At 72.2% G+C, this 56223-nt stretch carries 50 protein-coding genes and 1 pseudogene (1 of these 51 only partly in view); 21 read left to right on the top strand and 30 right to left on the bottom strand.

Going from position 1 to position 56223, the window contains the following annotated elements; all coding sequences use genetic code 11:
* Both ACWD4O_RS40190 and ACWD4O_RS40185 read left to right on the top strand, forming a co-directional pair.
* Positions 1-312, top strand: partial view of a DUF4386 domain-containing protein gene (locus ACWD4O_RS40190; protein ID WP_451287999.1) — the end only. 378 nt of this gene lie to the left of the window's left edge; the window shows 312 of its 690 coding nt (coding positions 379-690); its start codon lies off the left edge, out of view; it ends in the stop codon at positions 310-312.
* Positions 313-569: 257 nt separating this feature from the next.
* The gene (locus tag ACWD4O_RS40185) at positions 570-1220 is read left to right on the top strand and encodes a hypothetical protein (RefSeq protein WP_451287998.1); all 651 of its coding nucleotides are present in this window, start codon (positions 570-572) and stop codon (positions 1218-1220) included.
* 50 nt (positions 1221-1270) lie between these two features.
* Here ACWD4O_RS40185 and ACWD4O_RS40180 read toward each other — a convergent pair whose 3' ends face one another.
* Complete coding sequence (locus ACWD4O_RS40180; RefSeq protein WP_451287997.1) at positions 1271-2323, bottom strand: DUF4037 domain-containing protein; 1053 nt, start codon at positions 2321-2323, stop codon at positions 1271-1273.
* A gap of 196 nt (positions 2324-2519) precedes the next feature.
* Here ACWD4O_RS40180 and ACWD4O_RS40175 point away from each other — a divergent pair, with 196 nt between their 5' ends.
* Positions 2520-3230 (top strand): hypothetical protein, encoded by a 711-nt coding sequence (locus ACWD4O_RS40175; RefSeq protein WP_451287996.1) that lies wholly within the window; start codon positions 2520-2522, stop codon positions 3228-3230.
* Between the two features lie 205 nt (positions 3231-3435).
* Positions 3436-4299: pseudogene (locus tag ACWD4O_RS40170) on the top strand (ferredoxin); the annotation flags it as partial.
* Between the two features lie 446 nt (positions 4300-4745).
* Here ACWD4O_RS40170 and ACWD4O_RS40165 read toward each other — a convergent pair.
* On the bottom strand, positions 4746-5672 hold the full coding sequence (locus tag ACWD4O_RS40165) for an AraC family transcriptional regulator N-terminal domain-containing protein (protein WP_451287995.1): 927 nt from the start codon (positions 5670-5672) through the stop codon (positions 4746-4748).
* Positions 5673-5772: 100 nt separating this feature from the next.
* Here ACWD4O_RS40165 and ACWD4O_RS40160 point away from each other — a divergent pair, with 100 nt between their 5' ends.
* Together ACWD4O_RS40160 and ACWD4O_RS40155 are read left to right on the top strand one after the other, a co-directional pair.
* The gene (locus tag ACWD4O_RS40160; protein WP_451287994.1) at positions 5773-6777 is read left to right on the top strand and encodes an aldo/keto reductase; all 1005 of its coding nucleotides are present in this window, start codon (positions 5773-5775) and stop codon (positions 6775-6777) included.
* 143 nt (positions 6778-6920) lie between these two features.
* Positions 6921-8075 (top strand): DSD1 family PLP-dependent enzyme, encoded by a 1155-nt coding sequence (locus ACWD4O_RS40155; RefSeq protein ID WP_451287993.1) that lies wholly within the window; start codon positions 6921-6923, stop codon positions 8073-8075.
* 13 nt (positions 8076-8088) lie between these two features.
* On the opposite strand, the gene ACWD4O_RS40150 is transcribed toward ACWD4O_RS40155, so the two are convergent.
* Positions 8089-9759: an FAD-dependent oxidoreductase gene (locus tag ACWD4O_RS40150; protein WP_451287992.1), complete on the bottom strand. Its 1671-nt coding sequence runs from the start codon at positions 9757-9759 to the stop codon at positions 8089-8091.
* Positions 9760-9984: 225 nt separating this feature from the next.
* Here ACWD4O_RS40150 and ACWD4O_RS40145 point away from each other — a divergent pair, with 225 nt between their 5' ends.
* The 3 genes from ACWD4O_RS40145 (at position 9985) to ACWD4O_RS40135 (ending at position 11239) form a co-directional block, all read left to right on the top strand.
* Positions 9985-10119, top strand: coding sequence for a BBE domain-containing protein (locus tag ACWD4O_RS40145; protein ID WP_451287991.1), 135 nt, complete (start codon positions 9985-9987; stop codon positions 10117-10119).
* Positions 10120-10232: 113 nt separating this feature from the next.
* Entirely contained in the window at positions 10233-10859 is a 627-nt protein-coding gene (locus tag ACWD4O_RS40140; protein ID WP_451287990.1) for a hypothetical protein, read from the top strand.
* Positions 10856-11239, top strand: a complete 384-nt coding sequence (locus ACWD4O_RS40135; RefSeq protein WP_451287989.1) for a DUF6193 family natural product biosynthesis protein — start codon at positions 10856-10858, stop codon at positions 11237-11239. The genes ACWD4O_RS40140 and ACWD4O_RS40135 overlap by 4 nt, the downstream gene beginning before the upstream one ends.
* Positions 11240-11300: 61 nt before the next feature.
* On the opposite strand, the gene ACWD4O_RS40130 is transcribed toward ACWD4O_RS40135, so the two are convergent.
* Positions 11301-12335 (bottom strand): formylglycine-generating enzyme family protein, encoded by a 1035-nt coding sequence (locus ACWD4O_RS40130; RefSeq protein WP_451287988.1) that lies wholly within the window; start codon positions 12333-12335, stop codon positions 11301-11303.
* Between the two features lie 604 nt (positions 12336-12939).
* Here ACWD4O_RS40130 and ACWD4O_RS40125 point away from each other — a divergent pair.
* The 3 genes from ACWD4O_RS40125 to ACWD4O_RS40115 all read left to right on the top strand — a co-directional run bounded on the left by ACWD4O_RS40125 (position 12940) and on the right by ACWD4O_RS40115 (position 15722).
* A complete protein-coding gene (locus tag ACWD4O_RS40125) occupies positions 12940-13530 on the top strand; it encodes a hypothetical protein (RefSeq protein WP_451287987.1) in 591 nt (196 codons plus the stop codon).
* A 190-nt stretch (positions 13531-13720) separates the two neighbouring features.
* Positions 13721-15058: a jacalin-like lectin gene (locus tag ACWD4O_RS40120; RefSeq protein WP_451287986.1), complete on the top strand. Its 1338-nt coding sequence runs from the start codon at positions 13721-13723 to the stop codon at positions 15056-15058.
* 70 nt (positions 15059-15128) lie between these two features.
* Positions 15129-15722: a hypothetical protein gene (locus ACWD4O_RS40115; protein ID WP_451287985.1), complete on the top strand. Its 594-nt coding sequence runs from the start codon at positions 15129-15131 to the stop codon at positions 15720-15722.
* Positions 15723-15726: 4 nt separating this feature from the next.
* Here the strand turns inward: ACWD4O_RS40115 and ACWD4O_RS40110 are convergent, their stop codons facing one another.
* Positions 15727-17442 carry an IlvD/Edd family dehydratase gene (locus ACWD4O_RS40110; RefSeq protein WP_451287984.1) on the bottom strand — a complete coding sequence of 572 codons (1716 nt, stop codon included), beginning with the start codon at positions 17440-17442 and terminating at the stop codon, positions 15727-15729.
* 47 nt (positions 17443-17489) lie between these two features.
* Between ACWD4O_RS40110 and ACWD4O_RS40105 the strand changes: the two genes are divergently transcribed.
* Genes ACWD4O_RS40105 through ACWD4O_RS40095 form a run of 3 tightly spaced genes read left to right on the top strand, consistent with a single transcriptional unit; the run spans position 17490 to position 20248 of the window.
* Positions 17490-18296 carry an IclR family transcriptional regulator gene (locus ACWD4O_RS40105; protein WP_451287983.1) on the top strand — a complete coding sequence of 269 codons (807 nt, stop codon included), beginning with the start codon at positions 17490-17492 and terminating at the stop codon, positions 18294-18296.
* Between the two features lie 42 nt (positions 18297-18338).
* Positions 18339-19199 carry a fumarylacetoacetate hydrolase family protein gene (locus tag ACWD4O_RS40100; RefSeq protein ID WP_451287982.1) on the top strand — a complete coding sequence of 287 codons (861 nt, stop codon included), beginning with the start codon at positions 18339-18341 and terminating at the stop codon, positions 19197-19199.
* A gap of 11 nt (positions 19200-19210) precedes the next feature.
* Positions 19211-20248: a zinc-dependent alcohol dehydrogenase gene (locus tag ACWD4O_RS40095; protein WP_451287981.1), complete on the top strand. Its 1038-nt coding sequence runs from the start codon at positions 19211-19213 to the stop codon at positions 20246-20248.
* On the opposite strand, the gene ACWD4O_RS40090 is transcribed toward ACWD4O_RS40095, so the two are convergent.
* Complete coding sequence (locus ACWD4O_RS40090; protein WP_451287980.1) at positions 20232-21035, bottom strand: inositol monophosphatase family protein; 804 nt, start codon at positions 21033-21035, stop codon at positions 20232-20234. The two genes, ACWD4O_RS40095 and ACWD4O_RS40090, sit on opposite strands and share 17 nt — an antisense overlap.
* A gap of 175 nt (positions 21036-21210) precedes the next feature.
* Here ACWD4O_RS40090 and ACWD4O_RS40085 point away from each other — a divergent pair, with 175 nt between their 5' ends.
* Both ACWD4O_RS40085 and ACWD4O_RS40080 read left to right on the top strand, forming a co-directional pair.
* On the top strand, positions 21211-22140 hold the full coding sequence (locus ACWD4O_RS40085) for an ABC transporter substrate-binding protein (RefSeq protein WP_451288023.1): 930 nt from the start codon (positions 21211-21213) through the stop codon (positions 22138-22140).
* A 56-nt stretch (positions 22141-22196) separates the two neighbouring features.
* Positions 22197-22730 (top strand): GNAT family N-acetyltransferase, encoded by a 534-nt coding sequence (locus tag ACWD4O_RS40080; protein WP_451287979.1) that lies wholly within the window; start codon positions 22197-22199, stop codon positions 22728-22730.
* Here ACWD4O_RS40080 and ACWD4O_RS40075 read toward each other — a convergent pair.
* The 9 genes from ACWD4O_RS40075 to ACWD4O_RS40035 are packed head-to-tail and all read right to left on the bottom strand — an operon-like array spanning position 22711 to position 32003.
* Positions 22711-24183 carry a dihydroorotase gene (locus tag ACWD4O_RS40075; RefSeq protein ID WP_451287978.1) on the bottom strand — a complete coding sequence of 491 codons (1473 nt, stop codon included), beginning with the start codon at positions 24181-24183 and terminating at the stop codon, positions 22711-22713. The two genes, ACWD4O_RS40080 and ACWD4O_RS40075, sit on opposite strands and share 20 nt — an antisense overlap.
* 33 nt (positions 24184-24216) lie before the next feature.
* Positions 24217-25035, bottom strand: a complete 819-nt coding sequence (locus ACWD4O_RS40070; protein WP_451287977.1) for an ABC transporter permease — start codon at positions 25033-25035, stop codon at positions 24217-24219.
* A complete protein-coding gene (locus ACWD4O_RS40065; RefSeq protein WP_451287975.1) occupies positions 25032-25820 on the bottom strand; it encodes an ABC transporter ATP-binding protein in 789 nt (262 codons plus the stop codon). Before ACWD4O_RS40065 ends, ACWD4O_RS40070 begins: the two co-directional genes overlap by 4 nt.
* Entirely contained in the window at positions 25817-26923 is a 1107-nt protein-coding gene (locus tag ACWD4O_RS40060; protein ID WP_451287973.1) for an ABC transporter substrate-binding protein, read from the bottom strand. The genes ACWD4O_RS40065 and ACWD4O_RS40060 overlap by 4 nt, the downstream gene beginning before the upstream one ends.
* A complete protein-coding gene (locus ACWD4O_RS40055) occupies positions 26920-28218 on the bottom strand; it encodes a glycosyltransferase (RefSeq protein WP_451287971.1) in 1299 nt (432 codons plus the stop codon). Before ACWD4O_RS40055 ends, ACWD4O_RS40060 begins: the two co-directional genes overlap by 4 nt.
* Before the next feature lie 14 nt (positions 28219-28232).
* Positions 28233-29276, bottom strand: coding sequence for an ABC transporter ATP-binding protein (locus ACWD4O_RS40050; protein WP_451287969.1), 1044 nt, complete (start codon positions 29274-29276; stop codon positions 28233-28235).
* A complete protein-coding gene (locus ACWD4O_RS40045) occupies positions 29273-30040 on the bottom strand; it encodes an ABC transporter permease (protein ID WP_451287967.1) in 768 nt (255 codons plus the stop codon). The genes ACWD4O_RS40050 and ACWD4O_RS40045 overlap by 4 nt, the downstream gene beginning before the upstream one ends.
* Positions 30040-30879, bottom strand: coding sequence for an ABC transporter permease (locus tag ACWD4O_RS40040; protein WP_451287965.1), 840 nt, complete (start codon positions 30877-30879; stop codon positions 30040-30042). The genes ACWD4O_RS40045 and ACWD4O_RS40040 overlap by 1 nt, the downstream gene beginning before the upstream one ends.
* A 35-nt stretch (positions 30880-30914) precedes the next feature.
* On the bottom strand, positions 30915-32003 hold the full coding sequence (locus ACWD4O_RS40035) for a polyamine ABC transporter substrate-binding protein (protein WP_451287963.1): 1089 nt from the start codon (positions 32001-32003) through the stop codon (positions 30915-30917).
* Between the two features lie 210 nt (positions 32004-32213).
* Between ACWD4O_RS40035 and ACWD4O_RS40030 the strand changes: the two genes are divergently transcribed.
* Complete coding sequence (locus ACWD4O_RS40030; RefSeq protein ID WP_351916152.1) at positions 32214-32768, top strand: NUDIX hydrolase; 555 nt, start codon at positions 32214-32216, stop codon at positions 32766-32768.
* A gap of 25 nt (positions 32769-32793) precedes the next feature.
* Here the strand turns inward: ACWD4O_RS40030 and ACWD4O_RS40025 are convergent, their stop codons facing one another.
* From ACWD4O_RS40025 to ACWD4O_RS39975, 11 genes are all read right to left on the bottom strand, one after another.
* Positions 32794-34122, bottom strand: coding sequence for a hypothetical protein (locus tag ACWD4O_RS40025; protein ID WP_451288022.1), 1329 nt, complete (start codon positions 34120-34122; stop codon positions 32794-32796).
* A complete protein-coding gene (locus ACWD4O_RS40020) occupies positions 34122-34973 on the bottom strand; it encodes an inositol monophosphatase family protein (protein WP_451287961.1) in 852 nt (283 codons plus the stop codon). The genes ACWD4O_RS40025 and ACWD4O_RS40020 overlap by 1 nt, the downstream gene beginning before the upstream one ends.
* 26 nt (positions 34974-34999) lie before the next feature.
* Positions 35000-36064 (bottom strand): N-acetylglucosamine kinase, encoded by a 1065-nt coding sequence (locus tag ACWD4O_RS40015; RefSeq protein ID WP_451287959.1) that lies wholly within the window; start codon positions 36062-36064, stop codon positions 35000-35002.
* Entirely contained in the window at positions 36061-37206 is a 1146-nt protein-coding gene (locus ACWD4O_RS40010; RefSeq protein ID WP_451287957.1) for a 3-dehydroquinate synthase family protein, read from the bottom strand. Before ACWD4O_RS40010 ends, ACWD4O_RS40015 begins: the two co-directional genes overlap by 4 nt.
* Positions 37203-39092, bottom strand: coding sequence for a thiamine pyrophosphate-dependent enzyme (locus ACWD4O_RS40005; RefSeq protein ID WP_451287955.1), 1890 nt, complete (start codon positions 39090-39092; stop codon positions 37203-37205). Before ACWD4O_RS40005 ends, ACWD4O_RS40010 begins: the two co-directional genes overlap by 4 nt.
* 76 nt (positions 39093-39168) lie before the next feature.
* Entirely contained in the window at positions 39169-39972 is an 804-nt protein-coding gene (locus ACWD4O_RS40000) for a TauD/TfdA family dioxygenase (RefSeq protein ID WP_451287953.1), read from the bottom strand.
* Positions 39969-40874 (bottom strand): LLM class flavin-dependent oxidoreductase, encoded by a 906-nt coding sequence (locus ACWD4O_RS39995; protein WP_451287951.1) that lies wholly within the window; start codon positions 40872-40874, stop codon positions 39969-39971. Before ACWD4O_RS39995 ends, ACWD4O_RS40000 begins: the two co-directional genes overlap by 4 nt.
* Positions 40875-40888: 14 nt before the next feature.
* Entirely contained in the window at positions 40889-41941 is a 1053-nt protein-coding gene (locus tag ACWD4O_RS39990; protein WP_451287949.1) for a sugar phosphate nucleotidyltransferase, read from the bottom strand.
* Positions 41942-42047: 106 nt separating this feature from the next.
* A complete protein-coding gene (locus ACWD4O_RS39985; protein ID WP_451287948.1) occupies positions 42048-42782 on the bottom strand; it encodes a TauD/TfdA family dioxygenase in 735 nt (244 codons plus the stop codon).
* A gap of 72 nt (positions 42783-42854) precedes the next feature.
* The gene (locus ACWD4O_RS39980; protein WP_451287947.1) at positions 42855-44714 is read right to left on the bottom strand and encodes a hypothetical protein; all 1860 of its coding nucleotides are present in this window, start codon (positions 44712-44714) and stop codon (positions 42855-42857) included.
* Positions 44711-45514, bottom strand: coding sequence for a hypothetical protein (locus ACWD4O_RS39975; protein ID WP_451287945.1), 804 nt, complete (start codon positions 45512-45514; stop codon positions 44711-44713). The genes ACWD4O_RS39980 and ACWD4O_RS39975 overlap by 4 nt, the downstream gene beginning before the upstream one ends.
* Before the next feature lie 176 nt (positions 45515-45690).
* Here ACWD4O_RS39975 and ACWD4O_RS39970 point away from each other — a divergent pair, with 176 nt between their 5' ends.
* Complete coding sequence (locus ACWD4O_RS39970; protein ID WP_451287943.1) at positions 45691-47232, top strand: hypothetical protein; 1542 nt, start codon at positions 45691-45693, stop codon at positions 47230-47232.
* Between the two features lie 307 nt (positions 47233-47539).
* Positions 47540-51382: an nSTAND1 domain-containing NTPase gene (locus ACWD4O_RS39965; protein WP_451287941.1), complete on the top strand. Its 3843-nt coding sequence runs from the start codon at positions 47540-47542 to the stop codon at positions 51380-51382.
* A gap of 9 nt (positions 51383-51391) precedes the next feature.
* Here the strand turns inward: ACWD4O_RS39965 and ACWD4O_RS39960 are convergent, their stop codons facing one another.
* From ACWD4O_RS39960 to ACWD4O_RS39950, 3 genes are read right to left on the bottom strand one after another with little or no spacing between them, the layout of a single operon-like run.
* Positions 51392-52090, bottom strand: a complete 699-nt coding sequence (locus ACWD4O_RS39960) for a hypothetical protein (protein WP_451287939.1) — start codon at positions 52088-52090, stop codon at positions 51392-51394.
* 39 nt (positions 52091-52129) lie between these two features.
* Positions 52130-52804, bottom strand: coding sequence for a M23 family metallopeptidase (locus ACWD4O_RS39955; protein WP_451287937.1), 675 nt, complete (start codon positions 52802-52804; stop codon positions 52130-52132).
* Positions 52805-52823: 19 nt separating this feature from the next.
* Positions 52824-54335 carry an esterase/lipase family protein gene (locus tag ACWD4O_RS39950; protein ID WP_451288021.1) on the bottom strand — a complete coding sequence of 504 codons (1512 nt, stop codon included), beginning with the start codon at positions 54333-54335 and terminating at the stop codon, positions 52824-52826.
* Positions 54336-54597: 262 nt separating this feature from the next.
* Here ACWD4O_RS39950 and ACWD4O_RS39945 point away from each other — a divergent pair, with 262 nt between their 5' ends.
* On the top strand, positions 54598-55299 hold the full coding sequence (locus ACWD4O_RS39945; RefSeq protein WP_451287935.1) for an AfsR/SARP family transcriptional regulator: 702 nt from the start codon (positions 54598-54600) through the stop codon (positions 55297-55299).
* 54 nt (positions 55300-55353) lie between these two features.
* Here ACWD4O_RS39945 and ACWD4O_RS39940 read toward each other — a convergent pair whose 3' ends face one another.
* Positions 55354-55989 (bottom strand): ScbR family autoregulator-binding transcription factor, encoded by a 636-nt coding sequence (locus ACWD4O_RS39940; RefSeq protein ID WP_451288020.1) that lies wholly within the window; start codon positions 55987-55989, stop codon positions 55354-55356.
* Between the last annotated feature and the right edge of the window lie 234 nt (positions 55990-56223).

Below are 56223 nucleotides of genomic sequence, written 5' to 3'. Positions count from 1 at the left end.
TACAGCTATCAGATCGCGATGATGTCGCTCGGGGCCGCCGGTCTGCTGTTCTGCCGAGTTCTGCTCCGGGCGCGGCTGGTACCCCGCTTCCTCGCGGTGTGGGGGCTGTGCGGTTACGCCGTCCTCGCACTCGGGGCCGTCCTCGAAGTCCTCGGCTACGGCGTCGGTGTGGCGCTCTCCGTTCCGGGGGGTCTGTTCGAGGTCGGCCTGGGAGCCCTGCTCGTCGCGAAGGGGTTCCCCGCGGACCGAAGCCGAGGGGACGACGGATCCACCGACCACCCGTCAGCCCCTGCGGCACGGCAACCTCAGTAGCGCACGAGGCGGGGATCGCCTCCTCGCCGGCCCACCTGGCCTCGTACGTCGAAGCAGCCGGCTGACGCGGTTCGGTACGGATCTGATCAAGAAACCGCAGCCCGTTCGTGACTTTGTGCGCATTCGGTTCCGACGGCCACCGGGCAGGCCGAAGTGCCGTCTAGACCAGCGCAATGTCCATCGGACGAGCCGCTGTCACGTGACGCCACCCGGCCCGTCCTGTCCCGGAACGGTGTCCCGCATTGAACGTTCGAGTCTTGCTCACCCGCCGGTCCCTCGCCGCCGGCACGGCATTCGCCGGTGTCGCGGCCGCTGTGCTGGTCGGCCAGGGCGGCCTGCACACGGTGGTCGGCTGCGGGATCGCCAACGACGCCATGCCGTCCCTGACCGCCGAGGACTGGGTGGCCAACGCGGACCATGCCGTCGTGGCCACGCCGACACGTGAACAGGACACCGACCGGCGCGACTTCCAGACGGGACCGGTCCGGTACCGGACCGACCGCACGGTGACGTTCCGCACGGACAGCGTGCTGTGGTCGGCCGACTCCCCGAGGCGGGCGCTGGGCGAGAACTTCGACATGGCGGCAGCCGGCTGGAACGTGTACCGGAGCGGCACACGCATCAAGCGCACGACCGCCGAGGCGCCGCGCCTGGAGCCCGGCCACACCTACCTCCTCGCCCTGCGCTGGACCGATGACGGTTGGACCGTCCTGGGCGAAGGCGCGGCGGTGCCGTTCGACGAGCACACCGTCGGCCAGGGCGAATGGTGCGGACGCACCCTCTCGAAGGAGGACGTGGCCCTGGGCGAAGTCTTCTCCCGCTCCGACGACCACAGCCTGGAGAAGACCGTGCACGGCCAGGACGAGGCGGCAGTGACCCGCGAACTGCGGCGCGCCCTCGACGCGTAGTGCGAGGTTCGAGTCCGCCGGGGCCGGCGAGAGCGCCGGCCGCCCGCTCACTACGCGGTGCTCGTACGGCGGTGATCCGCCACGCCGGTCGCTGCGGCCCGCGCCGCCTCGACCCGCCCCAGCACCTCCGCGCTGTCCACGAACTGATCCACGGCGCCGACCGTCGGCAGCGCCCGGACCGCCGGATCGCCGACGCGGCCGAGCAGCGCCGCCGCGAACCGTCGGCACGGCGTGGTGGCCGGGTCGAGCGGATCGGTGAGTTCGCGCTGGTTGTGCAGGCCGGCGACCGTCTCGAACGCGGCCGTCAGGTGCTGTTCACGGCTGTGCCGGTCCGTCGCGGCGAGGACTGCGGTGAGGACCGGTGTGAGGTGCGGGCCCGCGGAGGTGCGGGCGAAGGCGCTGCCGAGCCACTGGTCCCCCGGCGGATAGTGACGGTCCATCAGGAGACACAGGCGCATCAGGTCGTGCACGAGACGGGCGGCGGCGACGGCGGAGCCGAGTTCGTCGCCCGCCTCGCCGCAGCGGTCGACGAGGGCCTCTTCCCGGGAGATGCGCTGCCACTGACAGGCCAGCACATGCAGCCACAGATCGTGCGGATACCAGCGCAGGGCGGCGCGCAGCGGGGCGAGCACACCCAGGCCGTCGTGGAAGACGGCGCCGGCGGTGACTCCGGCGAGGAACTGTGTGGGGGTGGCCAGCCAGTCCAGCGGGGTGATGTGCGACGAGGGGACGAAGCCGAGCGTGGCCGTGAACCAGGAGGAGACATGGGTGACTTCGACCGTGCGGTGGAGCGGCGCCTGAGCAAGGTGCGTCGGCCGGCCGTGGAAGGTCTTCGGGAGGTGTTCGGCGAGGTGGTGTCTGATGCGTCCCGCGTGGCGGGAGACGTCCCCGGAGCGGAGGAAGAGCTGCAGGCGCGGGACGCGTTCATGGTGCGCGGAGTGTGCGGTGTCCAGGCCGAGCACCTCGGAGCCGGAGCCCAGACGCGCGGCGGAATGAGGTATTCCGGGTGCGGCTTCCTCCAGTAGAGGGCGTATGAGCTCGGTGTAGAAACGCCGGGAGAGTTCTAAGCCAGGGATGAAGGGCGGCATATTCGTGATGCTCATGTGAAGGGCCTTGCCGATCCGGTGACGATCATGCGCCGGAATCCGGACCCGCGCGACAAAGTTTTCGGCCGCCGTCACCGGCGGGCCTTGGGTGCACGGCCGCTCGGCCCCGCCGACGGGTCGCACCCGTCGCCTGCGTACCGTGGGCGGTACGAGATGAAGGAGAGTTGGCGGAGTTGACCTTGGTGGATCTGTGGTGAACCGTACCCCCGTGCCCGGGTCGCGCCGCGCTCGGCGGCGTCCGCCGGTCCCCGCACCGCGCGCCCAGGACAGCTACGGTCCGACATTCCGCGAGGTGCTGCCCGGCTTCCTCAAACTGGGCCTGGCCGTCGGCCTGTCGGTCGCGCTGCTCGCCTGGGCGCACCGGCTCGGCGTCCTCGGACTGACTCCGGGACTGGCCGTGCTCGGTGCGGTCGCCGTGGTTCTCACCCGCTGGCGTCGCGCGGCGGTCCGTCGCCGCCGCGGCGTCTACACCGCGGCGGAGCTCGTCCTCCTGGACGACGACCAGCTGATGGCGGCCGTCGAACGGATACTGCGGCGCGACGGCTGGGACGCCATCGCGATGCCGAGTCGGGGCCGGCCCCGTCTGTACGCGCGCGACCCTGGCGGCCGACGGCTCGATGTCGTCCTCAGCCCGGCGGAGAACCCGGCGGACGACGCGGCCCGGACCCGTCTCCTTCCCACGGAGGAGTCCTCACAGCCCGCGGACGACGAGGCGATCCGCCTCCTCGTGACCAGGCCCTCGGCCGCCCGCACCGATGCCCCGCGGCCGTCCCTCCCGAGCCACGGCGTTCTGCTCGGCGGCCGCCATGTGCTGCGGTGGGCCGCCGGGACGCCGCTGGACGAGCTGGTCCTGCTGGAGAGGCGGGACAAGCCGCAGGGATCCCGGCCGTCCCGGCCGAGTTGACGGTGGTGGCCGTGCCGGCCGAGGGTCTCCACGGAGGTCCGCGCCGGGCGGCCCCGCTCCGGCCGGCCCGCCGACGGCGTCAGCGCCCGTGGTTGTGCATGACGTGCTTGGTGCGCGAGAAGTCGTCCAGCGCATAGATCGACAGGTCCCGGCCGTAGCCGGATCCCTTGAATCCGCCCCACGGGACCTCGCCGGCCAGCACGCCCTCGGCAAGATCGAGATCCGGGGCGCGGACGCGGGCGAGTTCCTCAACCGCGTCTACACCAATGCCTTCAAGAAACTCAAGCCGGGCCTCGCCCGCTACGGCGTGATGTGCAAGCCCGACGGCATGATCTTCGACGACGGCGTGACGCTGCGCCTCGACGAGGACCGCTACTTCATGACCACCACGACCGGCAGCGCGGCCGGCGTCCTGGACTGGCTGGAGGAGTGGCTGCAGACCGAGTGGCCCGGACTCGACGTCCACTGCACCTCGGTGACCGAGCAGTGGGCGACCATCGCGGTCGTCGGTCCGAGGTCGCGCGAGGTCGTGGCGCAGCTCGCACCCGACGTCGACCTGTCCGCCGAGGCGTTCCCCTTCATGGCCTTCCGCGAGACGACGCTGGCCTGCGGCATCCCGGCCCGCATCTGCCGGATCTCGTTCTCGGGCGAACTCGCCTACGAGATCAACGTCTCCGCCTGGTACGGCCTGGCGGTCTGGGAGCAGGTGTACGCGGCCGGGCAGCCGTACGGCATCACCCCGTACGGCACCGAGACGATGCATGTGCTGCGGGCCGAGAAGGGGTACATCATCGTCGGCCAGGACACCGACGGCACGGTCACCCCGCAGGACGCGGGCATGTCCTGGGTGGTCTCGAAGCAGAAGGACTTCGTCGGCAGACGGTCCTACTCGCGCGTCGACACCTCCCGCAGCGACCGCAAGCAGTTGGTCGGCCTGCTGCCGAGCGACCGCACGACCCGACCGCCCGAGGGCACCCAGCTCGTCGCCCCGGTGGGCGAGGACCTGGTGCCCGTCGAGGTGACCGACTTCGTCCTGTACGACCCCGAAGGGACCAAGCGAGATGGCTGAGCCGATCGCCGCACTGCGCACCAGCCCCCTGGTGCACCTAGAGGAGCCCATGCGGGCCGCCGCTGTCACCGGCGCCCGTGGCGTCACGCTGACCGAGTGGCCGTTCGTCACCATGGTGAACGTACGCGTCGACCCCGCTTCCGAAGCAGCTGTCCGCATCGGGAAGACCCTGGGGTCGCCGCTCCCACTCGACCACGGTCGGCCCGGTCGCGGCAGTGCTGTGGCAGGTCGACGGCATGCCGACGTACCGCCTCCTCCCCCGGTCCTCGTTCGCCGACTGTCTGGCCCGCTGGCTCATCGACGCGATGAGCGAGTACCGCGGCCCGGAGGTTCCATGACCCCATGACCCGATGACTCCAGGACTCCATGGCTCCATGGCTCCATGACCCGACGCGGCCTGGCGGCCCTGGGGCCGGTCAGGGCTGGTCAAGACTGGTCAGGGCCGGTCAGGGCTTTGCGGGCGATCCGTCGTGCACGACCGGCACCTCCCGGGCCGCGTCGAGGAGGGTGCGCAGATGGGCCGCGTCCTGGCCGGGCGGCAGACCGTAGGCGCGGCGGTACTCGCGGTTGAACTGGGTGGCGCTGACGTATCCGACCGCCTGCGCGGCCTGCGCCGCCGTCACATCGCCGGCGAACAGTCGCCGTCGTGCCTCCTGCAGCCGCAGGTGTTTCTGGAACTTCAGCGGGCTCATCCCGGTGGCCGCCTTGAAGTGCCGATGGAGCGTGGCCGGGCTCATCCGGGCCACCTCGGCGATCTCGTCGATGCCGAGGGGCTCGGTGTAGTGGTCGCAGATCCAGCGGGCCGTGGTGCGGATCCGGGCGGCGGCGGAGTCGGCCAGCGACCAGTGGCGCAGCACAGGTCCGAGGGGGCTGCGCAGCAGCCGGTAGAGGATCTCGCTCTCGATCCGGGGAGCCAGCGGCCCGATGTCCTCCGGGGTGTCGAGGAGCTGGATCCACCGGGTGAGCGCGTCGACGAGTTCCGGGGTCATCGGCGCGGTGATCTCCGCCGCGATCTCCGCGGTGACGGGCTGTCGGGCCGACGGGCCGGCTTCGTCCAGTTCCAGCTGCACGGCGGCGAGTGCCCGGTTGTCGAGCCGTATGACCGCGGCGCGGTAGGGCACCTTCTCGAAGGCTGCGGTGACCGGCAGGTCGAGGGTGACCAGGAGCATCTGGCCACGGGGGGTGGCCCAGCTGCGGTCTCCCGCCGCGGTCCGCTTGGATCCGTCGGCGATGAAGCAGATCATCGGCTCGTACGTCACATCGATCGGTTCCATGAGCTCGTCGACCGCGACCAGGGACAGCCTGGGCACGGCGGTCTCCGACCACGGTCCCTGACAGTGCCGCTCGATGGCGTGGGCGAGGCGGTCCAGCATGAGTCACACCCTTCGGGCATCCACTCTCCTGAGAGGATCAGGCAATCCTATGCGAGCGGTGCCCCATGACGTTCCGGCGCCGTGTTCCTAGCGTTGAGGTATGACACAGCACGACAGCACACTCCCCCACCGCAGGCTCGGCACGCAGGGTCTGGAGGTCGGCGCCGTCGGCCTGGGCACGATGGGCATGACCATGGCCTACGGCGCCCCCGACGAGCAGGGCGGCCTCGACACCATCCGCCGCGCGTACGAGCTCGGCGTCACGTTCTTCGACACCGCCGAGCTCTACGGCATGGGCACGGGCAGCAACGAGCAGCTGCTGGGCCGGGCCGTGAAGGGCTTCCGCGACGACGTCGTCCTCGCCACCAAGTTCGGCTTCGACCTGAGCGACCCGAGCAACATCGGGGCCCCGGACAGCCGTCCCGAGCGGATCCGCACGGTCGCCGAGAACAGCCTGCGCTACCTCGGCACCGACCACATCGACGTGCTCTACCAGCACCGGGTCGACCCGGACGTACCCATCGAGGACGTGGCCGGCACGGTCGGCGAACTGATCGCCGAAGGCAAGGTGCGGTACTTCGGACTGAGCGAGGCCGGCCCCGACGTCATCCGGCGCGCCCACGCCGTACAGCCCGTGTCCGTGCTCCAGACCGAGTACTCGGTGTTCGAGCGGGCCGTGGAGGTCGACGTACTGCCGGTCGTCCGCGAGCTGGGCATCGGCTTCGTGCCGTACTCGCCGCTGGGCCGCGGCTTCCTCACCGCCGCCGTGAAGCCGGCCGCCGAGTACGACGAGGGCGACATGCGCAGGTGGGACGAGCGCTGGCAGCCCGGGAACTACGAGAAGAACCTGGCCGCCGTCCGCGAGCTGACCGCCCTGGCGGAGGCCAAGGGCATCGCGGTCACCCAGCTGGCTCTCGCCTGGCTGCTGGCCCAGGGCGACGACATCGTGCCCATCCCGGGCACCCGCAGCCCCCAGCGTCTGGCGGAGAACGTCGCCGCCGCGCACGTCACCCTCACCGCCGAGGACCTCGCCCGCGTCCAGGAGCTCCTCCCCCACGGAGCGGCCGGCGCCCGGTACCCCGAGGCCCACATGCCCACCTGGTAACAGCCGCACCCCCACACCCCGGACGAACGCCGTGCCGGACACAGAACGCCCGGCACGGCGCGGGCACGGCACAGCGTGACGCCACCTTGGACTACAGGTCCAGAACTGGACACACCGTCCAGGCGCGGCTATCGTTTCACCCCGTGAACACCCCGAACACCCCGAACACCCTGGCCGATCCCGACACGCCCTTCGCCGTCGTCGACGTGCACAGAGCCCTGCGGAACATCGACCGCCTCGCGGCCAGGGCATCCGGGCTCGGCGTCGCCCTGCGCCCGCACGTCAAGACCGCCAAGAGCCTCGACGTCGCCGCGCTCATGAACGGCGGCACACCCGTCACCGTCTCCACCCTCGCCGAGGCCGAGGCCTTCGCCGACGGCGGCTACACCGACATCACCTACGCCGTCGGCATCGACCCGCACAAGCTGCCCCGCGTGATCGCGCTCCTGCGCCGCGGGGTCACCCTGCGCGTCCTGCTGGACAGCACCGAGCAGGCGACCGCCGTCGCGAAGGCCGCCCGCGAGGCCGGCCTCGGCATCCCCGCCCAGATCGAGATCGACTGCGACGGCCACCGCGGCGGCCTCAGGACCGACGCCCCCGCGCTCGTCGACATCGGCCGGATCCTGTACGAGGCCGACTGTCTGGACGGCGTCCTGACCCACGCGGGCGAGTCCTACTTCGCCCACACCCGCGAGGAGCAGCGGCTGGCCGCGGAGAACGAACGCGACACCGCCGTCACCGCCGCCGAGAGGCTGCGCGCGGCCGGGCTGCCGGTGCACACCGTCAGCGTCGGCTCCACCCCCACCGCCCACGCCGCCGAGGACCTCACCGGCGTCACCGAACTACGGGCCGGCAACTACGTGTTCTTCGACCTGGTCATGGCCGGACTGGGCGTCTGCCGGCTCGACGATCTGGCCCTGTCGGTCGTCGTCACCGTCATCGGACACCGCCCCGAGTACGGCTGGATCCTGACCGACGGCGGCTGGATGGCCATGTCCCGCGACCGCGGCACCGCGAACCAGTCCCAGGACCAGGGCTACGGCCTGGTCACCGACCTGTGGGGGAACCTCGTCCCGGGCCTGGTGATGAGCGCCGCGAGCCAGGAACACGGCACCCTCACCGCCCGCGACGGGGCCGTCCTGCCCGACCTGCCCCTCGGCACACGGCTACGCATCCTGCCCAACCACGCCTGCGCGACGGCGGCCCAGCACCGCGGCTACCACGTCGTCGACAGCACACTGCCGACGACCGGCGCACCCGCCGTCCAAGCGGTCTGGGACCGGGTCAGCGGCTGGTGACCGGCCTCCTCGGCTACGACGTGCCCGGAAGGCGTACCGACTGGGCGTGCCGGAACACGTCGCGTGGATCCCAGAACGCCTTGGCCCGCTGCAGCCGCGCGTAGTTGGCCCCGTAGTACAGGTGGTGCCAGGGCTGACCGGCCTCCGGGTCGTTGAACTCGGGGTCGCCCAGGTCGACATCGGGGTAGTTGATGTAGCAGCCGTCGGTGTTGACGTCCGGCGACTCCGGGGTGGGCAGCACGGGCACGCCGCCGGTCTCCGCGTACATGTCCTGGTAGAGGCCCCGGATCCACTCCAGGTGCGGTGCGGCGATCGAGGGGTCGGCCAGGGCGTCCTGGTAGTCGAAGACCCCGTCGTGGTTGGCGTCGTCCTCCCAGCTCCAGTAGGTCTGATACTGGAGTTTGAGCACGGACGAGCGCTGCGGCACGGCGGTGGCGAACGGGTCGACGTCGTTGACCCGGCCCCCGTAGGAGTCGACCTGGACCAGGGCGTCCTCGTTCGAGTAGCCCGTGGTGAGGCGGTCGAAGAGCACGCCGAGCTGACGCTCGGTGAAGTTGCCCGTGTGATAGGCGGACTTGTACTTGCCGCACCGGCTCGGGCCGGAGCCGTTGAAGTTCTGGGTCGCCGTCAGCCAGGGCAGCCGGGTGGGGATGAACTGGTCACCGAGCGGCGGTTGTTCGCCCATCGGCAGGTCGAACACGGCTTGCGGGTAGTCGGGTTCGGGGGCGATCCAGTTCAGGAAGCAGTTGAGTCGCTCGATCGAGTCGTCCCGGGTGCCGTCGAGCTGGACGACCAGGCCGATCTTGCCCTTGGCGAGGTTCGTCAGCTTGAACAGCGTGAACAGATCGCTGAAGTCGAAGTCGCGCAGGCACCCGGGGCCGCCCTCCCCTGTGCGTTCGGCCACGAAGAACTCGCCGTAGCGGTGCACCAGGGACTTGAACTTGTCGGGGTCCCCCTGGGGCCCCGCGAAGAGGCTCCAGTCCCAGGCCACCGCCCTGGTCAGCACCTGGGACGGCGGCTCGGGCAGGCCGCGGAACCAGTAGCGGGTGACGACGCCGAAGTTGCCGCCTCCGCCTCCGGTGTGCGCCCACCACAGGTCCTGGAGCGCCGGCTCCGGGGAGTCCTTGCGCGCCACGGTGACCTCGGCGTGCGTCCGGTCGCGTACGGTGACCACCTCCACGGCGTACAGGTAGTCGACCGTGAGCCCGTGCAGGCGGGAGAGCAGACCGAAGCCGCCGCCCGAGATATGGCCGCCCGCTCCGACGGAGTAGCACGAGCCGCCGGGCAGGGCGAGGCCGTAGCGCCGGTACAGCTGGGTGATGCTGTGCCAGTTGGTCGCGCCCGCCTCGACGCAGTACGCCTCCATCTCGGCGTCGTAGTGGACGCGGTCCATGGTGCTGACGTCGAGGATGACGGCGACGTCGTCGCCGCAGACGAAGTTCTCGTAGCAGTGCCCGCCGGAGCGGACCGTGATCCGGCGCGGCGGCGAGTCACTGCCGGCCGTGCCGGGGAGGTAGGTGTTGAGCGCGGCGACCACATCGGCGGCGCTCGTGGCCACCACCACATAGTCGGGGCTGGCCACCCACCGCTGGTTGAAGCCCCGGCGGAGCGCCTCGTAGCGGGGGTCGCCCGGACCGACCTCGGTCGGGCCCACGGGCGGGAGTTGACGGGACGCGGCGGGCATGGCGATACCTCCACGGCAGACGACGGCGGCAGACGACGAGGGCGAACGACAGGGTCGGGCCACGAAACGCGGATCACGAAAGTCAGGTCACGAAAGGCTATTGACCCGTCACGTTCCGTGACTCCGCCGTTCGAGTGACGGCCGCGGGCGCAGGGAGCAGATCACCGTCCCGACCGCGCGCTCCCACACGCCTGCCGAGGGCGACTGCTCGCCCAGACCTGCGCCATGCACCGCACCCTGCGCCGCGATCTGAGGACCTCGGCGGCGTACGTCAACTTCCCCGACCCCGACCTGCGTCAGTGGCGGACCGCTTACTACGGCCCGGTCACCATGTCACTCCAGCGGTTCCGACCTTGCTGAAATGCAACAATGCATCCCTCATCCGTAGTATCACTACGAACGACAGGGCAGCAGTGACTGCTGGCACGGGCTCCCGCCCGTGGCCTGTTGGGCCATGAAGGAGCGTGAAGATCATGTCTGACACCACGATCGAATCAAACGGGGTGACCACCCAGTACGCAGCTCAGGTGGCCGGTGACCTGGAGCGCAACCTCAAGGAGCAGGAGGTGCTCGCCGATGAGATCGCCACGCTGCAAGGGAAGTTGGCGGCCCTGGAGCAGGACCGCACCGTGCTGCTGAACGTCCGGCAGGCCCTCGGCGTCGAGGCCGCTCCGGCCACGGCGGTACCCGCACCCCGCGAAGAGGCGGCCCCGGCCCCCGTCGAGGCTCCCAAGAAGGCGACGGCCAAGAAGTCCGCCCCGGCCAAGAAGTCCGACCCGGCCGCCCGCAAGTCGGCCGGCAGGACGCGGACGCCCCGGACGGCGGCCGCCGAGCCGGCTCAGCCCTCACTGGTCTCCCTGGTCCGCGAGCACCTGGCCGGTCAGGACGAACCGCGCTCCGCGGCCGAAGTGGCCCAGTCGCTGGGCCAGTTGCATCCCGAGCGCGGCATCAAGACGACCGTCGTGCGGACCACTCTCGAAGGGCTGGTGGCCAAGAACCACGCCCAGCGCAGCAAGCAGGGCACGTCCGTGTTCTACACCTCCCCCGATGCCCCGCCGCCGGCTGACGAGCAGGGTCAGGACCAGGACGAGTCTGCTTGACCCCCGACACACGAACTGCATGGAACGATCTGTTGCAGGAGTTCCGCCCGCCGCACTCCGACTCGGACCCCTACACACCGGCGATGTGGACCCTGCTGCAGGCCGCGAGTCGACATCCGCTGCTGCGCACGATGTATCCCGGGCTGTCGACGACCATGCTCACCTTCTCCCGGACGGATGACTTCTTCGCGCGCGAGGGCGAGCGTTTCCCCGTCATCGGCGCTGCCGCCGGAGAGTTCGGTGTGTGCGCCTACCCCGTCAGCGAGGACACCATGCTGCTGGTCACCGACGATGTCGAGGAGGCTGTCGCCTTGGCTGCCCGGCTCCTGGCGGAGCAACTCGACTCCTCGACACCGTCCAGGACTTCGACCGACCGGTGACAGCGCTGTCGCCGCCCACCTCCACGGCCGGGGAAGGGTTGCGGTCGGTGGCCGGGTGGGGTCAGCCCGCCTCGGCGGTCGCGGCGACGCGGAAGCCCACGGTCGAGTAGCGGCCCGACGGGTCGCGGCCCTCGCCGCGGTAGAGAGCGGTGCAGCTGTTGAGGTTGGCGTACCAGGAGCCGCCGCGGATGGCGTTGACCTGCTGTCCCATCTCGCCGCCGTGGGTCGCGGTGATGACGGAGGTGGTCCACTCCCAGCAGTTGCCGCAGAGGTCCAGGACGCCGTCGGCGCTGGCTCCGCCGGGGTAGGCGGTGACGGGGGTGGTGTAGCCGCCGGTGGCGGTCAGGGCGTCGTAGACGTCGGTGTAGATGAAGCCGGTGCGGCTCGCGGTGACGTTCCAGCCGGCCACGGTTCCGGTGCTGCCGATGGAGAGGATCTCGGAGAGCGGGAAGCTCCGGCCGTACAGGTCGGAGCCGGTGGCGGTGTAGGTGGCCAGGTCCGAGCCGTGTTCGGCCAGTTCGTAGGCGGCGCACACGGCCATGTAGTTGTAGTTGCTGGTCAGGACGAGGTCGGCGTAGGTGGTGCCGGCCTGGTCGCCCCAGGGGTAGGTGAGGGCGTCGGGGCCGGAGGCGGCGTTCTCCCACTCGGCCTCGGTGGGCAGGCGGAAAGTCCAACCCTCCGCGTCCGCCCGGTCGTCGAGCCAGTCGCAGTACGCGGTGGCCGAGTCGAGGGAGATCGCCAGGACGGGGTGGTCTGCCTTGCCGTCGGGGTAGACGCCGCCGTCCCAGTAGGCGGGGGTCTCGCGGCCTGAGTCGGTGACGAACTCCAGGTACTGGGCGTTGGTGACCTCGTAGACGCCGAGCCAGTAGGCGGCGTCGATGGGCGAGGCCTCGCCCGAGCCCGCCGTTCCGGCGACGTCGGTGGCGAAGGCGAAGGACGGGTTGGCGGCGATCTCGGCCAGGTCCTGACCCGCCACCGTGGTCAGGGTCGTGGCCTGTGCGGCGGCGTGGGCCGGCCGCACCAGCCCGGCCGTACCCGCCAGCGAGAGGAGGGTGAGGAGAGTCCTTCTGCTGATGCCTGGGGCGGTCGCGTTCATGACGGCTCCTGAGGAGGAAGGCGTGGCGCGTATCTGCGCATGGCTGATACTCCATCAGCACCCGCCATCTGTCGACACTTTGGCCACAAAGTCTCTCGATAGCGAGCCGTGAGCAGCACGGCGTCGACAGTTTGCAGCGCGAGCGGCTCATCCGGTGACCCGCCGGGCGACCATGCGCAGGGCGGTGGCCGGGGCGGAGGGAAGACGCCGAGCCGGCCCGGCATGGCGATGTCGTCGCGGACCGCCTCGTGCCGAACCACCTTGCCGTCGCGGAGATCGACGAAGGGGCCGGTGTGCCGGCCTTGCATGCGCAGCCGTATCCAGACCTGGTCGTCGTTGCGAGCCTCGTCAGAAAGTGCGGAAAGTGAGCACGTAAGTGGGCGGGCGGGCGGCCCGAGAGAGCCACCTTCGAGCGGCTTCTCGCTTGCGTCGATCATCCGCCGCCCCGCGCCGCGAGCACCCGCTAGCTTCCTGCTCTCGATCCGTTCGGCGCGCCGACTGCGCCGGACGGGACGGGCGTTGCGCCGGAAACACCGCCAACACCGCGCGCACGCCTGTGTTCATCACGGCCCGCGCCCCGGGCCCTTCGGAGGGGGAAGCATCCATGTCCCGTATCGCCGCCGCAGTCTCCCGCGTCTCCCGGCGCAGGCGCCGGGTGAGTCTCTGGACGGGAGCGGCCACCGCGGCCGTCGCAGCGGTCGCCACGACGCTCGCGGTGGCTCCGCCGGCCGCGGCCGCCACGTATCAGTACGACTGCCGTCGGCTGTCCGGAAACGGTTCCTACAGCAGTCCGCTGAACCTCGGCAATGTCACGGGCCGGACCGTGGTGGCCGTGAACTGTCCGCCGCTGACGTCCGGGGCGGGGTACGCGAACCGCTACTTCAGCTTCACCCTCACCCGGCCCGCCCGGGTGCCGTCGTACGCGGGCGCGTCCTTCGTCCTGAACCAGGTCCAGAAGTCCGCCGTCAACCCCTCGTTGAGCTCGGGTCCGTACACGATCATGCACACCGGCGCGGGGCTGTGGACATACGACCGCAACGGGGCGTTCAACGGGCGCTATCTGCCGCTGGCGCCACTGCCCGGCGGACGGGGGGTGCTCGCGGCGGGCACATACCGGCTCAACCTGCAGAAGCTCGACTCGCCGCTGCGCTCGCTGAGCACCCCGTGGTTCAACGTCGTGGTCTCGACGCCCTGAGCCCGAGCTGACCGGCCGAGGCCGGTCCAGGTCCGAACCAACCGTGCCGTCAAGGCACTTGGACACCTCGGCGTCACCCGGAATTCCTGATTCAGTGTTTCCGGAGGGGATGCAAGCGCGTTCTATGTAGCTAGATTTTGGCATGCATGCAACACGCCCACCCCCGCATCCCCTCTGGAGACACTCCCCCATGCGCAGACTCCTTGCCTGTCTGGCGACCGCCGCCGCGGCCCTCGGCGGGCTCACGGCAGCCGCTGCTCCGGCCGCGGCCGCCACCTCAGGCAGCTTCAGCGTGCTCACCTACAACGTCGCCGGACTCCCCGAGGCAATCTCCAGCGCCTCCACCCCGCGTGACACGAGCACCACCGAGATCGGCCGGCGCATCGCCCCCTACGACATCGTCAACGTCCAGGAGGACTTCAACTACCACGCCTACCTCTACTCCACGGACACCCACGCCTACCGCACCGCGACCAGCGGGGGCGCGGGCATCGGCAGCGGGCTGAACACCGTCTCGAACTACGCCTGGGACGGCGACGACTTCGAGCGCTCCGGCTGGAACGACTGCCAGCTCGACTCCGGCGACTGCCTCACCCCCAAGGGCTTCACGTTCATGCGTGAGCGCCTCGCCGAGGGCGTCTACGTGGACTTCTACAACCTCCACACCAACGCGGGCACCAGTACCGGCGACCTCGCGGCGCGCGCCGCCAACCTCGCCCAGCTCACCTCCTTCATCTCCACCCACTCGGCCGGCAACGCCGTCGTGGTGATGGGCGACACCAACACCCGCTACACCCGCTCCGGTGACACCATCGCCGAGTTCGCCGCGGCCAACGGACTCACCGACGCCTGGGTCAAGCTCATCCGCGGAGGCGTCGCGCCCACCAAGGGCAGCGACGCACTGGTCTGCGACCAGACCGGGGCCACCGTGCCCAACACCTGCGAGGTCGTCGACAAGGTCCTCTACCGCGGCAGCAAGCTGGTCACGCTCAACGCGAACTCGTACAACAACGAGCACGCCGGGTTCCTCACCAGCGACGGCAAGATGCTCTCCGACCACGACCCGATCTCGGTCGGCTTCAGCTGGTCGCAGAACGCGGACTTCCAGCTCAGCGAGCAGTTCGGCGGCCCGCACGGCGACTACTACCAGGACATCGACAGCGTCCCGGCCGCCGCCCGCGCCACCAAGATCTCCCTGAACGCCGGATCCCGCGTCGACCAGGTCGGCATCACGCTGAGCAACGGCACCACCCTCACCCACGGCGGCACCGGCGGCACCGCGTCCTCCCGGACGCTGGGCAGCTCCGAGTACGTGACCACCGCGTACCTGTGCCAGGGCGTGAAGGACGGGCACACCCGGATCTTCTACGCCAAGTTCACCACCAACCTGGGCAACACCCTGGCCGGTGGCACGACCACCTCCGACTGCACGACGCGCACCGCCCCCTCGGGCTGGCAGATCGCCGGCTTCCACGGCCGCGCGGGCGACGAGCTCGACAAGGTCGGCTTCATCTACACCAAGCGCTGATCAGCTGCGCACCCCCGGCCCGCCGTCGACGAACGCCCCGTCGACGGCGGGCCGACGGCATACTGGGGACATGCGTCTCGGGGTGGTCGTGGGGATCCTCTACTGCGTGCAGTTCAGCAGGGAGCTGGACGACGACGAGGTCGCGCGCATCACGCGCATGACCTTCGAGCAGCCGCTCTACGGACTCACCACCGAGGAGCGGTACGAGGGGATCGAGGCCGCCCTCGCCGTCGACGACTGGCAGGACGCGCTGTCCTGGCAACCGCACACGGAACCGGTGGTCCGGGACTTCCTGCGGCGCGTGCTGGAGCGTCTGGACGCCCGACGGCCCTGGCCGGAGCCCCCGTTCCGCACTCTCGGCTACGCCCGCTGGCAGGAGTTCCGCCAGGGGACGCCCCTCGCCCGGCTGCGGCTGTACGCCCCCGCGCAGGATCCGATGCACGTACGGCTGCGCACCGTCCCGGGCGACGAGGACCGGCTGCGGGGAGTCGTCCTGCGCCTGCGGTCCGGCGACGAGGTCGCCCTGGTGGCCTCGCCGGCGCCGGACGGTACGGAGGCCGTGCTGACGGCCGTGCCGCCGCACCGGTCCGCGGCGGAGATCGTCGAGGCGTTCCTGAACTGCACGGGGTACACGAGCGAACGGGTGTCTCCGGCGCACGGGTGACCCGTCAGTGGGACTCCCGGCTCACCTCCGAGCCGCTGGAGCCGATGAGGAAGTCCAGGTCGGCGCCGGTGTCGGCCTGTTGGACGTGGTCGACGTAGAGGCGTTCCCAGCCACGGCGGGGGTTGGCGTACCCGGCGACGGTGGCCGCGTTCGGGCTTCTGCGGGCGAGTTCGTCGTCGGGCACGTCGAGGTCGATGCGGCGGGCGTCGACGTCGAGGGTGATCCAGTCCCCGGTGCGGGCCAGCGCGAGCGGGCCGCCCGCCGCCGCCTCCGGGGCCACGTGCAGGACGACCGTGCCGTAGGCGGTGCCGCTCATCCGGCCGTCGCAGACCCGGACCATGTCGCGGACGCCCTGTTCGAGCAGTTTCCTCGGCAACGGCATGTTCGAGACCTCGGGCATGCCCGGGTAGCCCTTGGGGCCGCAGCCGCGCAGGACGAGGACGGAGTCGGCGTCCACGTCGAGATCGGGGTCGTCGATGCGGGCGTGGAAGTCCTCGACGGAGTCGAAGACGACCGCCCGGCCGCGGTGGCGCAGCAGGTGCGGGGAGGCCGCGGCCGGTTTGACGAGCGCGCCGTCGGGGGCGAGGTTGCCGCGCAGGACGGCGATGCCGCCCTCGGCGACCAGCGGCTTCGCACGGGTGCGGATGACGTCGTGGTCCCAGATCGGGGCGTCGTCGAGGGAGTCGACCAGCGGACTGCCGGTGACGGTCAGCGCGTCGGGGTCGAGCAGGTCGCGCACCTCGCGCAGCACGGCGCGCAGACCGCCCGCGCGGTGGAGGTCCTCCATGAGGAAGCGGCCGGCGGGCTGGAGATCGACGAGCACCGGCACGCGGGAGCCGATGCGGTCGAAGTCGTCCAGCGACAGGTCGACGCCCAACCGGCCCGCGATCGCCAGGAGATGGACGACCGCGTTGGTCGAGCCGCCGATCGCGGCCAGCGCCACGATCGCGTTGTGGAAGGACGCCTTGGTGAGGAAGGCGCCCGGTCGGCGGTCGGCGGCAATCATGTCCAGCACCAGTCGGCCGGTGTCGTGCGCGGCCGCGAGCAGCCGGCTGTCCGGGGCGGGGGTCCCGGCCACGCCGGGCACCACCGTGCCCAGCGCCTCCGCCACCAGCGCCATCGTCGAGGCGGTGCCCATCGTGTTGCAGTGCCCGCGGCTGCGGATCATCGCCGACTCGGAGCGGACGAACTGCTCCTGGGACAGCGTGCCGGCCCGGACCTCCTCCGACAGCCGCCACACGTCGGTGCCGCAGCCCAGCGGCGTGCCGCGGAAGGTCCCGGTCAGCATCGGGCCGCCGGGCACCACGACCGCGGGCAGATCCACCGAGGCGGCGGCCATCAGCAGGGCGGGGATCGTCTTGTCGCAGCCGCCCAGCAGGACGACGCCGTCGACGGGGTTGGCCCGCAGCATCTCCTCCGTGGCCATCGCGGCCATGTTGCGCCAGAGCATGGCCGTGGGCCGCACGTTCGTCTCGCCCAGCGACACCACGGGCAGGTCCAGCGGGATGCCGCCCGCCTCGTACACACCGTTGCTCACCGAGGCCGCGACCTCGTTCAGATGCGCGTTGCAGGGGGTCAGGTCCGAGGCGGTGTTGGCGATGGCGATCTGCGGCCGGCCCGTGAACGCGTCGTCCGGCACTCCGCGCCGCATCCACGCCCGGTGGATGTAGGCGTTGCGGTCCTGACCGGCGTACCACTGCGCGCTCCGGAGCCTGACCATGGAACCTCTTCCAATAATCGGTACGGCTGTCTAAAGTTCGGAACGCGATGGAGCATACGCAGACGTACGACGGATCGACAGACCCCGACAGCGGACGGCTGGTGGGCTCCGACCGGGTGCTCGCGGTCCTCAAGGAACTCGCGCGGCATCCCGACAGCGTGGGCCTGGACGAGCTGACCCGGGCGATCGGCAGCCCCAAGCCGACGGTGCACCGGGCCCTCGGCGCGCTGCGCCGGGCCGGTCTCGCCGACCAGGACGCCCGCGGCCGCTATGCGCTCGGGGACGAATTCCTGCGCATGGCCTTCGCGCACCACGAGGCCCGCCCCGAGCACGTCCGCGTCCGCCCCGTGCTGGAGGCGCTGGCGCACCGGTTCGGCGAGACGGCGCACTATGCGGTCCTGGACGGCCGTGAGGTCGTCTACCGGGCCAAGGTCGACCCGCCCAGCGGAGCCGTCCGGCTCACCTCGACCGTCGGCGGCCGCAACCCCGCACACGCCACCGCGGTCGGAAAGCTGCTGCTCGCCCGGCAGTCGGGCACCCTGGACGAGGCCGAGGTCGAGGCGTGGATCGGCGACTCGCACCTGGAGCGGCGCACGCCGAGGACCCTGTGCACGGCGACCGTGCTGCACCGCGAGCTGCGCGCCACCCGGGAGCGGGGCTACGGCCTCGACGACCAGGAGAACGAGACCGGCGTCAACTGCCTCGCCCTGCCGGTGTATCTCACCTCGCCGACGACCCCGTCCGGAGCCGTGAGCGTCAGCGCCCTCGTCTACCGGACGCCGCTGACCACCCTCGTCGACGCACTCGACGAGATCCGCTCCCTCCTCGGCCCCCTCGCCGAGCCGCATTCCTGAAGCCCCGTCCCCTTCATCGACCGAACCCTGGAGTCCGACCCCGTGTACCTCATGCGCATCGGCGCCCCCGGCGCCGAGAAGCCCGTCGCCCGCGTCGACGACGAGACCTACGTCGATCTCTCCGACGTCGTCACCGACTTCGACGAGGCGTTCTTCGGGTCGGGCGGCATCGACCGCGTCCGTCCCGTCGTGGCCGAGCGGGCGGCGGCGGGCCGGGTGTCCCGCTTCGCCGGGGAGCGCGTCGGCGCGCCCATCGCGCGTCCGCACCAGCTCCTGTGCATCGGGCTGAACTACCGCGACCACGCGGCCGAGAGCGGCATGCCCGTGCCCGACGAGCCGATCCTGTTCACCAAGTCGCCCAACACGCTCATCGGCCCCGACGACGACGTACGCATCCCGCGCGGCTCGACCAAGACGGACTGGGAGGTGGAGCTGGGCATCGTCATCGGCCGCCGCACCAGCTACCTCGACTCGGTGGACGAGGCACGCGACGCCATCGCCGGCTACCTCGTCGTCAACGACGTCAGCGAGCGTGCGTTCCAGCTGGAGCGGGGCGGGCAGTGGGCGAAGGGCAAGTCGGCCGAGACCTTCAACCCGGCGGGCCCGTGGCTCGCCACCGCCGACGAGATCGACGACGTCCTCGCGCTGGAGATGTGGCTGGACGTCAACGGGGTGCGCCGGCAGAGCGGCAGCACCAAGACGATGATCTTCGACCCGTACTTCATCGTGCACCACCTCAGCCAGTTCCTCGTCCTGGAGCCCGGCGACCTGATCAACACCGGCACGCCGCCCGGCGTCGGCATGGGCCTCAATCCGCCCGTGTATCTCCGGCCGGGCGACGTGATGGAACTGGGCATCCAGCACCTCGGCGCCCAGCGCCAGCACGTGCTCGGGCCCCGGTGAGCTCCCGCCGTATGCGCGCGTTCATGCTGACCGCCCCCGGCGCGTACGAGGTCCAGGAGGTCCCGGCGCCGGTGGCGGACCCCGGCGAGGTCGTCGTCGACGTCGAGCGGGTCGGCGTGTGCGGCACCGACATGGAGTTCTTCACCGGCGCGATGGCCTACCTCCACCAGGGTCACGCCGACTATCCGATGCGGCTGGGCCACGAGTGGTCCGGCCGGGTGGCGTCGGTCGGGGACGGCGTGGACGCCGGCTGGCTCGGTCGACGGGTCATGGGCGACACCATGCTGGGCTGCGGCGCCTGCCGCCGCTGCCGCCGGGGCCGGCAGCATGTGTGCGAGAAGCGGCAGGAGGTCGGCATCCGCGGCGACCGGCCCGGCGCGCTGGCCGAGCAACTCGCCGTGCCCGCCTCGTCGTTGCACGCCCTGCCCGACTCCGTGGACGCCGTGCTCGGCGCCCTGGTGGAGCCGGGCGGCAACGCCCTGCGCGCCGCTCGGGCCACCGCGACCGGCGCCGGAGACCGCGCCCTGGTCCTGGGTCCCGGCACCATCGGACTGCTGGTCGCGATGTTCCTGCGCGCGGCCGGCACGGAGGTCCACCTGTTGGGCCAGGCCGAGGACTCGCTCGCCTTCGCCCGCACGCTCGGCTTCGAGCATGCCTGGACCCGGACGTCCGTGCCGGACCTGCCCTTCGACGCTGTCGTCGACGCCACCAACGCCGTCGAACTGCCGCAGTGGGCACTGGAGTCGGTCGAGCCGGGCGGGCGGCTCGTGTACATCGGGCTGGCCGGCGTGCCGAGCAGGATCGACACGCGTTCCCTCGTCCTCAAGGACGTCACCGCGGTCGGCGTCCTGTCCGCCTCACCCGGACTGGACGCCGCCGTCCGCGCCTACGCCGACGGATCCGTCGACCCCCGCCCCCTCGTCGCCGCGACCGTGGGCCTCGACGAGGTCGGCGCGGTGCTCGCCGGTGAACGCCCGGACCGGGCCGGACCGGGCCCCAAGATCCATGTCGACCCCCGGCTCGGCGGTCCCGCTACAGCCCGGGCCTGACCGTCCTGCTCCACAGCTCCCGGGCCTCCGCCGCCGCTCCCGGCACCGCCAGCAGCAACGGCTCGTCGTACGCCGGGAGTCGCGGCGTCGCCGTCGCGCCCGCCTCCGTCGCGATGAGGAGTGCGGGGAGACCGTCCACCGGGTGGAACGCGCCGATGGCCGCGGCCGAGGCGCGCCCCGCGGCGACCTGGACCAGGGACAGGGCCGTCGAGCCCATCACCCGTACCGTGCAGTGGCGGTCGGCCAGTTCCGCCAGCAGGGCGTCCTGGCCGGGCCAGTGCGCGTGCGCCGCCCACTCCGTCATGAAGACATGGCCCGTCAGCGTCGTGTGGTCCGCCGCCTTGATCGGGGAACCGTTCAGCTGTGCTCCCCCGCCCCGGGTCGCCGTGAACACCTCGCGCCGCCAGGGGTCCGCCACCACGCCCAGCAGCGGGCTCCCGTCCGGCTCGGCCAGGCCCATGGAGAAGGAGCACCAGCCGAGTCCGTGCGCGTAGTTGGTCGTTCCGTCCACGGGGTCGATCACCCAGTGCGGCGCGCCCGACACGCCCGGTTCGACGCCGTACTCCTCGCCGTCGATGCCCCAGTCCGGGAACTCGCGCCGCAGCGCCGCCCGTACGTGCCTCTCCACCTCTTCGTCGGTGTCCGTGACGATGTCCGCCGGGCCCGCCTTCTCCCGGACCGGACCGGTCGGGGCCGCGGCCGTACCGGTTCCGCGGATCGTCCGGCAGGCCCGATCGGCCAGCTCCACGGCCAGCCGCAGGGCGCGGTCCACCTCATACTCGGTCACAGCTCTTCACCACTCCGATCACGTCGACGCCGACGATCGCCTCCATACCCCACCAGGAGAGCAGCTCACGGTGCCGCCGTCCGGACGGGACGACGGACAGTCCACGGCCACGGTCTGAACATCTCGGAGTCCGCCACCTCGCCCGCTTCGGCCCGCGGAAATATTCACCTGGTAACTGCTTTTCTCTGCAAGGGCCTTCTTCACGGCCCAGGAGCGCGGCGCCCGGCTCGCCGTCGACCCGGAGGTGTCCGTGGTGATCGCCGCGGGCCCGAACACGACGGTCCTCGCGGCCCTGCCCCCCTGCACGCAGGCCCGGTTGACCGTGCTGGTCACCCGCGCGGACAGCAAGGAGCTCAACGCCGCCAACACCACGACCGCGCTCGTGCTGCGCTCCACCCAGACCATCGGCCCGCACGCGGCGCTGCGCTATCTGAACCGGGCGGTCAAACCCGCCCGCACGGTGATCGTCCACGATCGGGCCACCGAGGAGGAGAGCCTGGCCACGGTCCGCATCACCACCGTCCACGGCAAGCTCGACGGCGAGACGGCGGTGGAGGAGGTCGCCGCGGACGAGGACTTCACCGGGGCCGTGCGCCGTATCGCCGCCCGTCCGGCCGACGCGGTCCTGTTCGCCGGGGTGGATCCCGACCGGGCCGCCGCGTGCGCCCGCGCGCTGCGAAGCACGGCCCACCGGGGCGCCCGTGTCGCGGGCGAGCACGTCCTCGGCGCGGCCTTCCTCGCGGTCGGCGAGGGCCGGCGGATCGGCACCGGCTACACCGACGCGAGCGCCGACTCCCGTACCGCGGCGTTCGCCGCCGCGTTCCGCGCCCGCCACAAGGCCGCCCCCGGCCCCTGGGCGGCCGAGGCGTACGACGCCGTCCGGTTCGCCGCCCAGGGCCTCGCCTCCGTCGGCGACGACGGCCGCTCCGCCCTGCGCTCGGAACTCCTGCGCCGGCCCTGGCAGGGCATCACCCGCCGGATGAGCTTCGACTCGGACTCGCAGTTCTTCCAGGTCGGCGAGGACAGCGGCGGGTTCCTGTTCCGTGTGACGGGAGGTACGGCCCGCTTCGTGACCCGCTCGGACGACATCGGCAAGCGGACGTGAGCCCACGCCACGGCCTGATTAGGGACAATGCCGTCGTGTTCGGCAGGATGGGGGCCATGACCGAGATCCGTACCCCCCGCCTTCTCCTGCGTCGCTGGCACGACGACGACCTCGCGCCCATGGCGGAGATCAACGCGGACCCCCAGGTCATGCGCTGGATCGACGACGGCGCGGTGCGCGACCTGGAGCAGACGGCGGAGGACATCGAGCGGTGGGAGGAGGAGTGGGACGAGGAGGGCTTCGGCCTCTTCGCCGTCGAGCTGCTGGCCTCGGGCGAACTGGCCGGCTTCACGGGCCTGTCCCTGGTGGAGGGCCTGCCGGACGTGCCGGCCGCCGTGGCGATCAGCTGGCGGTTCGGCTCGTCGTTCTGGGGTCAGGGATACGCGTCCGAGGCCGCCCACGCCACCCTGGAGTTCGCGCTCCAGGACCGCGGCCTCGACCGGGTCATCAGCGTCACCCGGGCGGGGGACGACGCCTCCGAGAACATCATCCGCAAGCTCGGCATGACGGAGGAACGGGAGACGGTCGATCCGGTGTACGGCTTCCCGCTGCGCGTCCACGCCATCGATCTCACCGAGTTCGAGGGCTGAACCGGCTGAGGTAGGCGCCGGTGGGCGGGCCGACGACCTTGCCCGCCCGCAGGATGTGGTGGCCCCTCAGGAAGGTGTCGGTGACCTGGGCGGTCAGCTCGAAGCCCTCGAACGGGGTGTACTCCTGCGTCGACTCCGACTCCGCGGCGCGCACGGTCCAGGTGCGGCCCGGGTCGACCAGGGCGATGTCGGCGTCGAAGCCGGGGGCGAGGCTGCCCTTGGTGCGCAGGCCGTAGCGCCGGGCCGGGTTCCAGGAGGTCAGCGCGGCGATCCGGCCCAGGGGCAGGCCGCGTCTGGTCCCCTCGGTGAGCAGGCCGGGCAGGAGGTACTCGGCGCCCCCGAAGCCTGCCTTGGCGAGGAAGACGTCGTCCTCGGGCTCGCCGAACTTCAGCTCCTCGCGGCAGCACGCGTGATCGCTGACGACCCAGTCGACGGTGCCGTCGAGCACGTGCTCCCACAGCGCCTCGACGTCGTCGCGGGGCCGCAGCGGCGGGTTGACCTTGCCGCCGAGGCCGTGCGCGGTGGTGATGTCGGCGAGCAGATGGCCGACGGTCACCTCGCGGCGGAAGTCGATGTGCGGGAACGCCCGGCTCATCCGCACGGCCGCGTCGACCGCCTTGCGGGACGACAGGTGCAGCAGGTTGATCGTGGGCAGCCCGGTCTCGTGCGCCAGGTAGGAGGCGACGGCGACCGCGAGGCCTTCGGAGTGCTGCGGCCGGGAAGCGCTGTAGGCGGCGAGGCCGGTCAGGTCGCCGGCCTCCTCGACCAGCCTGGTGTACGCGGTCATGATCTCGGCGGTCTCGCAGTGCAGGGAGAGCGAGATCTCGTCGGCGAGGTCGGGGAACCGCTCCCGGGCGGCCTGCACCCCGCGCATGACGAACTCGAAGTGCGCGTAGTCGTACCGCTCGTCCTCGGGGAGCATCAGGAAGGCGTTCTGGTCGGCCGACCTGCCGTGGAGGCCGTGGCTGCCGTAGAACATGAAGACCTTGAACGAGGTGACGCCGAACCGTTCGATCAGGTCGGGTATCTCGTCGATGTGAGCGCGCGAGATCGGCGCGAGGTGGAAGCCGTAGTCGACGTGGGCGCGGCCGGAGGCGGCGGCCAGCACCTCGGGGAAGAAGTCCGCGTACGCGCCGGCCTTGTTGAGGTAGTAGCGGCCGGTCCGGGTGTAGGTCAGGGCGCTGGTGACGCCGCCCTGTGCGCAGGCGCGGCTCTCGGTGGCCGCGTCCTCGGGCAGCGGGTGGTAGATCCCCCAGTGCTGGTGGGCGTCGACGACGCCGGGGAACGCGAGCCGTCCGTCGGCGTCGACCACCCGACGGACCCCTTCCGTGGCGATGCCGGGGGCCACGACGGCGATCCGGCCGCCGCGGACGGCGATGTCCGCGGGGCGCGCGTCGTCGTGGTCGTGGGTGACGACACGGGCGTTCTTCACCACCAGGTCGTACGAGGTCATGCCGGCCTCCTGCCGCTGTCGTCCCGAGTGAAGTCATGCGCCGATCACCCGGTTCTCCTCGGCCCAGAACACGAGCCGCCTCTGGGCGAACCGGATGACGAAGTGGGCGATCAGCCCGAGTGCGGAGAGCACTGCCAGCACGGCGAACATCCCGGCGATGTCGAAGTTGTAGTTGGTCTGGAGCAGGAGGTATCCGAGGCCTTCCTTCGCGCCGATGAACTCGCCGACGACGGCGCCGAGGATCGCGAAGACGATCCCGATGTCCAGGCCGGCGAAGAGGAACGGGAGCGCGCTCGGCAGCCGCACCATCCGGAACACCTGGAACCGGCCGGCGCCGAACACCGTGAGCATCTGGATCCGGTCGGCGTCGGCCGAGCGCAGCCCCTCGATCACGTTGACCAGCACGGGGAAGAACGAGATCACCGCCGCCATGACGACCTTGCTCGTCATGCCGAAGCCGAACCAGACGACGAACAGCGGCGCGAGCGCCACCTTGGGCACCGTCTGGAAGGCGACGACGTACGGCATGAGGGTGCGTTCGATCAGCCGCACCTGGGAGATCGCGGTGCCCAGCGCCAGCGCCGCCGCCACGCCGAGCAGAAAGCCGTATAGCGACTCCAGGACCGTCACCTTGAGGTGGCCCCAGAACAACGGGTCCGCCAGCTGGGTGCGGAGGGCGGCGAGGATCTGGGAGGGGCGCGGCAGCAGGTAGTCGTCGATGCCGAAGGCGGGGACCGCGAACTCCCAGGCCAGCATGACGACGACGAAGACGGCGGGAACGAGCAGCAGTTCGGGGCGCTCCCGCAGGTCCACGCGCAGCCGCTTGCGCAGCCGCTCGGGGCGCCGCTTCATGAGTCGATCACCCACGTGGCGTCGAAGTGCCTGCGGATCCGTTCGACGAAGACTCCGGCCCGGTCCGAGGCCATCGCGCGGAGTGTGCGCGGGCGTTCGAGCTCGATGTCGACGATCTCGGCTATGCGGCCGGGGCGGGGGCTGAGCACCACGACCCGGTCGGAGAGGAAGACGGCCTCGGGGATGGAGTGGGTGACGAACACGACGGTCTGGCCGCTCTCCCGCCAGATCCTCAGCAACTCGACGTTCATGGACTCGCGGGTCAGGGCGTCGAGCGCGCCGAAGGGTTCGTCCATCAGCAGCACGGCCGGGTCGTGCACCAGGGCCCGGCAGATTCCGGCGCGCTGCTGCATCCCGCCGCTCAGCTCGTGCGGGTGTCTGCCCTCGAAGCCGTCGAGGCCGACCATCGCGAGCAGCCGCTCGGCCCGCTTGCGGTACACGGAGACGTCGAGCTTCTGCACCTCCACGGGCACCATCACGTTCTGCAGCACGGTGCGCCAGGGCAGGAGGGTGGGCGTCTGGAAGACCATGCCCACTTCGGGCAGCGGCCCCGTCACCTCCCGATCGGCGACGCGGACCGTCCCGTGGCTCCTGGAGACGATCCCGGCGAGGATCTTCAACAGGGTGGTCTTGCCGCACCCCGAGGGGCCGACGACCGAGAGGAACTCGCCGCGTCGGACCGTGAAGGTGACGTCCGAGAGCGCGTGGGTCGGCTCGGACCTGCGCAGCCGGTAGGTCTTGTGCAGTCCGGTGACCTCGATCCAGCGGTCTTCGTCCACGGTCACCCGGCGGACTTCGCCTTCGCGATCACGGGCGCGGGGTCGAAGTCGTTCGCGCCCGTGAGCAGGCTGGGGTCCCACAGCTGCGGGAGCGGGACGTCCTCGGTGATCTGGCCGGCCGTCCTGGTGTAGGCGACGGTCTTGTTCCACTCCGCGTCGCTGATCGCGCCCCAGTCCTTGAAGCTCTCGGGCTCACCGGCGGCGGGGACGGCGGTCTTGATCCACGCCTGAAGGGTCCTGGTGTCGTCGGCGATGCGGTCGTCGGCCTTCTTGCCGGTCAGCAGCTGGGGGAAGGCCCGGTATCCGTCGCGCATGGCGGCCTCGGGGTTGACGGCGGAGAAGAGCAGCGCCTTGTAGGAGGCGCGCAGATAGCGCGTGAGCACGTCCTTCTTGTCCTTGAGGGTCTTCTCGGTCACCGCGTAGGTGAGGGAGCGGATGCCGTCGAACGCGTCGGAGTTGTCGAGATAGCGCAGCTCGGCGCCGGTGTTCTCGATGGTGGCGTACGCCTGGGTGTACAGGGCGAGCACGTCGACCTTGCCGTCCTCCAGGGCGGCGAGGGCCTGTGCGCCCACGCCGACCGGCAGCAGGTCGACGTCCTTGGCCGCGTCCAGTCCGGCGTCGTTCACATACGCGCGGGCGTAGCCGGCCGAGCCGGAGGCGAGGCTGATGACCCCGATCTTCCTGCCCTTGAGGTCGGCCGGGCTCCTGACCTCACTGCCGGGCCGGACGGCCATGCGCCACGGCCAGTTGCGCACCAGGCCCCCGATGGCCTTGACGGGGACGCCTTTCTCCCGTGCGGCGAGGACGGCTCCCGCGTCGGCCGGCGCGATGTCGGCGCTGCCCGAGGCGACGGCCTGGACCGCGGCCACCGACCCGTCGGTGTTGATCACGTCGACTGTCAGCTTCTCCTCGGCCAGATAGCCCTCGGCGTCGCCGACCGCGTAGGTGGCGACCTCTTCCTTGGGGGCGATGACGGCCGAGGGAACGGCGAGCCGGAGTGCGGCCCGGGCGTCCGGGTCGCCGTCGGAGGACGACGAGGGTCCGTCCGCGCAGGCGGAGAGCGCCGCGAGGACGGCGACGCCGAGGCCGAGCCGTAAGGGCAGTTTCATGTTCCGTGCCTTTCGTGGCCGTGTCGCTCGATGAGGTCGGCGGCGGTGCGCAGCCCGTCGCGGGCCCGGATGGTCGTGGAGGCTTCCGTCAGCCTGTGCCGCAGGCGGGTGTCGCCGAGCAACTTCGCCAGGGCGCCGTGCAGTTGGGCGTCGGTGAAGCGGTACGGGTCGAGGCGGACGCCGTAGCCGAGCTCGGCCAGCCGCTGGGCGTTGTCGTACTGGTCCCAGAACAGCGGGAGCACGATCATGGGTTTGCCGAAGTGGAGGCTCTCGGTGGTCGTGTTGTTGCCGCCGTGGGTGATGACGAGGTCGACGAGCGGGAGGATCCGCGTCTGCGGGAGGAACTCCGCGCCCCACATGGTGGGCGGCAGCTCGATCTCGTCGTGCAGCGGCCCCTTGGAGACGAGGTAGCGGTGCGGGGTGTGCGCGAGGGAGGCGATGATCCGGCGCATGAGGCCGACGTCGGCGGAGCCGAGGGAGCCGAGGCTGAAGTAGATCAGGGCGCTGCCCTCGGGCCGTTCGGCCGCCTGCGGCGGCAGGGTGAACTTCTCGTCGGTCTCGCGGACCGAGGAGTCCAGCCGGTGCCAGGCGGGGCCCAGCGGGCGGGCTTCGGCGTAGTCGGCGAGCTCCGGGTAGAGGTAGAGGTTGAGGTCGCCGTCGTGGATGAACTCCAGGTCGGGCAGGGGTCGCGCGCCCTGGTCCACGACCCAGGCGGCGAACTCGGCCCAGACCTCGCGGTGGGTGCGGTCGTACTCGGCACGGAACTCGGCCCAGCCCGCGCGGTCGCCGGCCGGGTACCCGGAGAAGGGCGGCGGCACGTGTTCGCCCTTCATCTCCAGCGGGTTGCAGGAGACGATCCGTACGAAGGGGACGTCCGCCGTGGTCAGGGCGGGGAAGCAGACGACGTTGTCCTCGACGATCACGTCCGGCCGGACCCGGTCGAGGATCTTCCTGAGCTGGGGTTCGCAGTACCGGGCGCCGGCGACCAGCTCCTCCCAGACCGGTCTGACCCAGGTGCCGAGCTGTTCGATCGTGGGCTTTTGGAACTCGGGGGCGGTGTCCCGTACGAAGTCCTTCCAGAACTGGCCCGCCTCCTGGGGCTGTTCGGGCGGCGGGGCCAGGTCGACCAGCTCCTCCTCGAAGCCGAGCGGGGCGAGCCTGCCCTTCCAGGACGCCTCTGCCGCGAACACCACGCGGTGCCCGCGGCGGCGTAACACATCACCTATGCCTATGCAGTTGTTGGTCGGACCGTAGGCGCTCTCCGGTGCGAAGAGGACGGTCAGGGGTCTGTTCAAGGGGGTCGAAGGGGTCAAGGGGTGTCTCCCGTCGTCTCGATCGGTACCGCGTCCTCCGGGTCCCAGGACAGCGCGACGCGGGTCCCGGAGGTCACCGTGGCCGGGCCCGGGACGGTCAGCAGGACCGGCCGGTCGAGGCCGGGGACCGTGACCGCGATCCGTGAGGAGCCGCCGAAGTAGCTGATGTCCAGCACCGTGCCGTGCAGGGGGGCGTCCGCGTCCCCCGCGGCGAGCCGGATGCTCTCCGGGCGGACGCCGACCAGCCCCGCCGTGTCGCCGGCCGGGGCGGGCAGGACGCCGACGCCGGGCACGTCGAGTCCGCCGGCGGGCAGCAGCCGTCCGGAGAAGACGTTGTTGGCGCCGACGAAGCCCGCGACGAACCGGCTCCGCGGGCGTCGGTAGAGCTCGACGGGGGTGTCCACCTGCTGGACGCGTCCGCGGTCCAGGACGGCGATCCGGTCGGCGAGCGACATGGCCTCCTCCTGGTCGTGGGTGACGACGAGGAAGGTGATGCCCACCTCGTGCTGGAGGCGTTTGAGCTCCAGCTGCATCTCGGCGCGGACCTGTTTGTCGAGCGCCGACAGCGGCTCGTCGAGCAGCAGCACCCGGGGGCGTTTGACGATGGCGCGGGCGAGGGCGACCCGCTGCCGCTGCCCGCCGGACAGCTGGTGCGGCCGTCTGCGGGCCTGTGCGGTCAGCCCGACGGTGTCGAGCACGGCCGCGACCCGTTCGCCGATCTCCGCCCGGGCGAGCCCTTCCCGCGCCAGCCCGTAGGCGATGTTCTTCGCCACGTTCATGTGCGGGAACAGCGCGTACGACTGGAACATGAGGTTGACCGGCCGCCGGTGCGCGGGCACGCCCAGGAGATCGCGGCCGTCGAGGGCGACCGTGCCGCTGTCCGGGGCCTCGAATCCGGCGAGGACGCGCAGCAGGGTCGTCTTGCCGCAGCCGCTCGGGCCGAGGAGGGCGAAGAACTCGCCCTCCTGGATGTCGAGGCTCACCGCGTCCAGGGCGGTGACCTCGCCGAACCGCCGGGTGACGGCATCGATCCGGATCACAGCGCCTCCGTCGGTCGGTAGACGCGCTGGGCGGCGATCACCACGGTGAAGCTGACCGCGAGCAGCAGGGTGGCGAGCGCGTTGATCTCCGGGGTCACGCCGAACCTGATCATCGAGTAGACGACGATCGGCAGGGTGGGATCCTTCGGGCCCGCGGTGAAGAAGGCGATGACGAACTCGTCGAGCGAGAGCGTGAACGTCAGCAGCGCGCCCGCCACGATGCCGGGGGCGAGGGTCGGCAGGGTGATGCGCCAGAACGTGGTGACCTCGCCCGCGCCGAGGTCGCGCGATGCCTCCTCCAGGGAGGGGTCGACGTGGGCGATCCGGGTGCGGACCACGGCCGTGACGAAGGCGAGGCCGAAGACCGTGTGGGCGAGCAGCACCGAGTACAGGCCGAGGGTGGCCGAGACGAGCGAGTAGAAGGCCAGCAGGCCGATCGCCAGCACGATGTCCGGCAGGACGGCGGGCAGCGCCGACAGGGCGGGCAGCAGCCGCGACCGGCTCGCGTGGCGGGCGAGTCCCACGGCGAGCAGCGTGCCGAGGACGGTGGACAGGGCGGTCGCGCCCGCGGCCACGATCAGCGTGTTCGCCAGACCCCGCAGGACCTCGTCGTCGTCGGCCAGCGTGCCGTACCAGGCGGTGCTGAACCCGGACCACTCGTAGGGGCTGTCCGAGCGGTTGAAGGACATCACCACGAGCACCACGACGGGCGTGTACAGGAACGCGTACGTCACCCACAGCGGGAGGAGCGTCACCCGGCGCATCAGCGGCCGCCCAGCCGGCGCCCGGCCCAGGCCTGGGCCATGAGCAGCAGGACCAGGAACGCGATGAGGGCGAGGGCCAGCACCGAGCCGAACGGCCAGTCCCGCGCCGTGAGGAACTGGTCCCGGATGAGGTTGCCGACCATCACCGTGTGCCCGCCGCCCAGCAGTTCGGGGACGACGAAGTTGCCGAGGCTGGGCACGAAGACGAAGACGCAGCCGGTCAGGACGCCGGGCAGGGTGTGCGGAAGGGTCACGCTCCAGAACGTGCGGGCCGGGCGCGCGCCCAGGTCGGCCGAGGCCTCGAGCAGCCGGGGGTCGACCCGCTCGATCGCCGAGTACAGCGGCAGCACCATGAGCGGGAGATAGGCGTAGAGGAGGCCGAGGACGACGGCGGGCTCCGTGTAGAGGAGTTTCAGCGGCCGGTCGATCACCCCGATGCCGGTGAGGGCCGAGTTGACCACGCCTTCGCTGGACAGCAGCACGATCCAGGCGTAGGCGCGGATCAGGAAGTTGGTCCAGAACGGCAGCACGACCAGGACCAGCGCGACCGTGCGCCATCGGGCGGGCAGCCGGGCGATCGCGTACGCGGTCGGGTAGCCGAGGAGGAGCGCGAGCAGGGTGGTGACACCGGCGATGCGCAGCGAGTCGGTGAGGACGCCGATGTAGAGGGGGTCGGCGATCCGGGTGAAGTTCTCGCCGCTCACGCCGTCCTCGTAGGCGATCCCGCCGAAGCGGCCCCGCCGGAAGACCGTGTAGCCGATCAGCAGAGCCAGCGGCAGCAGGAGCAGGACGGCCAGGTACGACAGGCCCGGGCCGAGCAGGACGAGACCGGCTCGCACGCGTGGTCCCCCGGCCGCCTTCCCCCGGCGGGCCATCAGCCCGCGGTGACTTCCGTGACGATCCGGGCGTACGCCGTCGCGGCGTCCCCGAGGTCGACGGCGGACTCACCCTCCAGTAACTGCGCGGGGGTCATGGCGAGGGCCGGGTAGCTCTTCAGCAGGGCCGGGTCGAGTTCGGCCATGGCGGCGGTGTTGGGGACCTTGTAGAAGATGTTCGAGGCGACCCAGGAGTGCACCTTCGCGTCGAGGACGTAGTCGATGAAGGCGTGCGCCGCCTCCTTGTTCTTCGACGACTTGAGGACGACCATCGTGTCGGTCCACAGGTCGCTGCCCTCCTTGGGGACGACGAAGCCGATCCTCTTGTCGTCGGTCGGGCACCAGCCGTCCCAGGCCTCCGCCAGCACGGCCTCGCCGGACTTGAGCCGGTCGCCGAAGGTGGTGTCGTCGTAGGCGAGGAGCCCGTCCTTCGCGGTGAGCAGCAACTCCTCGACCTGGGCGAGCTGTTGTTCGTCGGTGGTGTTCACCGAGTAGCCGAGCGCCTTCTGCGCGGGGAGGAAGAGCCAGCGTTCGGTCTTCAGCATGGTGGCCCTGCCCTTGACCGCGGCGCGCGGCTTCAGCAGGTCGTTCCAGCTGTCGGGGGTGTAACCGACGAGGTCCTTGCGATAGCAGAGGCCGGTGGTGCCCCAGGTGTACGGGACGGAGTAGACGTTGCCCTTGTCGTGGGCGAGCCGCGCGGCGAGCGGGTCCAGGTTCTTCAGATGCGGGACCAGATCGTGGTGGACGGGTTCGAGCAGCCCCTGCGCCGCGAGCGCCTGCGCGTACTGGCCGGAGACGAACGCCACGTCGATGCCGCTGTCGGCGGAGGCGGTCAGTTTGGCGACGATCTCCTCGTTGGTGCTGTGCTTCGCGACGGTCACGGGCGGGCCGACGGCCGACTCGAACCGGGCGGGGAGGTCCTCCGGCAGATAGCCGTCCCAGTTCGAGACGGTGAGCCGCTGCTTGCTCAGGTCCGCCTGGGGGTCGAGCGACGCGGACGCGGCGGGGCCGCTTCCGCCGGGGCTGCCGTCGCCGCCGCAGGCGGCCAGAAGGAGCGCGAGGGCGGCCGCCGTCGCCGCCACGGACACGTGCCTGAACCTCAGTGCGCCTAACACGCCACTCCCTTGCTGTCGAGATCAGCCGGCTGAGCGTGGGCAGTGCCCGGTTCGCCGAACGGCTCGCGGACAGGCATCGGTTTCCGGAGTCTCGCACCATTGGCATGCACCGGGCAAGACGGCCTTTTCGCCCCGCCTCGTTCTCGTCCCGCGCGGACCGGGGAGTCCGATACGCTCCACCGCGTGAACGACAGCCACCCCGGCCTGCGATGGGAATTCCTGGCCGAACGTCCGGAATGCGCAGGCTTCCTGACGGTACGAAACCGCACCTACCGCTACCCGGACGGCCGCCAGGACCACTGGGACATCCTCTGCGGGCCGCGTACCGTCGCGGTCGTCGCCTTCACCGAGGACGGACAGGGACTGCTCGCCCGCCAGTTCCGGCCAGGCCCGGGACGGGTCCTCGACGAACTCCCCGGAGGAGTCGTCGAGCCGGACGAGACGGTCGAGGCCGCGGCGGCCCGGGAGCTCCTCGAGGAGACCGGCTACCGGGCCGGGAGCGTCGAGGTGGTCATGAAGACCTACCTCGCCTCGTACGCGACCCACGTCCGGCACGCGGTGCTCGCCCGGGACTGCCGCAGAGTGGCCGCGCCGAGCCCGGACGCGGCGGAGTTCATCGAGCCGGTCGTCCTCCCGAGGGCCGACTACGTACGGCACGTGCTCACCGGCGACCTCACCGACGCCGACATGGGCCTGGCCGGGCTCGTCGCGGCGGGGCTGCTCGCACCGGTCGCGTGAACCCGCGCGCGGGCGTGGCGACGGGTCAGCCGCGCAGGCCGGTCAGCAGCCGGTCCGCGGTCTCGGGGTCGGTCTCCATATAGAGCCGGGTGCAGGGTTCGGTCGCGGACGGCCGGACCGCCACCCGGCCGTGCCGGCCGTCCTCGAAGACGGCCGTGGAGTCGGCCCGGCCGCACCGGTCCCGACGCCAGCCCGGCAGCAGGGCGCGGACGTCGGACAGCACCTCGTCGGCCGGCCGTCGCAGCGCCCGGGTGAACTGCCGGTAGGGGTGGAGCCGCCGTAGCTCCGCCACCGCGTCGTCGACCGCCGCGCAGCCGGGGAAGGTGCGGAGCAGCAGCGACAGCGCGGCCAGGCTGTCCCGCTCGAAGTAGTCGTCCCCGCTCGTTCCCGACCAGACCAGGGCTCCGTTGGGTTCCAGTCCCAGCACGGCGGCGCGGTCGGACCGCCAGGCGGCGAGGACGTGCTTGAAACCGACCTCGGTCCGGCTCACCGCGACCTCGCGGCCGGTCCCGGCCGCCACTCGGGAGATCATGAGCGGCGCCACGTCCGTGGTGATCAGCCGTCGCACGGGCAGGCCCGCGCGCAGCAGGATCGCGGCCTGTTCCGCGCTGCCCACGGTGCGGGAGCGCCGGGTGTACAGGACCAGGCGGTCGCCGTCGCCGTCGACCATCGCCACCATCCCGCCGCCCGGTTCCCCCGCTGCGCGCAGGGCGCGGTCCGCGCAGGCGTCGGCCTGGGGGCGCAGGGTGGGGTCGGGGGTCCGGCCGGCGAAGAAGGGCAGCGGCCGGGCCCGGGAGAACGTCAGTTCCGGCAGTCGTCCGGCCAGCTCGCCGACCGCTCCGTGGGCGGCGTCGACGATCAGGGCGCCGTCGAAACGGGCGGCGGCGTCCACGAGCGGCCGGCCGACGGCACGGGTGTAGGGCTCCAGCACGTCGAGGGTCCGATGGGCGTGGCGGGGGATGTCGAGGGTGACGTCTCCGGGGGCCGCGCCCGCTCCCGCCGTGCAGCCGTGTCCGTGTGCGTCGCGCAGTTTGACGCCGAAGTAGCCCGGCGGGTTGTGGCTCGCCGTCAGGACGACCGCGGCCCGCAGGTCCGGGTCGTCGTGGACCAGGCGGCCCAGGGCGGGCGTGGGCGCCGGGCCCGTGGCGAGGACGCACCGCACGCCTCGGTGGGCCAGGAAGTCCGCGGCCAGGTGGGCCAGTTCGCGGGAGCCCGCGCGGCCGTCGTGGCCGACGAGGACCGCCCGCTCGTCGCCGGAGGCGAGTCCCGTGAGGACGGCGAGCAGGTCGCGTTCGGACCAGTCGGGCCCGGGCGTGCCCCGCAGGCCGTCGGTGACCGTGGACAGGGAGCGCATCACGTGCCTGCCTTTCTTGTCGGCGGCGGCGACAGCAGACGGCCGAGCCGCCGGGGAGCGTCCGCGCCTGCCGCTGTGGCCAGCCATGCGTCCAGGACGGCGGGCCGGACCGCCGTGCCGTCGTCGTCGGTCGCGGTGCGGAACCCTCCGCCGGCCGCGACGACGGCCACCGCTCCCGGCGCGTGGTCCCAGGGCGCGGCGATCCCGGCCCGCGGCGGCAGGACGCCCGCCCCGGCGCGGGCCAGGGCGACCAGCGCGAGCTTGACCCCGGCCGTGGGCACCGGCCGTACCTCGTACCCGTCCAGCCGGTGCCGCGCCAGCGCTTCGCGGACTCGGCCGACGTGCCGCGGGCCGGTCAGCACACAGCGCGGTCCGAACCACGGCAGGACGTCGACGTCCCCGTCCACGTGCAGGGCGCCGGCCACGGCGGTCAGCCTCACCCGGTAGGCGGGCAGGTCGAGCACGGAGGCGACGGGACGGCCGCCGTCGACGAGACAGACGCCGATGGCGTAGCTGTCGGAGCCGGCCAGGAAGGGCGCGGTGCCGTCCAGCGGATCGATCAGCAGACAGCGGTCCGGGGTCGGCTCCAGCGTGCCGCGCTCCTCCTCCGCGACGACCGGGAGGTCGGGCCGGCGCTCGCGTGCCGCGTCGATCAGCAGGCGTTGGAGGCGCAGGTCAAGGTCGCAGACCGGTTCCACCCCGCCGAACACGTTGTTCTTCAGACGCGGTGCGGTCGGGGCGCGGCGGAAGTCGGCGACCACCGCCCGGCACTCGTCCAGCGCCCGGCCGACAGCATGGCCGAACTCGGGGAACGGGGGGATCGGAGGGATCGGGATCGGGGGGCTCGGCATCGGAGGGCTCGGGGGGATCGGGGGCCTCATCCCGACACCGCCGCCGCGTCCGGCCGTTGCAGTCCGCTGCCGGGCAGCGGGTCGGCCCGGAGCGGAAACGCGCCCGCGATGTCGTCCAGGACGTGCGGGGCGCCCGCCCAGACGTCGGCCAGGCGCAGCAGCGAGTCGGCGCGGTCGTCGGGGCCGTGGTGGAGGGAGGTCCACGGGGCACGCTCGGCGAGCCGCTCCAGGAAGTTCCGGCGCAGGACGTCCGGCGGGCGGAACAGGGAACCGTTCAGCACGAGGGCGTAGGGGGCGTTCGGGGCGACCCGCGCCGTGCGCAGTGCGGCCAGCGTCCCTGTGACGAGTTCGTCGACGGCGGCGTGGACGAGACCGGCGGCGACCGGGTCGCCGCCGTCGGCGCAGCTCAGCACCTGCCGGGCGAACTCGGCCACGGCGGGCTTGGCGCCGTCCCGGTACACCGCGGCGAACAGCGCCTCCCCCAGCGGAACGCGGGCCGTCGCCGCCGGGTGCGGGGCGCACCACTCGCGGGCGGCATCGGTCAGGGCCGTCGGGGCCCCGCGGCCGTCCAGCGCGCGCACGGCCGCCCGTAGGCCGGCCACGGCCAGGTGGTGGCCGCCGCCCTCGTCGCTGAGCAGCCATTCCAGTCCCGACGCCCGGGACCAGCGGGGCCCGTTGCGCACGGCGAACCCCGTTCCGGTTCCGGCGACGACGGCGCAGACCGGCACACCGGCGTCGACGGACAACAGCGGCGGAACGATGTCGTTCGTCACCAGCACGGGGGCCGCGGCGCGGCCGACGCGGTGGACGGCCGTGCGCAGGAGTCCGGTGAACTCGTCGGCGCACCGGGCCGTCGAGGCCGCCCCGTGCGCCGCGATCACGGCCCGCGGCGATGCGTCGACGGCTGTCTTGCGCTGTATCTCGGCGAGCAGCCGGACGAGTTCGGTGAGCGCGCGTTCGCCGCCCACCGATCGCGGGTTCGTCGAGCGCCCCTCGGCGACCGCCAGCACCGCGCGGGCGCGGGTCAGCGCCGCCCAGGTGCGGCTGCCGCCGCCTTCGAGCAGGATCCGGTCGCCCTCGGCGCCCGTCACCGCGTGCTCCAGGTGTCGAGCCGGGCCAGCGCCTCGTCGAAGGCCGAGCGGGGAATGTCGTCGACCACGGTGCACCGGCCGGGCGAGCGGGGGACGACGAGGTGGAGCACGCCGTTGCGCACCCTGCGGACCGTGTCCAGCTCGTCCCAGACTCGGGGCCGCAGTTCACGGGGCATGGTGATGGGCAGCCGGTGGTCGGTCAGGAGGGCGAGGATGCGGTCGGCGTCCTGGGTGCGGGAGCGTCCCGTGGCCAGGCCCACGCCGGTCGCCACGGCCAGTCCGGCGGCGACGGCCTCGCCGTGCGGCACCCTGAATCCGCTGACCGCCTCGTAGGGATGGCCGAAGCAGTGCCCGAGGTTCAGCAGCCGGCGCAGGTCGCCCTGTTCGAAGGGATCGGGGCCCAGCAGGTCGAGCTTGGCCCGGAGCGCGGCGCGGACGATCGCCTCCCACGGCAGGTCGCTCAGCTCTCGGCCGACGCCGTCCTCCAGAAGGGCGAAGAGCGCGGGGTCGGCGATCAGGGCGACCTTCACGACCTCCGCGAGTCCGTTGGAGAGGTGGTGGGGGGACAGGGTGCGCAGCAACTCCGGGTCGACGAAGACGGCCACGGGGTGGTGGAAGGCTCCGATCAGGTTCTTGGCGCCCTGGTAGTCCGCGCCGCCCTTGCCGCCGACGGCCGCGTCGACCTGGGCGAGGAGGGTGGTCGGGAGCAGGGCGTAGGGGATGCCCCGCATGTAGGTGGCCGCGGCGGCGGTGGTCAGGTCGCACACCACGCCGCCGCCCAGGCCCAGCACCAGGGTGCGCCGGGTCGTGCCCGCACGGTGCAGCGCGTGCCAGAGCAGGTCCAGGCCGTCCGTCGTCTTCGCGGACTCCCCCTCGGGCACGAGCACCGTCTCCCGCGCGAGCCCGCTCCGCTCCAGCACGGCGTCCACCGCCGGCAGATGGTGCCGCGCCGCCCCACGGTCGGCGACCAGCACGAGACGGTCCGCGCCCTGCTGCTCCGCCAGATCGCGCACCATGACGCCGATCCGGCCCAGCAGTCCGCTCTCCACGTGCACGAGATAGCGGTGGGCGCGGTTGACCGCCACGTCGAAGCCGCCGCTCTCGGTGTCGCGGTGCAGCAGCCGCGAGAGGCCCGGCATCATCGGAGTTCCTTCAGCACGCGCTCGGTGACCGCGTCCGCGGACAGGCCGGCGGCCTCGAAGAGGGACCGGCTCGGCCATCCGGCGATGCCGTAGCCGTCGGCGCCCAGCGCGATGCCGCCCTCCGGGAGCAGCGAACCGAGCACGCCGGAGGGCGCGTTGTGCAGGCTCACCGCCAGGGCGCCGGGCGCGATGTACCGTTCCCGTCCGGCCCGCGGCAGCCGGCCGAACCTCGTCGGGCTGACGACCTCCAGGACCCGCACGGCCCGGTCGGCGTCGCGGGCGAGCCGCTCCGCCACGTCGAGCGCGGTCTCCCGCATCGCTCCGGCGGCCACCAGCACCACCTCGGGGCGGGGATGGCCGTGTATCTCGCGCACGCCGTCGTGCAGCGGCGCCCCGGCGCAACTGCCCAGACCGTGCCGCACGGGCACCGCCTCGTGCGGCAGCCGCAGATAGGCGGGACGTCCGTCGGCCAGGGCCTCGACCGCCAGTGCCTTCGCCGTGTTGATGTCCGCGGCTTCGAAGACCTCCAGTCCGGGCAGCGCCAGCAGGGCGGCGAGACAGCCGTCGGACTGGACCATGGGGCCCAGCGGATCGCCCAGCCCGCCGGAGGTGCCGACCAGCAGCACCGGCAGTCCGGGGAACACCAGGGACTCGCGGATCTGGTCGAGCATCCGCCAGTAGAAGCCCTCCATGGAGAACAGCACGGGCGCCAGGCCGCCGGCCGCGGCGCCGCCGGCGAGCGAGGCCGCGTCCTGTTCGGCGATCGCGCACTGCAGCACGTCGGAGCCGGGGTCGGTCCAGTGCCAGGAGCCGGTGCGTTCCATGCGGGGCAGCAGCCCGGAGTTGCGGATGGCGTCCGGCGCCATCCACAGCATGGGCAGGCCGGCGAGTTCCTCGGCCAGTTCGGCGCCCAGCGCCTTCTTGGCCACCACGACATCGCCGACGGGGTGATCCGAAAGCCGCTTCAGCAGCGCGGAGCGGTTACGCCATGCGGCGCCGGCCGCCTCGGGCTCGGGCACGGCGCGCGGCCCCTCGCGCAGTCGGCGGGCCGTCGGCCACCGGGTGTCGACCACGGCGAGCGCCCGCTCCACGAGCGCGCCGGTGTCCAGCGCCGGGAGGTGCTCGGGCGACGCCTCGGCGCTCAGCGTGTTGCCGCCCTCCACGTCCGCGGCGAGCCCGCGGCCCTTGACCGTGCGCAGGACGAGCACGGTGGGGCGCGGGTCCTCGGTGGGACGGAGTGCGCGGGTGAGGGCGACCAGGTCGTGTCCGTCGACCTCCCGGACGCACCAGTCGAACCCCGCCCAGCGGGCCGCCCATTCGTCGACCGGCAGCCGGATGACACTGCCCGAGCCGTTGGCGTCGACCAGGGCGACCAGGTTACGCAGCCCCAGCCTGGCCGCGGTCATGGCCGCCTCCCACACCTGCCCCTCGGTGCATTCCCCGTCGCCGAGGACGACGAAGGTGCGGCGCGACCGCCCGGCCCTTCGGTCGGCCAGCGCCAGTCCCGCGCCGAAGCTGAGGCCCTGGCCGAGCGCGCCGGTGCTCATCTCGACCCCTGGGAGGGAGCCGCGCCGGGGCATCCGCGGTACCGGGTGTCCGACCTGTCCGAAGCCCGTCAGCTCCTGCCACGACATGCCGGGCATGGCGCCGAGGGCCCACAGTGCCGCGTACCAGGGCGCGGCGGCATGCCCCTTCGAGTAGACGAGCCGGTCCCCGTCGTCGGTCCCCAGCGAGGTGGCGCCGGAGAAGTAGAGCGCGGTGACGGCCTCGACGGCCGAGGAACTGCCGCCGGGATGCTTGTTGGCCGCCAGCACCCATGCCCTGATCCCCTCGGCGAGGATCTCCAGTTCTGCTGGGCCGGGTGCCGAGTGAGGCGTTGGCGTCATGCCGTTTCTCCTTACGCGGGTTCGTCACGCGGGTTCGTCACGTCGGTTCATCACGCGGGTTCGTCATGCGGATTCGTCATGCGGATTCGTCATGCGGATTCGTCATGCGGGTTCGTCGTGCGGGGTTCGTCGTGCGGGGTTCGTCGTGCGTCGGGGCGGAGACGAGCAGCCTGCGCAGATGGCGCCGGCGGTCCGTGAAGGCGGTGCGGGCGTGCATCATGCGCCAGTTGTCCCAGATGAGGACGGCCCCCTCCTCGATCTTCACCGCGAGCCGGTGGCCGGCGAAGAAGCGGCGGGCCTGCGCGATGTAGTCGGCCATCAGGTCGTCGTAGTCCACACAGCGCTCGTCACAGGGCACCCGCACCACCAGTGCCTCCGCGCGGCGCTCGACCAGCGGATGCCGGCATTCGTAGGCGACGCCGGCCCGTGCGAGGACGGCGGTGGGCCGCCAGGTGTACTCCCGCTCCGCCAGGCGTCTCACCTGGTCGGACGGCAGCCCGGCCACGAAGGCGTACCCGTCGGCGAGGGTCGTCTCGCCGCCCGGTCCGGCGGCCTGGCGGACGCACCACAGGGCCTGGTAGCGGGGCGGCGGCCCGGGAAACTCGAACCACTCGGTGTGCGCGAGCAGTTCGCGGGTGTTGGCGGGCAGATGAACGCTCTCGTCCGCCGCGGGGTCGGGCGTGACGTCTCGCACGATCCGCCCGTCGAACTGGGGGACGACCTGCCCCAGGCGGCTCAGCTGGGCCAGGTGGTCGAAGGCGGGCGGCACCCGGCGCACATACACCTGGCCCGTCGCGGCGAGACACTCCCTGACCCGGCGCACGTCGAGTTCGCTACCGCCCGACGACGACTGGTCGATGACGGCGATGCCTGCGTTCACCGGCGCTCGCCTCCCTTCATGGCCAGCACCGCGGGCAGCACCTCGCGGGCCAGCAGTTCGAGGTGTCGGAGGTCGCCGAAGTCGACCACCTGGTGGTAGACGCGGGTGACGCCGAGCGCGGCGTAGGCGGCGAGCCGCTCCACCACCTGCGAGGGGTCGCCCGCCACGGTCCCCGCCGCACCCCTCTCGCCTGCACCGCTCCCTCCGGTACGGCTTTCTGCGGTACGGCTTTCTGCGGTACGGGTTTCCGCGGTGCAGTGCAGGCGCAGCAGGACGGAGTGACGCAGGGACGCCGGGTCGCGGCCCACCGTCCGGCAGGCCCGCCGGGCGGCCTCGACGGCGGTCCGGGCGTCCTGCACCGAGGGGCGGGCGATGTTGTGCTCGTCGGCGTACCGCGCCGCGATCAGGGGGGTGCGCCGCGTGCCGCGCCCGCCGACGACCAGGGGCGGCGTCGGCCGCCGGTCGGAGCGTTCCTGCCACAGGCGGCGCACGATCTGCAACTGCTCCTCCAGCACCGCGAACCGCTCCCGCCCGGCGCGCAGCGGAATGCCGAGCGCCTCGTGCTCCGCGGCGAACCAACCGGCCCCGAGGCCGAGTTCGACGCGTCCCGCGCTCATGTCGTCCACCTGCGCCACCATGGCCGCCAGGACCGCGGGAGGCCGGTAGGCCGCACAGGTGAGGAGACTGCCGAGCCTGATCCGCCGGGTCTCGCGGGCCAGGCCGGCGAGCGTGACCCACACGTCGGTGGTGACGCCGCCCGCGGTGCTGCCGGGCCGGTGGTCGAGGAAGTGGTCGGATCGGAAGACCCCGCCGAAGCCGAGCTCTTCCGCCGCCTGCGCCACCCTCAGCTGCTGGGCGTAGGTCGCGCCGCACTGGGGCTCCATGCTGATGAAGAACTCCATGCCCGCTCCCCCCGTCATGAGGTGTCCCCGGCCGTGTCGACCAGACGGTCCCGCCGGTCCGGCGAGGGCCGTCTCAGAAGTTCCGCGTACAGACGGTCCGTGGTACCGAACACCGAGGTCGACAGCAGGGTGTGGGCGGGCACCACGGAACCGGGCAGCAGGACCGAGGACACGACGGACGCGTGCGGTCCGATGACACAGCCCCCGCCGATCACGGTCGGTCCGTGGATGCGGGCGCTGCTGTGCACCTCGACGTCCGGGCCGATGAGGACGGGGCCGTGGGCGACCCGCGCGACGTCGCCCGCCCCGCACGGACCGGCCGGGGGCAGATAGCGGCTGGCCGAGGATCTGCCGGTGAGGGCTTCGATATTGCTGTCGTAGAACCGCTGCGGCACTCCCACGTCCCGCTGGTAGACGGCGCCCGCGTCGAAGACGCCCAGGGGCAGGTCCCGGGTGGGCAGACGTGGGAGCACCTGCTCGGAGAAGTCGCAGAAGCCCTGCGCGGGGACGAGGGAGAGCGCACGGGGGTCCACCACCCAGGCGCCCGTGGACCCCAGGCGCGAGGGGCTGGCCGCTCCCGGCTTGAAGAGGTAGGCCGAGGCGAACGGACCGTCGGCGACCAGGAAGTCCCCGTCCCACCGCGCGGGGTCCTGCGGGGTGACGGCGACCGTGACGGCCGCGGGGTGCGCCCGGTGGTGCCGCACGAGTGCGGCGATGTCGACGCCGGCGATGATGTCGGCCGGGACGACGACCGCGGGTGCGCCGGCCAGGTAGGCACGGTGGTCGCGCAGCGCGCCGCCGGTTCCGGACCGCCGGTCCTCCCACAGGAACTCCACGTGCGGGCGCGGGTCTTCGAGCGGCTCTTCGAGGGCGCGGACGTAGTCGACGACGGGCCGGGTGTCGGGGCCCACGGTGATGCCGATCTCGTCGACGCCGGCCTCGCGCAGACTCTGGAGCACATACCACAGGACCGGCCGGTTGGCGACGGGCAGCAGCGCCTTGAGGACCGCCCGGGAGACGGGACCGAGCCGGGTGGCGCGGCCGTTGGCGAGGATGAGTGCCTTCATGCGGTCAGCCTCCGAACGGGGACGCAGTCGAGCCGGGAAGCGGTCGAGCGGGGAAGCGGTCGAGCGGGGAAGCGGTCGAGCGGGGAAACGGTCGAGGTCTACGAGGTCACACGTGCTCGGCGAGCAGGACCCTGCGCAGGTGCCGCACCCGGTCGGCGAAGGCGTGGCGGGCGTGCATCATGCGCCAGTTGTCCCAGACCAGCAGCGCCCGTTCCTCGATGCGCACGGCGATCTCGTGGTCCTGGAAGAACTGCCGGCCGCGTGCGAGATAGCCGTCCATGAGCGCGTCGAAGCTCTCGCAGCGGTCGTCGCAGGGGAAGCGCACGATGAGTTCGTCCCCGACCGGCTCCAGCAGCGGGTGATCGGCCTCGAAGCGGATGCCGAGACGCTGGAGGACGGCGCTGGGCGTCCAGGGGTACACCGAGGCCTCCAGTCGGCGCCGCTCCTCCGGGCGGAGCCGGTCGACGAACGCGTAGGCGTCGGCGAGGGTGGTCTCACCGCCCGGTCCCTCGGTCTGCCGCACGCACCAGAGGGCCACGTAGCGTGGCGGGTTGCCGGGATACTCGAACCACTCGGTGTGCGGCATGAGTTCGCGGGTGTTGGAGGCCGAGTAGACCGAGTTGTCGACCGAGGACTCCGGTCGCACCTCGCGTACGACGACGCCGTCGAACTGGGGTATCGGCGCGCCGAGCCGGCTCAACTGGCCGACGTAGTCGAAGCCTTCGGGCACCGGCCGGACGTACGCGTAGCCGTCCCGGGCCAGTGCCTCCTTCACTCGGGGCAGGTCCAGTTCCGTGGTGGAACCGGCGGTCAGGTCGATGGAACTCACGGTCTCGGCCATGCTTCACTCCGATCGTTCAGGTCCGTTCGGTCACGTGCGTTCGGTCAGGTGCGTTCGGTCAGGTGCGTTGGGTCAGGTGCGGCGGGTGCCGGTGAGCACGTGGTGCAGGCGTCGGGGCAGGTACCAGGCGAGCAGCCGGAACCGGTGCCACCAGCCGTACTCGAGCGTGGCCAGGGCGAAGAGGTACTCGTGCACCCTGAACGCGCGGTGTGCGCCGGGCAGGAGGGCGGTGCGCCACGCCCCGGCCTTGGAGCCCAGGAAGAGGTTGGCGGTGATGATCTCGTCGTAGGACTCCCGCAGCCTCGCGTCGGTGACCTCGGGGCCGCCGTTCGCCCGGTATCCGTCGCGCAGGGCGCGGTGCCGGTAGCTCAACATGCCCTGCAGGTCACCGGTCTCCTGGAACCAGGTCGTCGACTCCTCGGCGTGGGCCTGGTCTTCGCGGGGCCGGCCGCCGCGCAGGGCGCCGAGGCTGTCGCGGACGTCCTGGAGCGCCCGGAGGGCCGCCACGGACCGGCTCCGGTCCTCGGCCGCGCCGGCGTCGGGGTCCGTGTCGGCATCGGCGTCGGCGTCGGCGTCCGCCACGGGCTCCGGCATCCGGGCGAGCAGCCGGCGGGCGAGCGGGCGCAGGTCGGGGGTGCGGTGCATGTGCTCGACGACCCTGTTCAGGGTCTCCTCCAGGGCGTAGGACTCGTCGGTGCCTTCGGCGACATGGCGTCGGCACCGTCGTAGCCACACCCAGGCGGGCAGCAGCCGTCCCTGCGCCCACAGGGACGCGCCGATGCGTTCGGCGCGCAGGAAGTGGTCGGGGCCGTCGGCGGGGGCCCGCCACCACATACGGCGCAGGGTGTTCCAGGCGCCCGCCTCCCACAACAGCCGTGAGCGGACGGCGCGCAGCTCGACGGGGTCGTCGGTGCCGGTGGCCTGCGCGTCGAGCAGCCGGCGGACCTCCCGGTGCAGGCCCAGCGAGCGGTACAGCAGGAAGGTCGCTCGGCGGCGCTCGGCGTCGGTGACCGGCAGTGCGGGGTCGGCCGTGGCCCGGCGCGGCGGGTCGCCCAGCGGTTCCAGGCCCCAGCGGCGGGCGATCTCGCCGACCAGGAGGTCGGTGGGCCCGCACAGGACGTGGACGTCGGCGCCGGCCCGGCGCAGCAGGGTCTGCAGGGCGATCGGGTCGCGTTCGGGCACATGCGACTCGTGGCCCGCGTGCATGACCCACAGCACGCGCAGTCCGTTCAGGGCGTCCGGGGGGAGTGCGGCGACGAACCGGTCGACGTCGAAGTAGTCGCTGCCGCTGTAGCCGAGGACGAGCACGGCGCGGTGGGCGGACAGCAGGCGCCGCAGCCGTTGGATCTCCGCGTGCGGGAATCCCGTCCGGATCAGGCTGAGGGTGGCGCCGAGCGCCTTGCCGTCGGGCGAGTCGGCGAAGGAGCCGTGGAAGTGGTGGACCGCGTCGTGGGGCACGGGCCGGCCGTGCCGGGCCTCGTAGGCGCGCTCGACGCAGGTGTCGAAGTTCGCGGTGACATGCCGGCCGCCGAGGGCGAGGTGCCCGGCGGCGAAGGCGTGCAGCCGGTTCGGCACCGCGCTGCGGACGTCGTCGAGGATGTCGAAGGTGCCGGGGGAGGCGTCGGGGCGGGCCCGGGCGGCGGCGTCCAGCGCGGTCTCCAGCCGGGGCAGCCGGGAGGTGGGCAGGGTGGTGTCGTAGGCGCACAGGGGGCTCGTGCGCAGGCCGACCACCTGGTGGTAGGTCAGCACCCGGGCCAGCGCGCCCGCTTCGAAGAAGGCGTCGAAGACCCGCCGGGTCAGTTCCGGTCCGCTGGGCAGGCTGGTGGGCCCTTCGACGGAGATGCCGGCCCCGGACCAGACGAGCACCTCGTCGGGGTCGAGGCCATCGAGCAGCGCCGCGGCCTCGGCGACCGCGGGGACCGGGGCCGTCACGACGCACCCGCCTGCGGATCGTCGTCGGAAGACGGAGACGGCGGGGTCGGCGGGGTCTGCGGGGTCGGCGGGGTGGGGGCGCCGGGCAGGGCCGCGTCCCAGAGGGCGTCGAAGCGGCGCAGCCAGTACTCGTACCAGTGGGGTGAGGACCGGCGGTCCAGGACCACATGCATCCGCTCGTTGATCGTGCCGTCGGCGAAGCCGTGGAACTCGACGACGACGGTGCCGTCGACGCTGTCGCCGTCGACGACGAGCAGGCTGAAGCCCGGGTTGAACGGCAGTCGGCGGCAGGCGAAGCCCTCGATGCCGTCGAGCCGTCGCAGGGCGCGCAGCGAACTCTGCAGTGCGGCGCCGAGGTCGAGATTGTCGTCCAGCTGGGTGGCGGCGTCCGCGACGGCGCGGGGGGACGAGTCGAGGAGGACGATCCGGACGGTCCCGCCGCGTTCGAGGATCAGCCGCCGCAGGTCGTCCGCGCCCGCCAGCACATTGATCGCGGAGGGGCCGTAGACGCGGAGGTCGCGGGCGCCGTCGAGAAGCTTGCGCAGCGGGCCCAGGTCCTCCCGGCGGCGCAGCACCTCGTCCGGTGTGGCCGGCGGCCGGGCGGGCGGCACCGCCGTCCGGAAGACGAGCAACGCCAGGGCGCCCACGGTGAACTGGGCCAGTCCCTTGGTCCCGACCTGGTCGGAGAGGCCCAGCCCGACGAGGGCCAGCCCCAGGAAGAAGAAGGCGTACGCCTCGATGTGACGGCCGTGCCGGATGTCGTCCACGACGCGGCCGATGCCTCGACGCAGGTTGTCCACTCGCGTGCCTCTTTCGCATGAGCTGCCCGGTGCTGTGCCGGTTGCTGTCCCGATTGCCGACCTTCACGACTGAACCGGCTGCCGCCGAGCGGCGACAAGGCGTGTTCGTGTCCGATCCGGGCCGTGTTGTGTCGGGAGCGTGTTGGATGCGGGGGGCCGATGGGGAGGACAGGTGAATGGCGACATGGCAGAGCGGTTCCGGCACGCCCGCGGGGATAGATCTGTGTCTGACGGCGCTGCACCAGCGCGGCGTCCTGGGCACCGTGGCCGTGGTGAACGCGTTCCGGGCGGCGTATCCGACGTACGAGCGGTCGGACTCGCTGGTCAAGGCGATGCTCAACGGCAGCCGGGAGCCCCGACCCGACTTCGTGAACCGGCTGGCCCTGCTGGCCGGGGTGCCGGTGCGTCAGGTGTTCGCGCAGCTCGGCTGGTTGCCGCCCGAGGAGGCGGCCACGCCGAGCGTCCCCCATCTGATGCGGCAGCTGCGCACGGGCATCGCGGCGGCCGGTCAGCTCGCCCGGGACGTGGAGGAGCCCGGGTTCGACCGGGCGCCGGCCGCGGCCGCGGCGGCCGTGCTCGCGGACCGGCACGCCGCCGGCCGGTTCACGGTCTCGCTGTCCTCGGTCGAGTCGGGCAGTCGCTATCGCGCCCCGCTCATGGACGTGGCCGAGTTCCGGCTGCGGGCCGGGGCGAAGCCGCTCGCGCAGTACCGGGCGATCGCCCTCGCCGACGGCGGACTGCCGGGCGAGACCCTGGCCGCGGTGCGGCGCGCGGAGGCGGACGGCCACTCCGACTACTGGACGGTGCGGCTGGAGCTGTCCGCGCTCACCCACCGCACGCTCCGGCACCGCGGCGAGTACAGCTGGCAGGGACAGCCCGGCAGCCGGGTCTGGCTGGACGCCGAGGACGGGCACCGGCCGCGGCATCTGCTGGTGCAGGACCGGATGGCCGGGCTGCGCCGGGAGGCGGTGCCGGCCGCGGCGGCCCGGTGGAGCGAGCGGGGCGTCGTCCCGATCGTCGTGATCGGTCACCGTCCGCTGGCCGGCGGGGCCGCCGCGCTGCTCGCGGAGGCGCTGGGGCTCGGTTACGTGCTGCCGCGGTCCGGCGAGGAGATCCTCGACGACGGGATGTTCGTACCGGTCCTGCGCACCCCGGTGCACGGCCGGGTGGAGGCCTGGCTGTCGGTGGCGGAGCATCTGCGCGGCCGGGCGGCGGCCGGAGAGGCGTGGCCGGCGATCGTCCTGACCCGCCCCTATGTCTTCGCCGACGTCGACCACTACGGCCCGCTCGCGCTGCGGGAACTGCTGCGGCTGCCGGCTCATGTCGTGTGTGTGCGGCCCGCCGAGGCGATGCTGCACTGGTGGGCGGCGCGCCGTGCGGGAGCGGGTCCGGCCGGCGCTTTCGACGCGGCGGCCTGGGTGGAGCGCGAGCTGCGGGTGTACGAGACGCTGGAGAGCGTGCTGGGCGAGCGGCCCGCGGCACGGACGCTGCTGGTACGGGTGCCCGAGCCGGACGGCCCGTTGCCGGTGGACGGGTGGGGCTGGCCGGACGAGGTGAGCGATCTGCAGCCGCGGCTGGCCTGGGCGGTGCTGGACTGGCTGGACCGGACCGCCAACCGCCGGGGACCGAAGCTCTCCGGGCTGCTGCGGCCGGGGTTGCTCGCGGAGTGGGCGCCCACTCTCGACGAGGATCCCGGGGTGTCCGCGTTGGCGCGGTGACCGGTTCGGTGAGCTGCGGTCGGCTCGGAAGACTCAGAAGACGTCGTCCGGTTCTTCCGGGTCTGCGCTGCCGTGTACGTAGTCGGTGCTCATGGGTTCGCCTCCCTTCCTGTGGGCCGCCGCGCCTCCCGGCGAAAGCTCCCCTCGGTGCCGGGCGGCGCGGCGGCCCCGATCCGAGGAAGCCACTCCCCGCGGACCGGGGACAACCTGTTGCCCCGAGCCCGGACGAGCCCCGACAGTGGTCGGACAAAGCCGGACACGTCCCACAGGCCGTGCCACCGGCTCACACAGCTTCGGGGGAGGACGAATGTCCGAGAGACAGAGCGGACACCATCGACGCCGTGATGACTCCGATCCGAGGGCGATCACCTCGGTCTCGGACTTCGCCCACCAGTTGACGCAGGCGCGCCTGCGGGCCGGACTCACCGTGCGTCAGGTCGCCCGGGCGGTCCGGGTCGCGCCGAGCACGGCCGGGGACTACTTCTCGGGACGCCATCTGCCGCCGGTGCGGGCCCCCCATCTGCTCACCGCCATCCTGGCCGTGTGCGGCATCGAGGCCCAGGAGTCGTTGGACCACTGGCACGAGGCCCTGGTCCGGGTGCGGATGGCGCCGGGGCGGCCCCCGGCCGGCGCACCCGCCCCCTACCGCGGACTGCAGGTCTTCGAGGAGGAGGACGCCGACTGGTTCTTCGGCCGGGAGGAGCTCACGGCCACGCTGACTGGGCGGCTGCGCCTGCTCGCCGGGTCCGGCGGGGGCCTGCTCGCCGTGGTCGGCCCCTCGGGCTCGGGCAAGTCGTCCCTGTTACGGGCCGGGCTGATCCCCGCGGTCCGCGGCGGGGCGCTGACCGACCCCGCGGGCGGACCGGGCGCCTCGGACGGGGTCGTCCTGATGGTCCCGGGCCGTGACCCGGCGGAGGAACTGGCGGCGCGGCTGCGGGAGTTCGGCCCGGACCGGTCGCCTCTGGTGGTGGTCGACCAGTTCGAGGGGCTGTTCACCATGTGCGGCCGCCCGGACGCCCGCTCGCGCTTCATCGAACTGCTGGGGAGCCTGCGGCCCGGACTCGTCGTCATCGGGCTGCGGGCCGACTTCTACGCGCAGGCCCTGCGGTTCCCGCTGCTCGCCGACGCCCTGCAGAACCGGCAGTTGGTGGTCGGCCCGATGAGCCCCGACGAGATGAACCGGGCGATCACGGGACCGGCCCGCAAGGCCGGCCTGGAGATCGAGAGCGGCCTGGTGGAGCTGCTGTTACGGGACCTCGCGCCGCGCGCCGCGTCCGGCGGCGACGCCGACCCGGGTTCCGCCGCCCACGACCCCGGCGCCCTGCCCTTTCTGTCCCACGCCCTGCACGCCACCTGGCAGCGGGCCTCCCGCAGCCGGCTCACCGTCGCCGCCTACCGGGACAGCGGGGGCATCCGGGACGCCGTGGCGCACACCGCCGAAGCCGTGTTCGCCGAACTGTCCGACGTCCAGCAGGACATCGCCCGGCTGATCTTCCTGCGCCTGGTGCATGTCACCGACGACACGCTGGTCTCGCGGCGGCGCGCGCAGTGGGGCGAGTTGCTCGACCGGGCCGAGGGAGCGCAGTCGGCGGAGCCGACGGCCGTCCTGGCCGCCTACGTCGAGCAGCGGCTGATCACCGCCGACAGCGACACCGTGGAGATCTCCCACGAGTCGCTGCTCACCGCGTGGCCACGGCTGCGGGACTGGATCGGCGCCGACCGCGACGGGCTGCGCGTCCATCAGCGGCTGACCGAGGCGGCGCGCAACTGGAAGGAGTCCGGGCGGGACGCCGGTCTGCTGCTGCGCGGCACCTCGCTGGCGCTGACCGGTGAGTGGGCGGCCGACGCCGCGCACCGCGACGCCGTCAACACCGATGAACGCGCCTTCCTCGACGCGTCGTTGCTGCACGAGGAGCAGGAGCGGCGGGCCGCCCGCAACCGCACCCGCAGACTGCGCCAGCTGCTCGGGGTGGCGCTGGCCCTGGTGCTCGTCGCCTGCGGGCTGTCGGTGTACGCGCAGCGTCAGCGGGACCGGGCGGACCGGGCCCGGACCGAGGCCGTGTCGCGTCAACTGGCCGCGGAGGCGGGCCGGATCGGCGGGCACGACCCCTCGGTCAGCGCCCAACTGGCGCTGGCCGCCTACCAGACGGCGCGGACGCAGGAGGCGCGCGCACGGCTGATGGACTCCTCGGCGGCGCCCTCGGCCACCCGGTTGAACGGCTTCACCGGGCTGGTCCAGTCCGTGGCGCTCGACAGCGGGAGACGGCTGCTGGCCGCGGGATCGTCCGACGGCACGGTCCGGCTGTGGAGCACCACGGACCGGACCCGGCCCCGGCGGCTGGCCCGGCTGAGCGTCTCCCCCCGACTCGCCGTCTTCGCGGTCGCGTTGAGCCCCGACGGGCGCACGCTGGTGGCCGGCGGCGGGATGGGCCTGCTGCACCGCTGGGACATCTCCGACCCGGAGCGGCCGAGCCCGCTGCCCGATCTGCCCGGCAGCCCGGACGCCACCGTCTACTCGCTGGCGTTCGCCCCCGACGGGCGGGGGCTGGCCGTGGCGGGCGCGGATCACACGGTACGGCTGTGGGCGGACGGGCGGACGGCGGGCGCCGCCGCGCCGCCGACCGTGTTCCGCGGCGGCGAGGACTACCAGCAGTCGGTGGCCTTCAGCCCCGACGGTGCGCTGATCGCGGCGGCGGGGCACGACGGGAGGACCCGGCTGTGGCGCACCACGGGCGCGGGCCGGGAGAAGCCGATCGCGACGCTCGGCGGGTTCGAGGGGCCCGCGCTGGGGGTGGCCTTCAGTCCCGACGGCCGTTCCCTGGCGGTGTGCAGCCAGGACCGCACCACCCGGCTCTGGGACCTCGCCGACCCCACCCGTCCGCGCGCCGCGGGCACTCCCGGCGGCAAGGCGACCAGCTGGCTCAACGCCGTGGCCTTCAGCCCCGACGGCGGCTCGCTCGCCATCGGGGGCAGCGACGACGCCGTCCAGCTGTGGGACCGCGACTCCGACTACGTCACCGCGACGCTGCCGCATCCGGGGGCGGTCACGTCCATGTTCTGGTTCGACCGGCAGACGCTGGTGACCGGCTGCGCCGACGGCGTCCTTCGCCTGTGGTCGCTGCCCTCCCCCGTGCTGACCTCGGCGCAGGGCGTCAACGCCCTCGCCTACAGCCCCGACAGCAGACTGATGGCCGTCGGCACCCTGGAGCTGCAGCTGTGGGATCTCGCCCGGCATCAGCCGGTCGGCAAGGCGTGGAGTCCCGGCGCCGACGCCTTCGTCCAGTCGCTGGCCTTCTCGCCCCGGGGGCGGACCCTGGCGGTCGGCTACAGCGACGCGATGGTGCGCCTCTTCTCGTACACCCTCACCGGTGATCTGACCCCGCTCGGTCCGGCGTTCCGGGTGGCGAAGAGCGGCACCGTGGAGTCGCTGGCCTTCAACCGGTCCGGGACGATGCTGGCCTCGGGCGCCGACGACTCCACCGTACGACTGTTCGACACGAGCCGACCGGACCGGGTGAAGGCGCTGCGCACGCTCGCGGGCGCCACCGACGCGGTGCTGTCGGTGTCCTTCACGCCGGACGGACGGCACATCGCCGCCGGCAGCATCGACCGGGTCGTCCGGGTGTGGGCCACCGCCGGGAAGGACACCCGGCCGCTGGTGTCCCTGGGCGGGCCGACGGGATACGTGTGGTCGGTCGCGTTCAGCCCCGACGGACGGCTCCTGGCCGCCGGCAGCGCGGACCGCACGGTGCGGATGTGGGACACGAGCGACATCCGCCGTCCGGTACGCGTGGGCCCCGAGCTGACGGGCTTCGCCAGCTATGTGTACTCCCTGGCGTTCAGCCCGGACGGCGGCACGCTCGCCGCCGGCAGCACCGACTCCACCGTGTGGCTCTTCGACGTGACCGCGCCCCGCGAGCCCGAGGTGCGCGCGGTGCTGACGGCCGCCTCCGGCCATGTCTACGCGGTCGCCTTCAGCCCGGACGGCGAGAGTCTGGCCGCCGGCGGCGAGGATCACACCGTCCGGCTGTGGAAGACCGACACGGACGCCATCGCACGCCACCTGTGCGACAGCCGGGGAGACCCGCTCAGCGAGGCCGAGTGGCAGCGCTTCTCCCCGTCGGCCGCGATCGAGCCGAGCTGCCGGTGAGCCGGCGTGTCAGTCCGCGAATTCCGGAGGCAGCAGCCCGCCCACCGGAAGGAGATCGAAGAAGTCGTGCTCGGCCGCGGGCGCGTACCGCACGAGTCCCGCGAAGCGGGGTTCGCGGACGGTGACCTGCGCGATCGCCTCGGGAGCGGCGTCGTCCAGCGACTCGCACACCGTGCCGTGCCAGTAGCCCGCGCTGTTCAGCGCGTCCGGCGTCCACTCCTCCGGCACGCCGGAGGAGGAGAGGTTCACCGCCAGGTACAGCCGCTGGACGCCCTTGTCCGCGCAGGCCCGAGCGAGCCGCCTGCCGGTGAGTCCCTCTCCGCCGCTCTCCCCCGGGGCGAACTGCGCGAGCATCACCAGCAGCGGGGCTTCGCCCACGCAGGGCCAGCTCTGCGTGAAGGAGAAGAGGCCCGGGTCGCCCGGCTCCGGCTCACCGCTGTTCTGCGGCCCGTAGCCGATGCCGGACGCGGGCCGGACGCGGCCGTCGAAGTAGGCCCACCGCCAGCCCTCGGCCCGTCCGTCGCGGTTGCCCGCCTCCGCTCCCGGCGCCCAGCTCTCCGCGTAGAGGGGGTCGCGGGCCAATGGCGTGGCGGGCACGTCCGGCGGTGAACTGATGCCCGCGTCATAGCCGTCCTGCCAGCCTCTGACCTCGACGGGCACGAGCACTCCGGGCTCGTCCGGGACCGGGTGGGGGTTGTGCTGGGGCATTCCTGCCTCCTGGCTCGTGGCTCGTGGCTCGTGGCTCGTTCACCAACTGGGCTTCGCGACATTGCCGTAGGCCCATTCGCGCCCCTTCGACATCTCGAAGTGCAGGTGCGGTCCCGTGGACTTGCCCGTGCTGCCGACCTTGCCGAGCTGCTGCCCGGCGGCGACCTTCTGACCGGCCTTCACCTGCTTCTGCGAGAGATGGCAGTAGGTGTAGACATGGCCGTTGTCCGCTCTCAGGCCGAGCCACTGGCCGTACCCGTCGGGGTCGACCTTCGAAAAGGCGATGGTGCCGCCGCGGACGGCGACCACGGGGGTGCCGGCGTCGGCGGCGTAGTCCTGGCCGGTGTGCCGGCCGATGCCGTCGGGCTTCCACTTGTACGGTCCGGGGCTGAAGAATGCGAAGGTGACCTTGTGGCCAGGCACGGGCGAGGGCACATGCCCCTTGGGGGCGGGTACGGCGGCGCCCTTGCAGTTGACGGCGAAGCCTGCGGCGCGGCCGAGAGCAGTCAGGGAGGTGCAGCCGGGTACACCGTCGGCGTCGCCTCCCCTGAAGCCCTGGGCGAGTTGCTCGGCCCGGTAGGCGGCCTTCGTCTGGTCGCCGAAGCGGCCGGTGGCCCCGTCGGGAATCTTGCGACCCCGCTTGATCAGGGCCTTCTGTACGGTACGTACGTCGTCGTTCGTCTTCCCGAACCGGACGTTGGACAAGGCGACCATGGCGGTTCGGCTCCTCTCGTCAGTTCCAGTCGGCCACAGTGAGCCGGACGCGCGCGTCGGCGCCGAGGATGTCCACGGTGGTGTCGGGCAGCCTGATGTCGGCGACCCAGGTACCGAGGGCGGGGTCCTGGTCCGCGAGGGCCGCGTCCGTCGGCACGTAGTCCCTGATGGGGCCGTCGATGGCCGAGTTCCAGGTGGCCCACACCTGGGAGCCGCCGGCATCGGCGCCCACGTCGACGACGAGGATGTCGTCGAAGTCGGCCGTCTGCTCGATGTGGTCGTCGAAGTCGAAGAGGCCGTCGTGGTGCTTGCGCAGGGACAGGATCCGCAGATGCAGCGCGTAGCGCATCGCGTCGGAGCCGTTGGGGCTGATCAGGCGCGTGGCCAGGAAGGTGGTCGCAAGCGGGACTCCCCCGGGATCCGGTGCGGTGAACGGCAGTTGGATCGGACACCAGTGGGCGCTCATCCGCTCGTGCATCGCGATCTGCAGACCGCGTATCGACAGGCGGACCTCCGCCTGCCAGGCGGTGTCCGCGTTCTGCTGCAACCGGTGGTCGACCAGGGCGGCGTGCACCTTGAGGTCGCCGAACAGGAACCGCCGGAGATTCTGGTAGCCCTCCTCGGAGTTGACGAGTCCGTAGCGTCCGCTGTGGCTGCGGTGCACATAGGCACGTTGGGCTCCGGGGACGTACGCGTTGTCGATCTGCACCAGCCCGTCGCTGCGGGCGCCGACCGCCGCGGAGGACAGACCGTGCGCCACGTCGTAGTCCTGTGGATTCGTGCCGACCAGGCAGAAGACCCGGCTGAGGGGGAAGGCGAACGGCTGCCCGTCGCCGGCCGGCATCGCCCGAGGATCCCAGCCGTCCGGCGGTTCGTCGTCCTTGCCCGCGCCGGGCGTCAGGTACTGGTACATCCGCTCACGGCCGAAGATCTCGGCGCCGTTGATGCCGATGGCGTCCCGCAGCCGCTCCAGCACGCCGAACCCGAGGTCGAAGGTGATGCCGCCGTGCGGGGTGCCGTAGGTGAAGAGGTCGGCCACGCAGTCGGTGGGCTCACGCCCGGCGTCCGGAAGGATCTTCTGGATCAGACAGCGGCAGATCAGGCCGCCCATGGAGTGGGCGACGAGATGGACGCTCGGGGCCCCGGACTTCGCGGTGACCTTGTCGATCAGCTCCAGCAGATCCCGGGCGGCGTCCTCCATCCGGAATTCCTCCGGCTTGCCTCCCCAGGTGCTCGCCGAAGGGTCGTAGAAACGGTGGATCCAGATGGTGTTGCGCGGGACGCTGGGCTGGGTGTCCAGGAAGACCTGCTGACTGCCCTCGACCAGGATCTGATACTGCTGGTCCTTGTGGAGCCTGAGCAGCGGGCCCTCGAACTGGTAGAAGCCCGGCTTGTTCTCCGAGCCGATGCGGATGTGCGTGGAGCCCGCGTTGAACCCGTAGAACGGGTCCGTCACAGCGCCGTCGATGCCCGACTGGCCGCCGGCGAAGCCACGGACGTAGATGATGGGCAGGTTCTGGGTGTTCGACATGGCGTCCGTCCAGGACATCGCGACCTCCAAGCGGGAAGTCCGCAGCGTGGCGAAGAACGCTGTTGCGCCGTGCCCCAGGCTACGGAGCCGCCGTCAGCACGGCGTCACCCTGTCGTCATCGCGCAGGCGGGCCCGCCCGACGGAGTTGCAGAGCGTGCCCGGCGGCCCGAGACTTGAGAGGGAGGCCTCCTCGACCCAAGTGGCACGCCGCAAGTGGCAGGCCCTCGGCGCAGCACCTGGCCATAGCGAGGCGGTCAAGTTGGTGTCTCCTCCCCCACGGTTGCGGTTGCTCGGCCAGTTCCGGTTGGAAGTGGGCGACGAGGCCGTGGAACTGTGCCGCAACGGCCAACGGCTCCTGGCGTTCATGGGCCTGCGGCAGCGCGTGTGCCGCACGGTCCTCGCCGGCACCCTGTGGCCCGAGGTCACCGAGGAGCACGCCAGGGGCAGCCTGCGCACCACTTTGTGGAAGCTGCCGCGCGGGGAGCCGCCGCTGATCGGTTGCTGCGGAGACTCGCTGCGGGTCGCACCGGCTCTGTGCGTGGACGTCCACACCCTCACGCGGACGGCGCTCGGCGTGGTGCAGGGCCGCGACCCGGCGCTCCACGCGCTGCCGCCGCTGGAGCTGCTGCTCGGCGAGGACCTGCTGCCGGGCTGGGACGAGGACTGGGTCCTGATGGAGCGGGAGCGCCTGCGCCAACTGCGGCTGCACGCGCTCGACGCGCTGGCCGAGGCGCTGATCCGGCAGGGGCGGCCGGCCCTCGCGATGGAGGCGGCGTGGGCGGGCGTCCGCGCGGAACCCCTACGGGAGAGCGCCCATCGGGCCGTGGTGTCGGCGCATCTCGCGGAGGGCAACGTCAGCGAGGCCCTGCGTCACTATCACGCGTTCTGCCGTCTGCTGAACGCGGAACTGGGCGTCGGGCCCTCACCCCGGTTCACCCGGCTCCTCACGGAGCGACTGCCCTGACGGAATGACCGTTGCTCACGCGAAGTCCAGTGATGCGGATCCTCACAGCCGTGACTACTCGGCCTGTGCCTGCACAGCCTCGCCGATCCCCGACAGTGTCGGGGCCTGGTCCGGCGAGGCCGCCAGCCGCGGCAGGACGAAGGTCCACAGCTGTGTCACGCGCTCCACCGACAGCCAGTCCCGGTCCTCCGCGCCCAGCACGTCGAACCCCGCCGTCGCGGCCACGATCGCGGTCGTCGCGGCGTCGGCCGACACGTCCTGCGCGAGTTCCCCCGCATCCTGCGCCTGCACCAGGAGATCGTGCACCCACACCCGCCACCAGTGCAGGATCTGCGCCCCGTTCTTGCGGGAGGGATCGCCGCTCAGCCGGAACCCCGCCCTGATCAGGGGATCGCCGACCATGGCCAGGAGCAGACTGCAGGATGTGTGCAGGAGCGACTGCAGCAGCGTGTCCGCCCCGCTGCGACAGCGCTCCGCCAGCTTCTCCGCGGAGTCCGCCGCCAGCCGCTCCACCTCCCCCGCGAGATCGCTCTTGCTGGCGAAGTGAAAGTGCAGGGCGCCGGTGCTCACTCCGGCCCGTTCACTGATGACGGGAAGGGAGGCTCCGACATAGCCCTCTGCGGCGAACACCTCGGCCGCCGCCCGGACCAGGGTCCGACGTGTGTGCACCGCCCGCGCCTGCCTGACCATCACGTTTCCCTCCCTCAGCCCGCACGGGCAACGGAAGACCGCGCCCCTGCGCCCGCCGAAACGTGGAGAGCATCCCACCGGGACCCGCGCGAAGTAAACCGCATGTTCGGTATATTTGATGCTTCAGTGGCGTGCTTTCGGCAGGATGCCGCCGGACCGGACCGGACCGGACCAGACCGAACGGGCGGGCCGTTCCTTCACGGCGACGACGTGCATGCCGTCGCCGGGCGCGTT

Source organism: Streptomyces sp. NPDC002623 (assembly GCF_053592635.1).
Note: the sequence above shows the minus strand (reverse complement) of the source record. Positions and strands in the feature narration are given on the sequence as shown.

Excerpts from the sequence above, each read along its gene's own strand:
- ACWD4O_RS40180 (WP_451287997.1), bottom strand. The coding sequence starts at position 2,323 with ATGAGCATCACGAATATGCCGCCCTTCATCCCTGGCTTAGAACTCTCC.
- ACWD4O_RS40165 (WP_451287995.1), bottom strand. The coding sequence starts at position 5,672 with ATGCTGGACCGCCTCGCCCACGCCATCGAGCGGCACTGTCAGGGACCG.
- ACWD4O_RS40160 (WP_451287994.1), top strand. The coding sequence starts at position 5,773 with ATGACACAGCACGACAGCACACTCCCCCACCGCAGGCTCGGCACGCAG.
- ACWD4O_RS40150 (WP_451287992.1), bottom strand. The coding sequence starts at position 9,759 with ATGCCCGCCGCGTCCCGTCAACTCCCGCCCGTGGGCCCGACCGAGGTC.
- ACWD4O_RS40145 (WP_451287991.1), top strand. The coding sequence starts at position 9,985 with ATGCACCGCACCCTGCGCCGCGATCTGAGGACCTCGGCGGCGTACGTC.
- ACWD4O_RS40140 (WP_451287990.1), top strand. The coding sequence starts at position 10,233 with ATGTCTGACACCACGATCGAATCAAACGGGGTGACCACCCAGTACGCA.
- ACWD4O_RS40130 (WP_451287988.1), bottom strand. The coding sequence starts at position 12,335 with ATGAACGCGACCGCCCCAGGCATCAGCAGAAGGACTCTCCTCACCCTC.
- ACWD4O_RS40125 (WP_451287987.1), top strand. The coding sequence starts at position 12,940 with ATGTCCCGTATCGCCGCCGCAGTCTCCCGCGTCTCCCGGCGCAGGCGC.
- ACWD4O_RS40120 (WP_451287986.1), top strand. The coding sequence starts at position 13,721 with ATGCGCAGACTCCTTGCCTGTCTGGCGACCGCCGCCGCGGCCCTCGGC.
- ACWD4O_RS40115 (WP_451287985.1), top strand. The coding sequence starts at position 15,129 with ATGCGTCTCGGGGTGGTCGTGGGGATCCTCTACTGCGTGCAGTTCAGC.
- ACWD4O_RS40110 (WP_451287984.1), bottom strand. The coding sequence starts at position 17,442 with ATGGTCAGGCTCCGGAGCGCGCAGTGGTACGCCGGTCAGGACCGCAAC.
- ACWD4O_RS40105 (WP_451287983.1), top strand. The coding sequence starts at position 17,490 with ATGGAGCATACGCAGACGTACGACGGATCGACAGACCCCGACAGCGGA.
- ACWD4O_RS40095 (WP_451287981.1), top strand. The coding sequence starts at position 19,211 with ATGCGCGCGTTCATGCTGACCGCCCCCGGCGCGTACGAGGTCCAGGAG.
- ACWD4O_RS40080 (WP_451287979.1), top strand. The coding sequence starts at position 22,197 with ATGACCGAGATCCGTACCCCCCGCCTTCTCCTGCGTCGCTGGCACGAC.
- ACWD4O_RS40075 (WP_451287978.1), bottom strand. The coding sequence starts at position 24,183 with ATGACCTCGTACGACCTGGTGGTGAAGAACGCCCGTGTCGTCACCCAC.
- ACWD4O_RS40070 (WP_451287977.1), bottom strand. The coding sequence starts at position 25,035 with ATGAAGCGGCGCCCCGAGCGGCTGCGCAAGCGGCTGCGCGTGGACCTG.
- ACWD4O_RS40060 (WP_451287973.1), bottom strand. The coding sequence starts at position 26,923 with ATGAAACTGCCCTTACGGCTCGGCCTCGGCGTCGCCGTCCTCGCGGCG.
- ACWD4O_RS40045 (WP_451287967.1), bottom strand. The coding sequence starts at position 30,040 with ATGCGCCGGGTGACGCTCCTCCCGCTGTGGGTGACGTACGCGTTCCTG.
- ACWD4O_RS40025 (WP_451288022.1), bottom strand. The coding sequence starts at position 34,122 with ATGCGCTCCCTGTCCACGGTCACCGACGGCCTGCGGGGCACGCCCGGG.
- ACWD4O_RS40020 (WP_451287961.1), bottom strand. The coding sequence starts at position 34,973 with ATGCCGAGCCCCCCGATCCCGATCCCTCCGATCCCCCCGTTCCCCGAG.
- ACWD4O_RS40010 (WP_451287957.1), bottom strand. The coding sequence starts at position 37,206 with ATGATGCCGGGCCTCTCGCGGCTGCTGCACCGCGACACCGAGAGCGGC.
- ACWD4O_RS40005 (WP_451287955.1), bottom strand. The coding sequence starts at position 39,092 with ATGACGCCAACGCCTCACTCGGCACCCGGCCCAGCAGAACTGGAGATC.
- ACWD4O_RS39995 (WP_451287951.1), bottom strand. The coding sequence starts at position 40,874 with ATGGAGTTCTTCATCAGCATGGAGCCCCAGTGCGGCGCGACCTACGCC.
- ACWD4O_RS39990 (WP_451287949.1), bottom strand. The coding sequence starts at position 41,941 with ATGAAGGCACTCATCCTCGCCAACGGCCGCGCCACCCGGCTCGGTCCC.
- ACWD4O_RS39985 (WP_451287948.1), bottom strand. The coding sequence starts at position 42,782 with ATGGCCGAGACCGTGAGTTCCATCGACCTGACCGCCGGTTCCACCACG.
- ACWD4O_RS39970 (WP_451287943.1), top strand. The coding sequence starts at position 45,691 with ATGGCGACATGGCAGAGCGGTTCCGGCACGCCCGCGGGGATAGATCTG.
- ACWD4O_RS39965 (WP_451287941.1), top strand. The coding sequence starts at position 47,540 with ATGTCCGAGAGACAGAGCGGACACCATCGACGCCGTGATGACTCCGAT.
- ACWD4O_RS39960 (WP_451287939.1), bottom strand. The coding sequence starts at position 52,090 with ATGCCCCAGCACAACCCCCACCCGGTCCCGGACGAGCCCGGAGTGCTC.
- ACWD4O_RS39955 (WP_451287937.1), bottom strand. The coding sequence starts at position 52,804 with ATGGTCGCCTTGTCCAACGTCCGGTTCGGGAAGACGAACGACGACGTA.
- ACWD4O_RS39950 (WP_451288021.1), bottom strand. The coding sequence starts at position 54,335 with ATGTCGAACACCCAGAACCTGCCCATCATCTACGTCCGTGGCTTCGCC.
- ACWD4O_RS39940 (WP_451288020.1), bottom strand. The coding sequence starts at position 55,989 with ATGGTCAGGCAGGCGCGGGCGGTGCACACACGTCGGACCCTGGTCCGG.